The 57,671-nt window shown below is 36.8% G+C and carries 64 protein-coding genes and 6 pseudogenes (2 of these 70 cut by a window edge); 18 read left to right on the top strand and 52 right to left on the bottom strand.

All coding sequences use genetic code 11. The features are described from left to right. The 9 genes from H1D32_RS15920 to H1D32_RS15880 all read right to left on the bottom strand — a co-directional run. Window positions 1–302 carry the 5' end (the start) of a glycosyltransferase gene (locus H1D32_RS15920; RefSeq protein ID WP_261179287.1) on the bottom strand. It extends 577 nt beyond the left edge of the window, so the window shows 302 of its 879 coding nt (coding positions 1–302); its start codon is at window positions 300–302; its stop codon lies beyond the left edge, outside the window. Between the two features lie 44 nt (window positions 303–346). Further along, on the bottom strand, window positions 347–487 hold the full coding sequence (locus tag H1D32_RS15915) for a glycosyltransferase (protein ID WP_261179249.1): 141 nt from the start codon (window positions 485–487) through the stop codon (window positions 347–349). Further along, window positions 450–1,616 carry a glycosyltransferase family 4 protein gene (locus H1D32_RS15910; protein WP_261179248.1) on the bottom strand — a complete coding sequence of 389 codons (1,167 nt, stop codon included), beginning with the start codon at window positions 1,614–1,616 and terminating at the stop codon, window positions 450–452. The genes H1D32_RS15915 and H1D32_RS15910 overlap by 38 nt, the downstream gene beginning before the upstream one ends. Before the next feature lie 14 nt (window positions 1,617–1,630). Beyond that, complete coding sequence (gene galU, locus H1D32_RS15905) at window positions 1,631–2,509, bottom strand: UTP--glucose-1-phosphate uridylyltransferase GalU (protein WP_261179247.1); 879 nt, start codon at window positions 2,507–2,509, stop codon at window positions 1,631–1,633. A 15-nt stretch (window positions 2,510–2,524) separates the two neighbouring features. After that, window positions 2,525–4,351: a polysaccharide biosynthesis protein gene (locus tag H1D32_RS15900; RefSeq protein WP_261179246.1), complete on the bottom strand. Its 1,827-nt coding sequence runs from the start codon at window positions 4,349–4,351 to the stop codon at window positions 2,525–2,527. A 25-nt stretch (window positions 4,352–4,376) separates the two neighbouring features. Continuing rightward, window positions 4,377–4,529, bottom strand: coding sequence for a hypothetical protein (locus H1D32_RS15895; RefSeq protein WP_261179245.1), 153 nt, complete (start codon window positions 4,527–4,529; stop codon window positions 4,377–4,379). Between the two features lie 246 nt (window positions 4,530–4,775). Then, a complete protein-coding gene (locus H1D32_RS15890) occupies window positions 4,776–5,438 on the bottom strand; it encodes a CpsD/CapB family tyrosine-protein kinase (RefSeq protein ID WP_261179244.1) in 663 nt (220 codons plus the stop codon). Continuing rightward, window positions 5,416–6,135 (bottom strand): YveK family protein, encoded by a 720-nt coding sequence (locus H1D32_RS15885; protein ID WP_261179243.1) that lies wholly within the window; start codon window positions 6,133–6,135, stop codon window positions 5,416–5,418. The genes H1D32_RS15890 and H1D32_RS15885 overlap by 23 nt, the downstream gene beginning before the upstream one ends. 157 nt (window positions 6,136–6,292) lie before the next feature. Then, a complete protein-coding gene (locus H1D32_RS15880; protein WP_261179242.1) occupies window positions 6,293–6,628 on the bottom strand; it encodes a helix-turn-helix domain-containing protein in 336 nt (111 codons plus the stop codon). Between the two features lie 173 nt (window positions 6,629–6,801). Here H1D32_RS15880 and H1D32_RS15875 point away from each other — a divergent pair, with 173 nt between their 5' ends. Together H1D32_RS15875 and H1D32_RS15870 are read left to right on the top strand one after the other, a co-directional pair. After that, entirely contained in the window at window positions 6,802–6,993 is a 192-nt protein-coding gene (locus tag H1D32_RS15875; RefSeq protein WP_314733428.1) for an anti-repressor SinI family protein, read from the top strand. A gap of 116 nt (window positions 6,994–7,109) precedes the next feature. After that, window positions 7,110–7,439 (top strand): helix-turn-helix domain-containing protein, encoded by a 330-nt coding sequence (locus H1D32_RS15870; protein ID WP_261179241.1) that lies wholly within the window; start codon window positions 7,110–7,112, stop codon window positions 7,437–7,439. A gap of 21 nt (window positions 7,440–7,460) precedes the next feature. Here H1D32_RS15870 and H1D32_RS15865 read toward each other — a convergent pair whose 3' ends face one another. The 11 genes and pseudogenes from H1D32_RS15865 to H1D32_RS15825 form a co-directional block, all read right to left on the bottom strand. Then, the gene (locus H1D32_RS15865) at window positions 7,461–7,694 is read right to left on the bottom strand and encodes a helix-turn-helix domain-containing protein (protein WP_261179240.1); all 234 of its coding nucleotides are present in this window, start codon (window positions 7,692–7,694) and stop codon (window positions 7,461–7,463) included. A 344-nt stretch (window positions 7,695–8,038) separates the two neighbouring features. Then, window positions 8,039–8,533, bottom strand: coding sequence for a putative PEP-binding protein (locus H1D32_RS15860; RefSeq protein WP_261179239.1), 495 nt, complete (start codon window positions 8,531–8,533; stop codon window positions 8,039–8,041). After that, window positions 8,442–8,642, bottom strand: a complete 201-nt coding sequence (locus H1D32_RS25475) for a putative PEP-binding protein (RefSeq protein WP_396126217.1) — start codon at window positions 8,640–8,642, stop codon at window positions 8,442–8,444. The genes H1D32_RS15860 and H1D32_RS25475 overlap by 92 nt, the downstream gene beginning before the upstream one ends. 10 nt (window positions 8,643–8,652) lie before the next feature. After that, the gene (locus H1D32_RS25470) at window positions 8,653–8,778 is read right to left on the bottom strand and encodes a hypothetical protein (protein ID WP_396126216.1); all 126 of its coding nucleotides are present in this window, start codon (window positions 8,776–8,778) and stop codon (window positions 8,653–8,655) included. A 5-nt stretch (window positions 8,779–8,783) separates the two neighbouring features. Continuing rightward, complete coding sequence (locus H1D32_RS25465) at window positions 8,784–9,257, bottom strand: PEP-utilizing enzyme (RefSeq protein ID WP_396126221.1); 474 nt, start codon at window positions 9,255–9,257, stop codon at window positions 8,784–8,786. Window positions 9,258–9,286: 29 nt separating this feature from the next. Beyond that, complete coding sequence (locus H1D32_RS15850; RefSeq protein ID WP_261179238.1) at window positions 9,287–10,393, bottom strand: PEP/pyruvate-binding domain-containing protein; 1,107 nt, start codon at window positions 10,391–10,393, stop codon at window positions 9,287–9,289. 580 nt (window positions 10,394–10,973) lie between these two features. Then, a complete protein-coding gene (locus tag H1D32_RS15845; RefSeq protein WP_261179237.1) occupies window positions 10,974–11,144 on the bottom strand; it encodes a hypothetical protein in 171 nt (56 codons plus the stop codon). Window positions 11,145–11,219: 75 nt separating this feature from the next. Then, a complete protein-coding gene (locus H1D32_RS15840) occupies window positions 11,220–12,425 on the bottom strand; it encodes an MFS transporter (protein ID WP_314733424.1) in 1,206 nt (401 codons plus the stop codon). A gap of 296 nt (window positions 12,426–12,721) precedes the next feature. After that, entirely contained in the window at window positions 12,722–13,255 is a 534-nt protein-coding gene (locus tag H1D32_RS25680; protein ID WP_261179236.1) for a hypothetical protein, read from the bottom strand. 132 nt (window positions 13,256–13,387) lie between these two features. Next, window positions 13,388–15,174 (bottom strand): annotated as a pseudogene (locus tag H1D32_RS15830) (S9 family peptidase). Window positions 15,175–15,460: 286 nt separating this feature from the next. Next, window positions 15,461–16,278: pseudogene (locus H1D32_RS15825) on the bottom strand (patatin-like phospholipase family protein). Window positions 16,279–16,493: 215 nt separating this feature from the next. Here H1D32_RS15825 and fdhF point away from each other — a divergent pair. Both fdhF and H1D32_RS15810 read left to right on the top strand, forming a co-directional pair. Continuing rightward, window positions 16,494–18,556 (top strand): annotated as a pseudogene (gene fdhF / locus H1D32_RS15820) (formate dehydrogenase subunit alpha). Between the two features lie 153 nt (window positions 18,557–18,709). Further along, on the top strand, window positions 18,710–19,183 hold the full coding sequence (locus H1D32_RS15810; protein WP_261179234.1) for a hypothetical protein: 474 nt from the start codon (window positions 18,710–18,712) through the stop codon (window positions 19,181–19,183). A 333-nt stretch (window positions 19,184–19,516) separates the two neighbouring features. Here the strand turns inward: H1D32_RS15810 and H1D32_RS15805 are convergent, their stop codons facing one another. Further along, the gene (locus H1D32_RS15805) at window positions 19,517–20,782 is read right to left on the bottom strand and encodes an L-lactate MFS transporter (protein WP_261179233.1); all 1,266 of its coding nucleotides are present in this window, start codon (window positions 20,780–20,782) and stop codon (window positions 19,517–19,519) included. Window positions 20,783–21,019: 237 nt separating this feature from the next. On the opposite strand from H1D32_RS15805, the gene H1D32_RS15800 reads away from it, so the two are divergent. The 3 genes from H1D32_RS15800 to H1D32_RS15790 all read left to right on the top strand — a co-directional run bounded on the left by H1D32_RS15800 (window position 21,020) and on the right by H1D32_RS15790 (window position 21,768). Further along, a complete protein-coding gene (locus H1D32_RS15800) occupies window positions 21,020–21,355 on the top strand; it encodes a DsrE family protein (protein ID WP_261179232.1) in 336 nt (111 codons plus the stop codon). 75 nt (window positions 21,356–21,430) lie between these two features. Beyond that, window positions 21,431–21,619 (top strand): alpha/beta-type small acid-soluble spore protein, encoded by a 189-nt coding sequence (locus tag H1D32_RS15795; protein WP_261179231.1) that lies wholly within the window; start codon window positions 21,431–21,433, stop codon window positions 21,617–21,619. An 8-nt stretch (window positions 21,620–21,627) separates the two neighbouring features. Further along, a complete protein-coding gene (locus tag H1D32_RS15790; RefSeq protein ID WP_261179230.1) occupies window positions 21,628–21,768 on the top strand; it encodes a hypothetical protein in 141 nt (46 codons plus the stop codon). 73 nt (window positions 21,769–21,841) lie between these two features. Here the strand turns inward: H1D32_RS15790 and H1D32_RS15785 are convergent, their stop codons facing one another. Further along, window positions 21,842–22,684 (bottom strand): DegV family protein, encoded by an 843-nt coding sequence (locus tag H1D32_RS15785; protein ID WP_261179229.1) that lies wholly within the window; start codon window positions 22,682–22,684, stop codon window positions 21,842–21,844. Window positions 22,685–22,857: 173 nt separating this feature from the next. Next, window positions 22,858–23,031 (bottom strand): hypothetical protein, encoded by a 174-nt coding sequence (locus H1D32_RS15780; protein WP_261179228.1) that lies wholly within the window; start codon window positions 23,029–23,031, stop codon window positions 22,858–22,860. A 170-nt stretch (window positions 23,032–23,201) separates the two neighbouring features. On the opposite strand from H1D32_RS15780, the gene H1D32_RS15775 reads away from it, so the two are divergent. Continuing rightward, the gene (locus H1D32_RS15775) at window positions 23,202–23,831 is read left to right on the top strand and encodes a deoxynucleoside kinase (RefSeq protein WP_261179283.1); all 630 of its coding nucleotides are present in this window, start codon (window positions 23,202–23,204) and stop codon (window positions 23,829–23,831) included. 21 nt (window positions 23,832–23,852) lie between these two features. Continuing rightward, window positions 23,853–24,506 carry a deoxynucleoside kinase gene (locus H1D32_RS15770; RefSeq protein ID WP_261179227.1) on the top strand — a complete coding sequence of 218 codons (654 nt, stop codon included), beginning with the start codon at window positions 23,853–23,855 and terminating at the stop codon, window positions 24,504–24,506. Between the two features lie 67 nt (window positions 24,507–24,573). On the opposite strand, the gene recQ is transcribed toward H1D32_RS15770, so the two are convergent. Next, window positions 24,574–26,691, bottom strand: a complete 2,118-nt coding sequence (gene recQ, locus H1D32_RS15765; protein WP_261179226.1) for a DNA helicase RecQ — start codon at window positions 26,689–26,691, stop codon at window positions 24,574–24,576. Between the two features lie 155 nt (window positions 26,692–26,846). Between recQ and H1D32_RS15760 the strand changes: the two genes are divergently transcribed. After that, on the top strand, window positions 26,847–26,999 hold the full coding sequence (locus tag H1D32_RS15760) for a hypothetical protein (protein WP_261179225.1): 153 nt from the start codon (window positions 26,847–26,849) through the stop codon (window positions 26,997–26,999). Between the two features lie 148 nt (window positions 27,000–27,147). Here the strand turns inward: H1D32_RS15760 and H1D32_RS15755 are convergent, their stop codons facing one another. From H1D32_RS15755 to H1D32_RS15655, 22 genes and pseudogenes are all read right to left on the bottom strand, one after another. Continuing rightward, window positions 27,148–27,705, bottom strand: coding sequence for a 4Fe-4S dicluster domain-containing protein (locus H1D32_RS15755; protein ID WP_261179224.1), 558 nt, complete (start codon window positions 27,703–27,705; stop codon window positions 27,148–27,150). After that, window positions 27,702–27,971 carry a chaperone NapD gene (locus tag H1D32_RS15750; RefSeq protein WP_261179223.1) on the bottom strand — a complete coding sequence of 90 codons (270 nt, stop codon included), beginning with the start codon at window positions 27,969–27,971 and terminating at the stop codon, window positions 27,702–27,704. The genes H1D32_RS15755 and H1D32_RS15750 overlap by 4 nt, the downstream gene beginning before the upstream one ends. A gap of 29 nt (window positions 27,972–28,000) precedes the next feature. Then, a complete protein-coding gene (locus H1D32_RS15745; protein WP_261179222.1) occupies window positions 28,001–28,450 on the bottom strand; it encodes a nitrate reductase cytochrome c-type subunit in 450 nt (149 codons plus the stop codon). 15 nt (window positions 28,451–28,465) lie between these two features. Next, complete coding sequence (gene napA, locus H1D32_RS15740; RefSeq protein ID WP_261179221.1) at window positions 28,466–31,024, bottom strand: nitrate reductase catalytic subunit NapA; 2,559 nt, start codon at window positions 31,022–31,024, stop codon at window positions 28,466–28,468. After that, entirely contained in the window at window positions 31,024–31,869 is an 846-nt protein-coding gene (gene napH / locus H1D32_RS15735) for a quinol dehydrogenase ferredoxin subunit NapH (RefSeq protein ID WP_261179220.1), read from the bottom strand. Before napH ends, napA begins: the two co-directional genes overlap by 1 nt. Next, complete coding sequence (locus tag H1D32_RS15730) at window positions 31,866–32,462, bottom strand: 4Fe-4S dicluster domain-containing protein (RefSeq protein WP_261179219.1); 597 nt, start codon at window positions 32,460–32,462, stop codon at window positions 31,866–31,868. The genes napH and H1D32_RS15730 overlap by 4 nt, the downstream gene beginning before the upstream one ends. 314 nt (window positions 32,463–32,776) lie before the next feature. Next, complete coding sequence (locus H1D32_RS15725) at window positions 32,777–33,652, bottom strand: hypothetical protein (protein WP_261179218.1); 876 nt, start codon at window positions 33,650–33,652, stop codon at window positions 32,777–32,779. Window positions 33,653–33,853: 201 nt separating this feature from the next. Continuing rightward, window positions 33,854–34,855: a hydrogenase expression/formation protein HypE gene (hypE, locus tag H1D32_RS15720; RefSeq protein ID WP_261179217.1), complete on the bottom strand. Its 1,002-nt coding sequence runs from the start codon at window positions 34,853–34,855 to the stop codon at window positions 33,854–33,856. 1 nt (window position 34,856) lies between these two features. Continuing rightward, a complete protein-coding gene (gene hypD, locus H1D32_RS15715; protein ID WP_261179216.1) occupies window positions 34,857–35,966 on the bottom strand; it encodes a hydrogenase formation protein HypD in 1,110 nt (369 codons plus the stop codon). Next, entirely contained in the window at window positions 35,950–36,174 is a 225-nt protein-coding gene (locus H1D32_RS15710; RefSeq protein ID WP_261179215.1) for a HypC/HybG/HupF family hydrogenase formation chaperone, read from the bottom strand. The genes hypD and H1D32_RS15710 overlap by 17 nt, the downstream gene beginning before the upstream one ends. Further along, complete coding sequence (locus H1D32_RS25040) at window positions 36,152–37,612, bottom strand: Kae1-like domain-containing protein (protein WP_314733422.1); 1,461 nt, start codon at window positions 37,610–37,612, stop codon at window positions 36,152–36,154. The genes H1D32_RS15710 and H1D32_RS25040 overlap by 23 nt, the downstream gene beginning before the upstream one ends. Beyond that, window positions 37,594–38,487: an acylphosphatase gene (locus tag H1D32_RS25035; protein ID WP_314733421.1), complete on the bottom strand. Its 894-nt coding sequence runs from the start codon at window positions 38,485–38,487 to the stop codon at window positions 37,594–37,596. The genes H1D32_RS25040 and H1D32_RS25035 overlap by 19 nt, the downstream gene beginning before the upstream one ends. Further along, entirely contained in the window at window positions 38,474–39,124 is a 651-nt protein-coding gene (hypB, locus tag H1D32_RS15700; protein WP_261179214.1) for a hydrogenase nickel incorporation protein HypB, read from the bottom strand. The genes H1D32_RS25035 and hypB overlap by 14 nt, the downstream gene beginning before the upstream one ends. Window positions 39,125–39,126: 2 nt before the next feature. After that, window positions 39,127–39,480 (bottom strand): hydrogenase maturation nickel metallochaperone HypA/HybF, encoded by a 354-nt coding sequence (locus H1D32_RS15695; RefSeq protein WP_261179213.1) that lies wholly within the window; start codon window positions 39,478–39,480, stop codon window positions 39,127–39,129. A 331-nt stretch (window positions 39,481–39,811) separates the two neighbouring features. Next, window positions 39,812–40,225 (bottom strand): hypothetical protein, encoded by a 414-nt coding sequence (locus H1D32_RS15690; RefSeq protein WP_261179212.1) that lies wholly within the window; start codon window positions 40,223–40,225, stop codon window positions 39,812–39,814. Next, complete coding sequence (locus H1D32_RS15685) at window positions 40,218–40,763, bottom strand: HyaD/HybD family hydrogenase maturation endopeptidase (protein ID WP_396126214.1); 546 nt, start codon at window positions 40,761–40,763, stop codon at window positions 40,218–40,220. Before H1D32_RS15685 ends, H1D32_RS15690 begins: the two co-directional genes overlap by 8 nt. Beyond that, window positions 40,744–41,475, bottom strand: a complete 732-nt coding sequence (cybH, locus tag H1D32_RS15680) for a Ni/Fe-hydrogenase, b-type cytochrome subunit (RefSeq protein ID WP_261179211.1) — start codon at window positions 41,473–41,475, stop codon at window positions 40,744–40,746. Before cybH ends, H1D32_RS15685 begins: the two co-directional genes overlap by 20 nt. A 13-nt stretch (window positions 41,476–41,488) precedes the next feature. Further along, window positions 41,489–43,204 (bottom strand): nickel-dependent hydrogenase large subunit, encoded by a 1,716-nt coding sequence (locus H1D32_RS15675; protein ID WP_261179210.1) that lies wholly within the window; start codon window positions 43,202–43,204, stop codon window positions 41,489–41,491. After that, a pseudogene (locus H1D32_RS15670) lies at window positions 43,197–44,290 on the bottom strand (hydrogenase small subunit). The gene H1D32_RS15675 and the pseudogene H1D32_RS15670 overlap by 8 nt, the downstream one beginning before the upstream one ends. Window positions 44,291–44,508: 218 nt before the next feature. Beyond that, window positions 44,509–45,245, bottom strand: a pseudogene (gene tatC / locus H1D32_RS15665) (twin-arginine translocase subunit TatC). 210 nt (window positions 45,246–45,455) lie between these two features. Further along, on the bottom strand, window positions 45,456–45,656 hold the full coding sequence (locus H1D32_RS15660; protein WP_261179209.1) for a twin-arginine translocase TatA/TatE family subunit: 201 nt from the start codon (window positions 45,654–45,656) through the stop codon (window positions 45,456–45,458). 113 nt (window positions 45,657–45,769) lie between these two features. Continuing rightward, window positions 45,770–46,111, bottom strand: a complete 342-nt coding sequence (locus H1D32_RS15655; protein WP_261179208.1) for a hypothetical protein — start codon at window positions 46,109–46,111, stop codon at window positions 45,770–45,772. 101 nt (window positions 46,112–46,212) lie between these two features. Between H1D32_RS15655 and H1D32_RS15650 the strand changes: the two genes are divergently transcribed. Together H1D32_RS15650 and H1D32_RS15645 are read left to right on the top strand one after the other, a co-directional pair. Beyond that, window positions 46,213–46,674 (top strand): diacylglycerol/lipid kinase family protein, encoded by a 462-nt coding sequence (locus H1D32_RS15650; protein WP_261179207.1) that lies wholly within the window; start codon window positions 46,213–46,215, stop codon window positions 46,672–46,674. After that, the gene (locus H1D32_RS15645; RefSeq protein WP_261179206.1) at window positions 46,587–47,093 is read left to right on the top strand and encodes a diacylglycerol/lipid kinase family protein; all 507 of its coding nucleotides are present in this window, start codon (window positions 46,587–46,589) and stop codon (window positions 47,091–47,093) included. The genes H1D32_RS15650 and H1D32_RS15645 overlap by 88 nt, the downstream gene beginning before the upstream one ends. A 433-nt stretch (window positions 47,094–47,526) precedes the next feature. On the opposite strand, the gene H1D32_RS15640 is transcribed toward H1D32_RS15645, so the two are convergent. The 3 genes from H1D32_RS15640 to H1D32_RS15630 form a co-directional block, all read right to left on the bottom strand. After that, entirely contained in the window at window positions 47,527–47,874 is a 348-nt protein-coding gene (locus H1D32_RS15640; protein WP_261179205.1) for a YpjP family protein, read from the bottom strand. Further along, window positions 47,840–48,130 carry a hypothetical protein gene (locus H1D32_RS15635; RefSeq protein WP_261179204.1) on the bottom strand — a complete coding sequence of 97 codons (291 nt, stop codon included), beginning with the start codon at window positions 48,128–48,130 and terminating at the stop codon, window positions 47,840–47,842. Before H1D32_RS15635 ends, H1D32_RS15640 begins: the two co-directional genes overlap by 35 nt. Window positions 48,131–48,621: 491 nt before the next feature. Next, entirely contained in the window at window positions 48,622–48,819 is a 198-nt protein-coding gene (locus tag H1D32_RS15630) for a YqkE family protein (RefSeq protein WP_261179203.1), read from the bottom strand. A gap of 152 nt (window positions 48,820–48,971) precedes the next feature. Here H1D32_RS15630 and H1D32_RS15625 point away from each other — a divergent pair, with 152 nt between their 5' ends. The 5 genes from H1D32_RS15625 (at window position 48,972) to H1D32_RS15605 (ending at window position 53,270) form a co-directional block, all read left to right on the top strand. Continuing rightward, complete coding sequence (locus tag H1D32_RS15625; RefSeq protein WP_261179202.1) at window positions 48,972–49,958, top strand: sodium:calcium antiporter; 987 nt, start codon at window positions 48,972–48,974, stop codon at window positions 49,956–49,958. A gap of 345 nt (window positions 49,959–50,303) precedes the next feature. Then, a complete protein-coding gene (locus H1D32_RS15620; protein ID WP_396126213.1) occupies window positions 50,304–51,329 on the top strand; it encodes a toxic anion resistance protein in 1,026 nt (341 codons plus the stop codon). A gap of 141 nt (window positions 51,330–51,470) precedes the next feature. After that, complete coding sequence (locus H1D32_RS15615) at window positions 51,471–51,908, top strand: hypothetical protein (protein WP_261179201.1); 438 nt, start codon at window positions 51,471–51,473, stop codon at window positions 51,906–51,908. After that, window positions 51,884–52,378, top strand: coding sequence for a hypothetical protein (locus H1D32_RS15610; protein WP_261179200.1), 495 nt, complete (start codon window positions 51,884–51,886; stop codon window positions 52,376–52,378). Before H1D32_RS15615 ends, H1D32_RS15610 begins: the two co-directional genes overlap by 25 nt. Window positions 52,379–52,550: 172 nt before the next feature. After that, window positions 52,551–53,270 (top strand): DUF421 domain-containing protein, encoded by a 720-nt coding sequence (locus tag H1D32_RS15605; RefSeq protein WP_261179199.1) that lies wholly within the window; start codon window positions 52,551–52,553, stop codon window positions 53,268–53,270. Between the two features lie 226 nt (window positions 53,271–53,496). On the opposite strand, the pseudogene htpG reads toward H1D32_RS15605, so the two are convergent. The 3 genes and pseudogenes from htpG to H1D32_RS15590 all read right to left on the bottom strand — a co-directional run bounded on the left by htpG (window position 53,497) and on the right by H1D32_RS15590 (window position 56,828). Then, a pseudogene (htpG, locus tag H1D32_RS15600) lies at window positions 53,497–55,371 on the bottom strand (molecular chaperone HtpG). Between the two features lie 154 nt (window positions 55,372–55,525). Then, window positions 55,526–56,416 (bottom strand): oxidoreductase, encoded by an 891-nt coding sequence (locus H1D32_RS15595; RefSeq protein WP_261179280.1) that lies wholly within the window; start codon window positions 56,414–56,416, stop codon window positions 55,526–55,528. Window positions 56,417–56,612: 196 nt separating this feature from the next. Further along, a complete protein-coding gene (locus H1D32_RS15590; RefSeq protein WP_261179198.1) occupies window positions 56,613–56,828 on the bottom strand; it encodes a hypothetical protein in 216 nt (71 codons plus the stop codon). Window positions 56,829–57,202: 374 nt separating this feature from the next. Between H1D32_RS15590 and H1D32_RS15585 the strand changes: the two genes are divergently transcribed. Beyond that, window positions 57,203–57,671, top strand: the 5' portion of a protein-coding gene (locus H1D32_RS15585; protein ID WP_261179197.1) for an NAD(P)/FAD-dependent oxidoreductase. The gene runs 758 nt beyond the window's last position; only the first 469 of its 1,227 coding nucleotides appear in the window; it begins with the start codon at window positions 57,203–57,205; its stop codon lies beyond the right edge, outside the window.

The raw sequence follows: 57,671 nt of genomic DNA, 5'->3' as shown, positions 1-57,671 counted from the left end.
GGATTAGCAATCTCTTCATTTAAAGGGCCAATCAGTCTCCTCAAGATATTTTTAACATCACCATTCCTATATGTGATGGTGTCAGGCAGATTGAATAGTTTTTCTTTCGAATGCGTTCCAAATTCTCTAACATAAGAACACATAACAATATCTGCTTTTTCATTAAACGCTTTAGTAAAAAGCTGTTCATACATCACCTCATCTACCCAGTCATCAGGATCAACAAAACCGATGTAATCCCCTGTTGCCATTATTAGACCCTCATTCCGTGCTGAAGAAACACCGCCATTCTCTTTATCAATAACTAAAATTCGGCTGTCTTTCTGTACATATTGATTAACAATCTCTAACTATTATCAGTAGATCCATCGTTAATCGCAATAATTTCAATGTCAGATAAAGTTTGAGCTAGTAAACTATCGAAACATCTTTCCAGATAGTTTTCTACATTATAAATAGGCACGATGATACTTACTTTTGGCTTCATCCTGTTCCTCCAACATATAGGGTGTATAGATGGCGCTTAACTCGGCATTGATCTCTGGTAATGAAAATGTCTTAACGAGATTTCGACTCGCCACTCCCATTTGCTCTCGTAATTCTTTCGATTGGTAGAGCTTTAATAAACTTCTTGCAAATTTCCCGTAATCGGTCGGTGTGACTAAATAGCCATTGACTTGATCCTGAACCAATTCATTGTGTCCCCGGTTGATGCTGGCGACAATCGGTAAGCCACAGGCCATTGCTTCCATAATGTTTACCGGAAGTCCTTCGCGATAGCTTGAACCTACTGCAACATCGCACATTGGTACGAGCTTTTCAATATCCTTACGAAAACCTAGAAAGTCGATCATATATTCAATCCCAAGTGTCTTAGCCAAGTTTCGGCATTGATCCTGCAATGCCCCTTCACCAGCTAACAATAGTTTCGCATTCGGTACATAGGTTTGGATTAAGGCAAGCGAATGTATCAGCAGTTGCTGATTTTTATTTTTGTTAAATTCCGCTGCGTAAAAAAATAAACAATCATCCGGACGATATCTAAATGATTGTTTCAGCTTATTTTTTTCCGATTCACTAAGCGGCTTAAAGCGCTCTGTATCAACTCCAACCCCGTGAACTTGCACAATCTTTTCTGCCCTAAACTTCCGATTTCTAGCTAGCTGATAATCCTCTTTGTTTATCGTAATTAAACAGTCTGTATATTTCGACAGCTGTTTTTCAATTGGATAATAGAGAATCCAGTTTAGAAGTGGTGCTCCTGTATGAAAGTGAAAGCCATGTGCCGTATAGATCACTTTCGTTCCCTTTTTTCTTGCTTTACGTGCTGCAAGGCGAGCCAGCACTCCACCTAATGGCGTATGGCAATGAATAATTTCATAGTGATTTTCATTCATAATGGTTCTCAACTCGTAATAGCCCTTCACGTTTTTCAGTTTAAATGGAGATCTTTCAATTGCGATATCGTATTTAACATCAGTATAAGGTAATTGAATTTCTCCTTTCGCTGCCACGTGAACCTCCCAACCCTGTTCTTTAAACCATTTCATAATAGGTAAGTGGAAGGCTTGAAAATGGTAATCGACGGTTGCACAAAACAAGATTTTTTTAGGCATGTTTGACCACCCTATTATTTAATAAGTTCCTTTTCGACAACTTTTGTTAAGTAGTTCAGTAAATCATGCTTTAGGTCTTCTCGCTGTAAGGCAAATTCGATCGTTGTCTGGATAAAACCCATTTTTTCACCAACATCGTAACGAATCCCTTCAAAATCATAGGCGTAGACCGCTTCATACTGATTTAAGCCACTAATAGCATCGGTTAATTGAATTTCGCCACCCGCGCCTGGACTTTGATTATTCAATATTTCGAATATTTTCGGGCTAAGGATGTAACGACCTAAAATGGCTAGATTAGAAGGTGCTTCCTCCTGCTTTGGTTTTTCAACTAAGTCATTAACCGTATAGAAACGTTCACCGATCTTCGTAGCGTCCACAATTCCATAGCGTGAAACTTCTTCATCTTTGACATTTTGAACTCCAATAATAGAAGCATTATATCGTTCATATTGTTCCATCATCTGCTGTAAGCAAGGCTTTTCGGCGCTTACAATATCATCACCTAAAAGAACCGCAAACGGTTCGTTACCAATAAATTTACGTGCACACCAAATCGCATGACCTAATCCTTTCGCTTCTTTTTGGCGAATATAATGAATGTCTACGAGTTTCGAAGACTTTTGAACCTCGTCTAGTAATTCGTATTTTCCTTTTTGAAGTAGATTTTGCTCTAGTTCAAAGGAATGATCAAAATGATCTTCAATCGCTCTCTTGCCTTTACCGGTGACAATAATAATATCTTCAATTCCTGACTCAATCGCTTCCTCAACAATGTATTGAATCGTTGGTTTATCGACAATCGGTAACATTTCTTTTGGCATCGCCTTTGTGGCTGGCAGAAATCTTGTTCCGAGTCCAGCCGCTGGAATAATCGCTTTTCTTACTTTCATTCGTTGCACTCCTCTTTAGCTTGGTATCGTCATTAACGGTTGCATCTTAACCTTGTTATTAGCTACATTTAATAATCGTACTCGTAAGGTTTCACGGTCAAGTTCCTGAAAGGTCGTTATTATATCTTCAATCTCTTTCATATATAACTCTGCTGTTTTGCCTATGTAAATCTTAGGGTAGACTTGAGAGTCTTGAATTTCGTCGGCTTTTAAGAGTTCCTCATAGAGCTTTTCACCTGGCCGTGTCCCCGTAAACTCTATGCCTATCTCTTCTAAAGAATTGCCTGACAGTTTGATTAAATTTTCCGCTAAATCAACAATCTTCACTGGTTCTCCCATATCCAGAACAAAGATTTCTCCACCTCTAGCTAAGGCACCAGCTTGAATAACGAGTCTTGATGCTTCAGGGATTGTCATGAAATAACGAACCATCTCTGGATGTGTGACCGTTACAGGGCCACCCTTTTCAATCTGTTTTTTGAATAAAGGAATAACGCTACCACGACTCCCAAGGACGTTCCCAAACCGTACGGCAACAAACTTCGTCTTACTTTTCTTATCCATGTTTTGAATGACCATTTCTGCCAATCGTTTCGTTGACCCCATTACACTTGTTGGGTTGACTGCTTTATCGGTTGAGATCATCACAAACGTATTAACATTTGAGGCGCTAGCTGCTTGTGCCACATTCATCGTTCCGATTAAATTATTCTTCACTGCTTCTTCTGGATTTCGTTCCATTAATGGTACATGTTTATGAGCAGCTGCATGGTAAACAACATCAGGACGATATCTTTTCATGATCGTAAGCATCTTGTTCTCGTCTTGGATATCAGCAATTTCTGTAACAAATTCTATTGAGGTATGGGCATACGACGCTTTTAGTTCCATTTCTATCGAATAAATACTATTCTCACCGTGCCCTAATAACACTAATTGTTTCGGATGGAAGTTTGCAACTTGCCTTGAAATCTCTGATCCAATCGAACCTCCTGCCCCTGTAACCAAAACAACTTTGTTTGTCACGTAACCTGAAATTTTCTCAATATCAAGCTGGACCAATTCTCGACCAAGCAAATCCTCCACTTGAACATCCCTGAATTGGTTTACTGATACCTTCCCAGTAACGAGATCCTCTAACATCGGAAGGATTTGGGTTTTTGCCTTTGTTTTTGCACAGGCTTGAAAAATGATATTTAACTCTTTTTTACAAAGGGAAGGAATGGCAATAATAATATTTTCAATGTTTAATTCATTTACTGCCGTTTCAATATTCTCTGCGCCACCAACCACAGGGACCCCGAAGATGTCTAATCGTTGTTTTTTGTTATCGTCGTCAATAAAAGCAACTGGTAACAGCTCACCATCATGACTTTTTAACAGCTGTCTTGCTACCATTGTTCCTGCTGCCCCAGCTCCAATGATTAATGTTCGTTTCTTTTTATTTGTTTTGATTAAGTACGTATCACGGAATATTCGCCAAAAAAAACGTGATCCACCAATTAATAGGATATGAAGCATCCACGTGATCGTTAGCGCTTTGAAGTATGTTTCTTGCAACAGGAACTGTTGAAAAAATGCTGTGGTTAAAATGGAATATGTAACGATTTTAAAAATGATAAATAACTCCCCGATACTCGCGTACTCCCAAGCTTTTTTGTATAACTTGAAAAGCAGGGCAAAGAAATTATGACTAAGTAAAAGAAGTACCGAGCTAGCAACCATTGCTGTTGTGATTTCCGCAAAATGAGCACTAACTAAGTACCAACTCAAAAATATCGCTGTCAACACAATGCTCGAGTCGATGAAAACAAATAATGACAATCTCTGTCGATAGGTCATATAGTACCTCCTCTCTAGTAAGCTTTTATTTCAACGTAAACGTTCTTCTTTCGATCGCATATTCAATTAATTTCTTAATTTCATCCAACTCATCTTTCGATGCCTCTTGCTTAATATACCGAACTGCTTTTTTGATTGACTTTGGAAATCGATCAAGATCTTTCATTTTCTTAAACACAGTCCCTTCTCAGAAATTATTAAAGCTTTTAAGTATGCGTTTTTTTCAAATCGCACACTTAAAAACTTTAAAAAAATGGGCATCTAACCCACCCTCACTCCATACTTTTGACGACTTGCGTCTAAGGTTTATTTCACCCCACAGTATGAACGAGTGTTTCCATTGATAGTGGTAAGGAGACATCACCAGTTTAGCGAACAATAAATTCTTAATAAAGAACACATTGTTAAAAAAAATAACTATCTTCTATTTTTCATTAATAATCGCACCAATTAATGTTGCCTTTGCAAAGCCCAATACTTTTTTTGCTTCGATGGCTTTTTCAACCTTACTCTTGCCATGACGTAAAACGAGTACGACACTATCACATTGGTTGGCAATTAATCTCGTATCTGTCACTTCTAGTACTGGCGGAGAGTCAATCAAGATTACATCGTATACTTGTGATGCAGTAAACAAAAAACGTTTATAGGCTTTTGAACTTAATAATTCAGCGGGATCCTCCGGTATTGGACCACTCGTTACAATGTCTAAGTTACCGAATTTTGTTTTTTTAATCGCCTCATCTAACCAATCGCTACTAGTAAGGATCGAGGAAAGGCCCCAAGTGTTGTCTAATTTAAAAATAGAATGGAGCCTTGGGTTTCGAAGGTTAGCATCTATGAGCAACACTTTCGTTTTTTGCTGGGCGAGCGTTACCCCTAGATTGGCAATTGTTGTTGACTTCCCTTCACCATTTGTTGGTGACGTAACAAGCACTGTTTTATACTTATGTTCTTCGATTGATAATTGGATATTGGTTCTGATCGTCCGATATTCCTCGGTAATGATCGATTCAGGATTGGAGTACGTAACGAGATTTCTTTTTTTTGTCTTTTTCGTAAAGTTAATAAGTTTTTTTAAGATCAAGCATCTCACCTCGATATTCTATGTCAGGTTCCTTTTGCTTTTGCTTCTTCTTTTTAAGATTTCGTTTGTTCATTTTCGAAACCTTCCCTAAAACAGTAAGTCCTATTACATCCTCAATATCTCGTCTAGAAGTAATTGAATCGTCAAGGGAATGAAGTAAAAAAACAAACCCGATCGCTAGAACAAAGCCCAAGCCCCCTGCAATATAGACGGATCTATTGCTACTATTCCCACCATTGATTGGGTAATAGCTTGGTTGTGCTTCAGATAAATAGCTTACATCATTAAAATTGACAATATTTCCGATTTCATTTTTGAAAATAGTTGCTGTCGTATTTGCAATATCAGCCGCAATCTCTGGATCTGTATCAGTAACCGTAATTCTTACGACCTGCGAGCTATTAATACTATCAACATTTAATTGCCTTGCTAATGCGTCTGCAGATCTACTTAAGTTCAACTCGTTTGCGACCTTTTCCATGATCACAGGATCTCTCATAATGACAATTAATGTTTTCATATAGTCTGAATTAGCGCCTACGATAATTCGACTAGAAGATTGATAGAGTAACGTTACACTGCTTGACGAGTTTTGAAAATAGCCTGCTACTGTAGCGAGAACGGTTAGTATCACTATGATCCAGAACCGCCTTTTGATGATCAAAAATATTTCTCTTATATTAATTTCCTTCGCCATAAGTATCTCCACCCGTTCATTATTAAGAACTGCATATTAAATAAAAAATTGACATCGTATCAAGGTATAATTGTTCAATTCAGAAAATTCTTTATAACGTTATTTTAGTTCTATATAAAGAACATGTCAATAATATTTTGATCAATTGGCAATTTATTTACTCCATACTACTTCGTCCTAATTTCATCGCTTCAAATTCATTCATTAACTCTCTTAATTCTTCTAAACTAATATTCTTCTCTTTCATTTCTTTCGATAATCTTTTTAACTGTTTCTCTTCATTTTGTAAGTTTTTTTGACCAGTAAAAAAATAGGAAATATCAATTTGAAAATAACTCGATAAATTTTCTAAAACTTCAATCGCTGGCTTACGACTTCCACGTTCTATTTTTGATAAATTACTGTAGTTAAATTCAATGGCCGTTCCTAACTCCTTTAACGTCATTCCATGTTCAATTCGCAGGTTTTTAATTCTTTCTCCAATATGCTTCAATCAGTCTCACTCCATTAACATAGGAATCTCTGTTCTTTTTAAAGAACAGTCTTTGAACTCAATATATCATGGATTGTCAAATTGAACAACACTATTTCCTAATATTTTTTTAAATTCTTTTGTTCTTTTTAAGGTATTTCTGCTAATAAGATAAAAGAAGTTATATTCGTTAAATAGAACAATTCACTTTTATCAAGTTTAATATTGGGGGTATTAATATTAATAAGTTTGTATTAGTAACGAACTACCAAGAATTAGATCAAGAGTGGGTATCGCTGATGAAATCTGCAAAAGATTTAGGCCTTCGACCAGATGACATCAAACTCTTCTTAAAGCAACTATGTTCTGATCAGGCCAAGGAGTAACTATCGTACATAGAAAAGACCTACTGAACATAATCATTCCGTACTATTTACAGAACAAACAAAAAACTGTTATAATGCCCCTAACTAGACAGGTTTGAGAGAGGAAACGATAACAGATGATTGGTGAACGAGTAAAAAAATATCGCTTGCAGAAAGGGTTATCATTAACTGAATTAGCAGAAGCTGCAGGAGTTGCAAAATCATATGTAAGTTCAATAGAAAGAAATATCCAATCAAATCCATCCATTCAATTTCTTGAAAAAATATCTTCAGTACTTGATGTAAGTGTTGAAACCTTATTACATGAAAAGAAAGAGGCTGGCAATGCGGAGGAACTTGATGCTGCTTGGATCCAATTAGTAAAGGAAGCTATGGACTCAGGTGTCAGTAAAGAACAATTTCGTGAATATCTAGAATTTAATAAGTGGCGAAAAGGTAATCAATAGAAAAGAGAATATCCCACCTCTCTAGATCGAGGTGGGATATTCTTCTTCTTCGGGAGCATTCAAAACTTCAATTAAATAAATTAATTCTACGTCTAATGCTTGGGCCATTTTTTCCAAAACTGAAAGACTTGGATTTGTTTGTAGACCACGTTCAATATAGCTAATGTACGATTTTGAAACTCCAGAATTATCGGCAAGCTGCCCTAGTGACATTCTCTTCTGTTTTCTTAGCTTTCGGATATTCACCCCATTCATTGCTCCACCCCCTTAATATAATTGTAATGATTTATTTCATATGTAAGTGTTGCTATTACTGTACCGTATTTGTTCTTTATAAAGAATATTATATTCTATATGTTCGTTATAGTAAACAGTATATTTGTCCTAACTTTGAGTATTTCACTTATTTGTATTGGGGTTTTATTCCACACCTACGTGATTGCACCCTTTTTGCCGTTTTGAGAAGTGATCCTTAGAGGCAAGTTTTTTATACTTCTAAGGATCATTTCTTCTCAAAGGACACCTCACAAGTACGAAAATAAAAAGGTATAATCCCCACAGTTATCGAGGGATTATACCTTTTGTCATTTAAAGTACTTTTATAAACTTCTTAACTTGTTTAAAATAATCTTTTGCTCGACAGATGCAATCAATCTTCGAGTGTAGCTAATCGTATCAGGATTTACACTAATGCTATCAATTCCTGCATTTACGAGGAACTCCGTGAACTCTGGATATAGTGAAGGTCCTTGACCACAAATTGATACAGTTTTCCCATGTTTGTGCGCTGCTTCAATTAGCATCTTGACCGCAGCTTTTACTGATGGACTGCGTTCGTCAAAATAACCCATGCTATTTAAAATTCCTGAGTCACGATCTGCCCCCATGATTAATTGAGTTAAATCATTACTACCAATGCTAAAGCCATCGACTAATTGCGCAAACTCTTCAGCTGCAAAAATAACTGATGGCACTTCAGCCATAATCCAAATTTTGAATTCATTATTCTGAACAAGGCCTTCTTCTGCCATAATCTTCTTTACTTTGACAACTTCCCAAGGTGTACGAACAAACCGGCAGCATGACCCAGACATTTGATAACCCGTATTCTTCCCTTACTTTTTTGATCGCTTGACATTCCAATCGGAAACCAGCCTCGTAATCTGGTGAAATATAACGAGAAACTCCACGCCAACCTATCATTGGGTTTGCTTCAATTGGTTTCTACCTCTTCGCCACCCTCTAAGCCACGGAATTCGTTTGATCTGAAATCACTTAGACGAACGACGACTGGTTTTGGAAATAGGACTTCCGCTGCAGTTGTAATTGCATCAGCCATTTTGTTTACAAAATAGTCTTGTTGTCCTGTTTTACTAGATACATTGGATGTGCACCGACAATATTCGAGAAAATAAATTCTGTTCTCATTAACCCGATGCCATCAAATGGTAGATTTTTATATTTATGAATTAATTCTGACTCTCCTAAGTTCATGTATACTTTCGTTCCTGTAATTGGAGCCAGTTGGGCCAAAATTGCTTCATTTATTGCAGCCTGAGAAGCGTCAACCGAATTTTCCGGCTTCTTCTCAATCGCAATTCTTCCACTGTAAACAACGCCTCTAGTGGCATCTACTGTAATTTCCATGCCTTCTTCAAGTACTTCTGTTGCTGTGTTAGAGCCTACAATACAAGGAATTCCTAATTCTCTCGAAACGATTGCTGCGTGACAAGTACGGCCACCTTCATCTGTAACAACGGCTGCTGCTCTTTTTAGAGCAGGGATCATATCAGGGTTTGTCATCACGGTGACAAGGATATCCCCTTTTTCAACACGAGAGATTTCAGTTATATCTTTATTCTTCTCACTACACCACTAACCATTCCTGGAGATGCGGCAAGACCACGGACAAGCGGACGGCGTTCAATCTTCACTTCAGTTGTTTCTCCCCCTTCTTCTTCCTTAAGCGTTGTAATTGGACGTGCCTGTAATATATAAAGTTCTTTCGTATCAGCATCTAAGGCCCACTCAATATCCTGAGGTGCTTGGTAAACTTCTTCAATCTTCAAGCTACTTTTGCAAAGGTATTTGATTTCATCATCAAGTAGACACTGTGCAGTTACATGTTCATAACCTAAGTAATCCTTTACAGCAACCTCTACCGTGCCAACTTTTGCTTTATTTTTAACTACTAACGTATTTTTTGTAGCGATTTGCTTTTCGGTAATCGCTAAGGTTGCTTTGTCAACTAAGTATTCATCTGGTGTAACAATTCCAGAAACAACGGCTTCACCTAAACCCCAGCTCGCGTTGATCATTAATTCTTTCTTGTTATTTGTGACAGGATTTGCAGTAAAAAGTACACCCGATTTTTCACTATCAACCATTTTTTGAATGACAGTACTTAACGATACATCAAAATGAGAGAAGCCTTGATTTTCACGGTAGTAGATGGCACGTGCTGTCCATAAAGAAGCCCAACATTTTTTTACATGTTTAATCACTTCATTTACTCCAGCAATTTCTAAATAAGTATCCTGTTGTCCAGCAAAAGAAGCTTCTGGTAAGTCTTCAGCAGTAGCCGAACTCCGTACAGCAACGCGAGGATCTTCAAGACCTATTTGACTACTAAACTCGGCATAGGCTTCACGAATTTCCTTTTCAACCGGCTCTAACATATCTGTTTTTTCAATTAAATTTCGGATTTGCTGTGATTTGATTTGTAGTTCAGCTGTGTTTTCATAATCAATGTTATCAATAATACTATCAATCTTCTTATCTATATTACGTTCCTTAATGAAGTCACTATATGCAGTAGCAGTTACACAAAATCCAGGTGGGACATTGACACCGTTTTGCGTTAGTTCGCCTAAATTAGCACCTTTTCCCCCTACTAATGGAATATCATTTTTTGCGATTTCTTTAAACCAACGAATGTATTGATATGATGCCAAATTAATTCTCCCCTTTGAGTTATTATTCTTAATTAGTATATCACATTAAAATATAAATGTTATACTTTATTAATATTTTTTTGAAAAACGTTACATTATATAAAAAACATCACTACCTACATTTGTTTTTTGTAGATTCGTACAAAAATTATAAGAAAAGCGTAAGACTTCGAGTACTAAGTATAATTAATCCTAAAAAAATACCCAAATGCCTTTTGACATTTGGGTACTTTTAATAACGCTCTTTTCTAAAACATGGCTACTTTTTAACCTGAAATAATTGGAAAAATTCCTTAGATGAAGAAATCACCAAATAAATTTAGTGAAAAAAGAGCACTACTTACTAAATAAGTAGTGAAATCTTAGTATGTACTTAAGCAACAAACTTTGCGAAAACAGCCTTTCAAAAAGATTGTTGCTATTTGCTTTTAGGTCGTAACCAAGCAAATGCTTGGTTCTTCACGCTTTGCGTGAAGCTTTTGAGAATAAATAAGCCATGGGGACAAATAAATTTGTCCCAAAAAGCTTATTTATTCTCAAAAGACGACCTAAAAGGAACAAAGTTTACGAAAATAGCCTTTTACAATCTCGATTGTTTCATATCATTTGTTTTTTCATTTCGAATATTTTGTTCGAATTTTTCTAAAAGCTCTTTCGCCATTTGCTTTTCTTCCTTGGAACTCCAAAAGCTATATTTTTGCTTCGTAAGCATTTGAATTAAGAACTTTTTCTCTTTTAACGTCAGGAGCATAGTAAATCTTCCTTTCGCAATTGATAGTAAAAGTTTAGCAAACATCTCAAGCTTTGTCTTAGATTACGGCTTTTTTTACAGATCTTTCACTTTTTTTAGTTTATGCTGTTCTTCCACACTTGTGACCTCCTCGGCCTTCAACGCATACCAAAGGATGAAGAGTCCGACCAAAAATAACGACGCAGAAAAGTAAAACACTGAAGAAATCCCTAAAAAACCAGAAATGATCCCACCTAATACAGGGCCGACGACATTTCCTAAAAATCGAAAGCTTTGATTGTACCCTAACACTTCTCCTTGAATTGATAAAGGTGCCAATTGTCGTATATAAGCAGTCATACAAGGAATTAATCCACCTACTTGTAATCCATATAAAAATCGTAAGGCCACAAGTTGCCAAATATTCGTAACAAATGCTTGCGGAATGAAAAAAATAACCGCTAGAATCATACAAATGATTAACACCTTGCCATGACCAATCCTGTCGCCTAAATTCCCCCAACTACGAGTGGATAATAAATTTCCAAGGCCAGTAATTGAAAAGGCCAACCCTGCCATAAAAGCTAGATTAGCAGTCACTGTCAATTCGTCTACGTAGAGGGCAAGTAACGGTTGAATACTAAAGTTAGCGGTTTGAATTAAAAAGGAGATGATCATCACCGCTAATAGTAACTTACTTTGAAACACGAGCCGAAATACTTCTTTTCTACTATAAGATTTTTTGCCTTTGACCTTCTCGTTAATCGTTACTTCTTTAATTCCAATAGCAACTATGAATGTTGCTAACGCAATGACTGAAGATGTGAGAACAAATGTATATTGAAAACCAACGGCATCCACTAACGCTCCACCGATTAGTGGACCAAACAAGCCCCCGGATACAGTTCCTGTTTGTACAGTCGCTAAAACCTTGCCAGCGTGCTTCTTATCAGTTTGTGCTGATATCAATGCTACCGCTGTTGGAATAAATCCTGTCACTACCCCCATAAATAGACGAAGGATGAATAACTCTGTCACTGACGATGCGTACCCCATTAAAAATATGCTAACTGCAATACCAAAACCAGTGATTAATAATATCTTTTTACGACCATGTTTATCCCCAAATCTCCCCCATAACGGTGAGATTAAAAAAGCTGCTAAGAATGTGATCCCAAATACGAGTCCAGACCATTTTTGAACATAAGTGCTGGAAAACTCTCCAAAAGTCGATATGTATAATGACAGAAATGGCAAGATCATCGTTGCGCTAGCTGCAACTAAAAAGTTCGCAATCCACATGATTAGCAAGTTTCTACTTTGAGTTTTAATCCTAAACACCCCAATCTGATATTTCGAGTAACTAAATATATTATACACGAAATATTAGGAAAAAACGAACAAAAAAAGGCTGTTTTCTCAAAGTTTGTTGCTTTCGTAAAAATCCCAAAAGCCGGATTTTTACACATATGCACTAGGATATCACTATTTATTTAGAAAGCATTGCTCTTTTCTTACTTATTCTATTGGGTGATTTCTTCAACTAAGGGTTTTTTCTAATTATCTTAGGTAAAAGCAATAATGTGTACGAAAAGAGCCTAAAAAAAGAACACCCCAAAAGTGTTCTTACAACAGCTGTTTTCCACAGCTTGAGCAATACCTATGATTTGCTTTATTTTTTGTACCACAGTGACCACATGAGTAGCGGTCTTTGTTTTTGTTTTGTTGCTAAACAGCATTTCTCGTAGGATAAAATATAAACTAAAGAGCACAATCGTAAAGCCAGCAATAATGATCAGGATGGCTATGTAGTATTGTTCGGGTACAGTAATAAATTGTTGAAAAAAACGAATTCTGGGTAAATACAAAGAACCATAACCAATGATTAGTCCACCAATAACTGTCGTTACGAGTAGGAATTTATGTAAGGCAACATTTTGGTCATTGCTCTGTTGCTTTCTTCCTTGTTGACTTGTCCCATTCTTAACTTTCTTCGCACTACTCAACAGAAAAATAATCATCGTAGCTATTGCGACAGATAAAACTAAGTAAATAATTGATCTAGAAATTAAGCTAACAAACGCAAAAAAAAGTACGACTATTAGCATTCGATAAGCCTTTTTTGTATCCATCCTATTAACACCCCGCATAAGTTCCATAAACTATCCTTAGTTTATCACAAAAAGGGAATAAAAGAGCCAGTCAAAATAGACTGTTAGATCAGAAACTAGTGAACTAACGCTATTAGACTGGCTCTAGTTGAATTATTGATGCTTAGCTAAAAACTCAAGCATTGTCTCATATACTTTAATTTCGTTGTGTTTCTTTGAAAAGCCATGGCCTTCATCCTCTAAAACTAGATATTCGACCTCAACACCATTTTTCTCTAATGCCGCCACAATCTGATCTGACTCATCTTTAACGACTCGTGGATCATTGGCTCCTTGAATGACTAGCATTGGATTTACCATCGTATCTAAATACGTAATTGGTGAGTCTTTCTCTAATCTTTCTCTATCTACTTCGGCATCCCCTAACCAACGCTTCATAATTGGTTTCCAATGCTCTGGTACAGAGTTTAGGAAGGTAAACAAGTTACTCACTCCGAAAATATCCACGGTTGCTTTAAATAAATCAGCATGTCTTCCGGCAAGCAGTAAGGCCATATACCCACCATAACTACCACCGACAACAAAGAGCTTTTCTGTGCTCGAGAACTTTTGCTCAAATAACCATTTGATACCATGCACACAATCTAGACGCGGTCCCTCTCCCCAATCGCCTTCTACTAGCTTCGTAAATGAAGCGCCATACCCTGTACTTCCTCTAAAATTCGGTGCAAATATGAATATCCACGATTTAAAAAGCACTGGAACATCGCTCGAAACGATTTTCTCTCAGCAGCCTGTGGACCACCATGCGGCCAAAAAATTGTATAGCCATTACTTAGTTCTTCCTTGGCTTTGAAATGCAGCGCTTCAATCTCCATTCCGTCAAAAGATTGATAGGTGATAACATCTGGCTCAACCATTTGTTCAGCTTTAATTCCTAGCACATTGTTTGTTGTTAATTGCTCCCAAGTGTTTTCTTCCTTTAGTCTAAAAATATTAAAAGGAATTGTCGCACTTCTTCCAAGCAAGTAGACCGTTCCACTTTTAGTAACAGATAACTGTTCAATTACATCTGTCGGAGTTTTATGAAGCTCTACTTCTTCCGTGGCTAATGAAAATGAATAAAGGAAATCTGTAACCCCTTTTTCTGTTACAACATAAAATGTTTGAAGATCTTTGTTCCACTTTACTGCTTTAACACTCTCAGATTCAATCTTTAAAACTTCATTAAACTCACCACTTGTAAGATCAAACGATGCGAGATAGGAAAATTCTTCACCATAATTTGTTACAAAGTAGATAAGAGTTTCAGTAACGTAAACAGGATCTGAAACAGTATGAACTTCCTCCTTGGACTGTGTTAACAAGCGCTTTTCGCCATTCACCACAACAACCCCTAGTTGATACGTATTTGCGAGTGAGCTTATCGTGACAAAACTGCTTTCATTTGGAGCAAGAGCGGCCATAAATGTAGGAGCTGCTTCTCCTTGAGAAATAACAGTATCTTCTTTCGACTTTAAATCATAACGATGAATATTCAAATATTGTGGATTTTCTTTACTTGTCATGTAGTAAAGTCTTTCTCCATCCTTCGTTAATTCTGCGAAGAAGTACTTATCACTTTTTTCACCAGTAACAAGTGGTTGGGGCTTACCGCCTTCAATTGGTAGCGCATAAATTTGATAGTTTTCATCGCCATCATTATCAAACCCTGCTAATACAAAGCGGTTTTCACTATCAAATTTGATAAAATTGCATTGTTGATCTACTTGTGCAAATAAGTAGGGAAACTGGTTCGGAAAATCAATCGCCCATAAATTCTGCTTCCCATTTAAATTGCTACTAAAAATTAATTTACGTTCGTCACTACTCACTGCAAAATTAGTAATCGCATATGTACGGAAAAATTGATCTACATCTGGTTTCGGAAATTCAATCATTGATAATCCCCCTTTTATTTAGGCTGTTTTCTCAAAGTTTGTTGCTTTCGTAAAAATCCCAAAAGCCGGATTTTTACACAAAGTTACTAAGATTTCACATCTTATATAGTTAGTATTGCTCTTTTCTTACTCAATTAATTGAGTGATATCTCCATCTAAGGATTTTTCCAATTATTTTACGTTAAAAGCCACAATGTTTACGAAAAGAGCCTTTATTTAAGAGCTAACTTCACGAAGCTAGACTCTAGATTAATAAAATTATATCATGTTTATTCACAACACATCATTATGCTTCTAACCAAGAACGAACGTTTGAATGCAAACGTTTTGCGTCATTATAGCCTACATTATATAATTCCATTAATCTTTCCTTATCTCGTTCAACCCGACCTACCTTTAAAGGGATCGAAGGTCTAAATACAAAGATATTTCCGTTTTTCTCTTGTTCCTCAATAAAGTCTAGCGCTGTATTGTATAGTTCATAACGTGCTTGCATAGTCTTTATTAAGTGAGGGTATTGTTTGTAAAACTTACCTAGCGCCCAACTAAAGCGTGATTTCTTTTTGCGATAGCCGTAGTTTCTGGTTAAAATGACGACATTTTTTGTATTACCGTCCGCTATCGATTTTCGAATCGGAATTGGATCACTTATTCCTCCATCTAACAGGTCCATACCTTGATAGTTTACGATCGGAGCCATGAAAGGAAGTGAACTTGATGCTTTCAATACTATAGAAATGTCATCATTTAAACAGTCATTTTTATCAATATAAACTGGCTTTCCCGTGTGACAGTCTGTTGTTCCGACAAGAAATCTATTAGGGACTGTGCGAAACGTTCATAATCAAATGGCACAAGGTTATTAGGTACTTCATTAAAGATGAAGTCCATTCCGAAAAGTTCTTTTTTTCGTAGAAGGCTTTTATAGGATATATAATGAGGGTGGTCAATAAGGTCAATGGTAACCTTTTGATTTCTACCTTTTTGTCTAGACACATAAGAAGCTCCATTACAAGCTCCAGCAGAAACACCGATCACATACGGGAAAAACAGTTGCTGTTCTAAAAAGTATTCAAGAACCCCACCCGTATAGACTCCGCGCATGCCGCCGCCTTCTAACACTAATCCTACATTCTTCACAAAATATTCCTTCTTTCGATCACTGAAATGTGATTTATGTCCTTTTTTAATTTTGAGACTTTGGTACAATTATAATATAGAACAACACTAAGAAACTACTAAATCTAGAAATATATGAAAAAATTGGTAGTTTCCTATTATTGTTATGATACTTCAATGCTAGAGGGGAGTTTTTTCTAATGGGGAACAGAAAAGAAGTTAAAATGATATGTAGCTATTGTGGTACTGGCTGCAGTCTAATTACCGAGATTGAGGACAATAAGATTGTCAAAGTACGGGGTGATAAAGAAGGCTCTGTAAACAAAGGACAAACGTGTATTAAGGGTGCATTTGCATATAATTACGTTCATTCTGGAGATCGCTTGACGTCACCACTACTTCGTAAAGACGGGGAGCTTACACCAGTTTCGTGGAAAGAAGCGTTAACTTTTATTGCTGACAAACTTACATCATTTAAAAATACCTATGGTCCAGAAAGTATGTCAATCTTTGCTTGTGCAAGAGCAACGAATGAAACAAATTACGTGACCCAAAAATTTGCTCGTGCGGTTCTTGGGATGAATAATATTGACGGTTGTAACCGAACGTGACACGCTCCTAGCGTTGCCGGTCTGGCAACTGTTTTTGGTGGCACTGGTGCACCTACTAATCGCTTTGAAGATTTTGATAAAGCTCAAGTTCTATTATTAATTGGTTCAAATACGACAGACGCTCATCCAATTATTGCTAACCGAATTAAAAAAGCGGTTAAAGGTGGATTACGCTTAATCGTTATTGATCCTAGAAAAATTGATATGGTTAAGTCTGCTGAGAAACATCTTCAACTTAAAGTCGGTAGTGATATCGCTCTATTAAATGCGATGATGCATGTGATTATCAAGGAAGAGCTTTATGATAAAGACTATATCCAAAGAGTATCCGAAGGTTTTGAAGAATTAAAAGCAAAAGTAGAAATGTATACACCTGAATATGCGGAAGAAATTACTCGTGTACCAGCTGAGGATATTCGTGAAGTAGCTAGAGCTTATGCGACAGCTGATCATGGCATGATTGCTTATACATTAGGAATTACTGAGCATCACTTTGGTGTAAACAACGTATTTGATATCGCAAACATTGCCCTACTAACAGGTAATATTGGTAAAGAAGGAACTGGAATTCTACCGCTTCGTGGACAAAATAATGTGCAGGGTGCTGGTGATATGGGGTGTTTACCAAATCAGTTCGTTGGTGGCTTGAAAGTCATTAATGATGAGCATCGTAAAATCTTTGAAGATGCCTGGGGCGTTAGCTTACCAGGACAAAACGGTCACACACAAACAGCGATGTTAGAAAAAATGACTGAAGGAAAAATGAAAGCGTTATATGTTATTGGTGAAAACCCTATTATGGCTGACGTAAATATGCATCATACAAAATCAGCCATCGAAAACGTAGAGCTGTTAATTGTTCAAGATTTATTTTTACACGAAACAGCACAAATTGCGGATGTCGTTTTACCAGCCAGATCATGGGCCGAGGTTGATGGTACCTATACCAATGCAGACCGCCGTGTTCAAAGAACTCGTCCCGGAATTGAAGCACATCCAAATACAAAAGATGACTGGCAAATCTTATGTGAGTTGTCACAAATCATGGGCTATGATATGAGCTACAATTCAAGCGAAGAAATCTGGAACGAAGTACGAGAAATGGCTCCAGAGATGTTTGCTGGTATGACTTACGAACGCTTTGATAATGAAGGTGGCTTACATTATCCTTGTCCTACGGTTGATCACCCGGGTACATTTGTATTACATGAAAGATTCCATCAAGGAATTGAACTAGAAGAAAAATCTCGCTTCGTACCAGTTGACTTCTCTCTTCCAGCAGAACCAACAGACGAAGAATATCCATTTACTTTAACAACTGGTAGACGCTTAGAACAGTACAATACGAATTCACAAACTCGTTATTATCCAGCTAACGTGAAATTAAAGCAAACCGAAGAAACAGTCGATATGCATGCTGAGGATGCTCTCGAGTTGAATATTGAAGACGGCGAATATGTAGAAGTTGCATCTCGTCGTGGTAAAGTAAAAGTTAAAGCCAAGGTGTGTAAGAAAATGCAAAAGGCGATGTCTTTATGAGTTTCCATTGGTCAGAAGTTCCGACAAACGCCTTGACACTTGATGAGTTTGATCCGATTTCAGGTACAGCAGAATACAAAGCTTGTGCTGTGAAAATTTCAAAAATCTCATAAATCACTAGTGTCAACTCCCTTTCTGCGGAGTTGGCACTTTCTTATTTCTATCTAAAAATTCAAATAAATACTTCAGGTGTGATTTTTCGCACAACTTTACACCTATCACCACCGCTATAATGAAAACAATATGATAAGGTGGTGAAAATAATAATGAATACATGGATCTTAGTTCTTTCTGTTTTACCATACGTATGCATTTGTATCTTTGTTATGAGTTTGGTATGGCGCTACAATGATCACGATGAGGATGAGGGGAAAAAGCCTTTAAAAATGATTTCTCTTGTTAGTTTTCCATTATTCATCTTATTTATTTTCACCACGCCGTTAATTTATTTATCTTTATTTGAGTCAGGTCAGATCCATGAACTTATTCAATGGTTAATAAAAATTGCAACCTTAACTAGTAATTACGAAGGAATTGTCTCTGCCTCCAGCGCAAGCAAATTGTATATTCTTTTTGCATGTAGCATTTTGGTGACCTTGTCATTTACCTCGTTATTTAAAGTTTGGACGTTGATTAGTTTATATTTCGAAAAGAAATTAGCCAGCTTCTATCGTTCTTCTACCTTGTATGCCAAAGTGATTGCCATATTTATCATCTCATTATTTACCATGACAAAATAAGAAAAGCGCAAGCGCCCTGCTTAGCCCCGACAAGCAAATGTTCTTCGAGAAAAAAAGTGTGCTTTTTCACTTTTATTCTCGAAGGTTATTTGACCTCGAGGGGCTGGGCGCTGCTCCTGCGTCACTACGTTTACTCGTCGCAAAACCTGCAATGAAGTAACTTCATTGATGTGTCTTGGAGCTAGACAGTTATTACGTTGAAATTTCATACTTTTTTAAACTATAAGAAAAAGGATCGCTGGATTTGTCCAGTGATCCTTTTTGTAAGATAAGAAAGTATTTGCGTTTTTAGTTCTTGATGTCTAGCTTCAGACGGTTGGTGCTTTTCTTATATTAGCTAGCTTTTTGAATTTGCATTTCTTTACGTGCTTTGATTTTTTGAATATCTTTCATCATTAAGAATGATGTAAATAATCCAATAGCTAGGAATACAACAAAGATGTAGAAAGTTGCGTCATAACTGTTTGTTGTATCTCGAATATACGCAACTAATAATGGTCCCATGACTCCAGCCATTGACCAAGAAGTAAGGATTAAACCATGAATGGCTCCTAACTGCTTTGTACCAAACAAGTCGCCAATAAATGCAGGTAAAGCTGCAAATCCTCCACCGTAAATGGTTAATACCATGAAAATTAAGACTTGGAAGACAAGGACATTTGTGATATTTGGTAAAATTAAAAACGCGATTAACTGAATACTAAAAAAGATGGCATAAATTCGATGTCTACCGATATAATCTGAAGCACTTGACCAACCAATTCGGCCAGCACCATTAAACAGACCCATTAACGCTACCATACTTGCAGCTGCAACAGTAGTTAACCCTACTTTTTCTTGCGCCATTGGAGAAGCAACTGAAATTAGCATTAGACCCGTTGAGATATTAATAAACATCATCACCCATAATAACCAAAAACGTTTGGTTTTCGCCGCTTCTTTAGCTGTTAATTGTTCTAAGTCTTGCGTGCCTTTAATATCATATTTTCCACCACTAACTGTTCCAGGTGCCATACCTTTTGGTACCCACCCTTCTGGTGGCTTAGCAATGTAAGATGCTCCAAGAAACATCAGAATAAAATACGTGATACCTAAAGAAAAGAACGTGTTCGATACACCGATATTTACAATTAATCGTTCTGCGATTGGAGCAGTAATTAATGCCCCTGCACCAAAACCAAGGACAGCCATACCGGTTGCTAAACCGCGACGATCAGGGAACCATTTGACTAACGTTGATACTGGCGAAATATACCCTAAACCAAGACCCATCCCCCCTAATACACCAAACGTAAGGTAAAATAATGGTAATGACTCGATTAACACGGCAAAACCAGAACCGACAATACCTACTGAAAATAGTACTGCTGCTAACAATGCTGACTTTCTAGGGCCTTTCTTTTCAACAAACTGACCAAAAGCAGCTGCCGACATCCCTAAAAAGAAAATGGCGATTGTAAAAGCCAATGATACTTGGGTTTTTTGCCATCCCAGTTGTTCTAATGGTTTTACGTATACACTATACGCGTAAGCTGAACCAATGGATAAATGAATTGCCACTGCTGACAACGCGATTAACCAACGATTTTTTTCTTTCATGATTTTTAATTCCCTTCTACGATAAGATAATATAATTTCATAAATGTGTTCATCAGGTCATCTGATGTATTAGTAATTACTAATGTAACTTTATCGATTTTGGGAGGTTTTGCAAATGCTTTTTTTCACATTTTCATAAAAAATTTTATATTTTATTACGTTTTTTTGACAATTTCACAAAATAGGTGCATTTTTAAAAAGCAGGTATTTTATCTTTAAACTTTAGGAGGGGTATTTTTGAAAGAGTCAGTAATTTTAGTTAACTCACAATTTCTTGGCAAAGGAGATGATATTTTAGGCGAAGGTCTGCTTGAAACATTCTTTACCTTACTCAAACAAACGAACGATCTACCAGAGGCTGTTTTTTTCGTTAATTCCGGTGTGCTAGCACTAACTGAACGTTCCTTAGCTTCGCTACATATTAAGGAATTAGAGGATAAAGGAGTCTCAATTTTAGCTTGTAAAACTTGTATCAACTATTATGAGATTGAACACCAACTTATCTCTGGTCAAGTTTCATCGATGAAGCAGTTCATTGAATTAGCTAGCAAATTCCGTGTAATTACCCTCTAATTTATTTTTTTGGTTATATCTACATTTCATATATTTTCTCCGGCTGGTAAGGATATTTAGTAAGGAGGGATTAAGATGCCAAGTACAAATAAATTAGTAGTTCCTGGTGTTGAACAAGCATTAGACCAAATGAAATATGAAATTGCCCAAGAATTTGGTGTAAGATTAAATGCAGATGATACATCCCGTTCTAATGGTTCTGTAGGCGGAGAAGTAACTAAGCGTCTTGTTCAGATGGCTGAACAACAACTTAGTGGTAAGTAGAGGTTATTATGACGAAACGAAAACATTTTCGTGATGCAGCCTCTAAGAATAATTTCACCCCAACAGAAAGCGTTTATAACGAGGAAATCGCAGATGAGTCCGTAGATCTTGCGAAAGCAAAAAAAAGTAAACGCGTACCAAGAGGGTAATAAAAAGGGCTCGTCACAAAGTGACGGCCTTTTGTTTTGAGTTTTGAGTTATGAGTGATGGATTATTATTAACTTACTCAGCAAAGTACGAAAATCCTATAGCACCAGGCCCTGTATGAGTACTAATGATAGGCGTAGTGTCAGAAATTTTAACATCAGTAAATCCAGTAGCTTTTTCAATTGCATCTTTTAGCTGATTGGCCAAACCTAATGCATCTGCTTGGGCAATAGCTACAGCCTTAATTTTTTTATTAGCAGTTTCTGTTTCTAATTGTTTAAGTAAGTAATTGATCAATTGAGCATATGTTCTCACTTTTGAAACTGGTGTGTAGACGCCGTCAGCAAGTGAAGCAATTGGTTTGATCCTCAAGAGTGATCCTACTAATGCTTTCCCTCTTCCGATTCTACCACCCTTCACTAAATAATCTAATGTATCAACCATGATAAATAGTGATGTATTTTCTCTTATCGTTTCAATTCGCTCTAAGATCTCTTTCCTTGTTTTTCCTTCTTTAGCCATTTTGGCTGCTTCTAACACTTGAAATCCAAGCGCATAAGAAATGAACTTCGAATCAACGACTGTTACTTTTGAAGTTGACATACCTGCACCACTTTGCGCTGAATTATAAGTACCACTCATACCACTCGTAATATGTATAGAAATAATTTCGCTTCCATCTGCTCCAAGGCGATCGAATATTTCGGCAAATACCCCTGCTGAAGGTTGTGACGTTCTCGGTATTTCTTTTGCTTGCTTAAGTAAAGAAATATAATCTTTAGCTGAAATATCTACCCCATCAATATAAGACTTTCCATCTACAGTGATTGTTAGTGGTACAACTTCTACCCCTAATTCCGCTAATTCCTCTATCGGAACATCTACTGTTGAATCTGTGACAATTTTAACCTTACTCACATAAGCACCCCATTCTTTAAAGATTTTTATGCTTGCTCCTATTATTGAAACCGAATACCCACTTCTATCATACTATAAAACTATAATATTTGGTAACACTACCATCATTTCCTACGAAATACAAAAAGGATAAGAGCAAAAAACCGTGAGAGTCCTTTTGCTCTTATCCTTTTTTATTCGATACCGCTTTCTTTAATTGCATGATCCCAACTTGGGAAGTAATGAAGAGCACTTCTCATTAACTCTGGATGCGTCTTCTTGATTTTTTTCTTAGCTAAGCCTTCACCACTCGTATGTAATTGATTAATTGAGCTAATAACTTGGTCAACACTCATATCAATCTCCACCTATTCATCCCTCCTTCCCTATAGATACTGTTCCTATTTTTACCATTTCAACTTGAAGTATACCTAAAAAATTCAAACAAAAATTGTAAAAATCGATTTATGTCTACCAGAAACATGACCTCTATGATAAAATAACGTTGTCTATTGTTGTTGAACAAGGAGGAAAAATGTTGAAAACAGTACCATTTATCGCTGTAGAAGGTCCGATCGGTGTTGGTAAATCTTCGTTAGCAAGAGAAATTGCCGAATATTATCAATATACACTGTTAAATGAGATCGTTGAAGAAAATCCGTTTCTAGGGAATTTTTATAAAGATATTAATGAGTGGAGCTTCCAAACAGAAATGTTTTTTCTTTGTAATCGATATAAGCAACTTGAGGATATCCAAAAATATCATTTAGCTAAAAATAACCCTGTCGTTGCAGACTACCACATTTTTAAAAACCAAATTTTCGCCGAGCGAACGTTGCAGTTTGAGCAGTACGATAAATACAAGCAAATCTACTACATACTAACTGCTAACATGCCCGAGCCAAATTTAATTATTTATTTAAAGGCTAGTTTAGATACGTTGTTAGAGAGGATCTCTTTACGTGGTAGAGACATCGAAAAAAATATTGATCCAGCATATTTACTTCAGCTTACCAAAGACTATGATCAATTCATGGAAAAGTTTATTAGTGACCATCCAAATGTTCCTGTTCTATCATTTGATGGAGACCAAATCGATTTTATAAAAAATAAAGCTGATCTTAAAGCGATAATCGCAGAAATAGATGAACAACTTTGTGTAAAATAACTATTATTGGAGTTGAAAAACATGATTGATACAACAATCAAAAGTAATGCTTTGATTACTTTGGCTGGTACGGTGGGAGTTGGAAAATCAACTTTAACAAGAAATTTAGCCAATGCCTTAAATTTTAAAGCATCCTATGAAAAAGTCGACGGGAATCCATATCTAGAAGATTACTATGCTAATTTCAAACAGTGGTCTTTCCATTTACAAATTTATTTTTTAGCTGAAAGATTTAAACAGCAAAAAGCAATGTTTGAAAGCGGTTATGGCTATGTTCAGGATCGTAGTATATATGAGGATGTAGGTATTTTCGCAAAGCTCCAATATGATCAAGGTAACATTAACGACCGTGACTTCGAAACATATAGCTCACTATTCGAAGCTATGACATTATCTCCATATTTTCCAAAACCTGATGTGTTAATTTATTTAGATGGCTCACTAGATAAAATTATTGAGCGCGTTCATCGCCGGGGACGAAAAATGGAAATAGATACTCCGACAAAATTCTGGGAAGACCTTTACGAGCGTTATCATAATTGGGTAAATGAGTTTACCGTTTGTCCAGTTTTAAGACTAGATATTGAAACTTATGACAGTCACGACCCTCAATCAATTGCTTTAATTATTAAAGAAATTGAAAAGATTACAACTAGAGAACTTATTCTAAAATAAAAAGCAAGAGGGAGACAACTTGTCTACCTCTTGCTTTTTCATATCAATACAGCTTTTTCAATCTCAATTAAATACACAACGCGAGCTTAATATGAAAGTAACTAATTTCCTCGGGTAAAGCCTCTTTTAATGGCTTTAGCTTCTCTCCACCAATCGCCTCTTTAGCTTCTATAATTAACTGTTGGTACGAATTTGGTAGTACTCTTTGCCATTCCAGTTCAACACCTTCAACTGCTGCCTGAATAAGATGCTGCTCAACAGTCGTTTCTTTCAATCCTCTAATTGCTGAGATTTCACTAATTTCTTTTCCTTCACGAAAAAGTTGTAAAGTCGTTAAATAACTCGGATCATCTTTGGCTTTTTCTGTTTGCTTTTTCTGTGGTTCTGCAGAGGCTGTTACGTTATTTTCTTGGCAAAATGAGCTAATGATCGTCAAAAAAACATCCCCGTATTTCTCAAACTTCATTTCCCCTACTCCCTTGATTTCAAGCATTTCTGCTTTCGTCTGTGGATAGTATTTGCACATTTCTTTTAGGGTAACATCAGAAAAAATAATATACGGTGGAAGCTTTTCGGTTTCTGCTATTTTCTTTCGCAGCTCGCGAAGCTTTTCAAATAACTCCGAATGTACTGGCTCTTCCTGTTTTACCGGTTTTATCTTTTGGAATACTTTTTCACCATTTTTAAGTACAGCCAACGCTTTTTCGGTAAGTTTCACTGTAGGATATTGACCAGTTGTCAAGGTTAAATACCCTTCAGCAATGAATAACTGCGTAAGTTCACTAATCGCCTTTTCGGTCTTTTCCTTCATAATTCCATATGTTGTCAAAGTCGTTAAACCTAGATCCTTAATGCGTTTGTTATTTGAACCCTTAAGAACCTGTGCTATGAGTGTAACTCCAAAACGCTCCTTCATCCTTACGATACACGAAAAAATTTTTAAGGCTTCAGTAGTCACATCTACCTCTTCTAAGTCGGATTTACAGTTGGAACATTTCCCACAGTCCTTGTTCGCTTCATCTCCAAAATAATGGACAATAAATGTTTGCAAGCATTTCGTTGTATGACAATAATCAACCATTGCTTGAAGTTTTAGGTATTCATGGTCCTTACGTTCTCCTAAAGATGTTGATTGTTCAATTAAATATTTTTGTGTTTGAACATCTTTACTAGTAAAAAGGAGGACACACTCGCTAGCCTCACCATCTCTTCCAGCTCGTCCTGCTTCTTGATAGTAGGCTTCCATGCTTTTCGGCAATTGGTAATGAAGTACATAGCGTACGTTTGACTTGTCGATCCCCATCCCAAAAGCATTAGTGGCAATGATAATTTTTTCATCATCGAAGATAAATCTCTCTTGATGGTCATTACGAACTTTTTCCGACATTCCACCATGATATGTTACAGCTTCAATCCCATTTTTCGCTAAATAAAGTTGTAGGTCTTCAACATCTTTCCTAGTGGCAGTATAGATAACGCCACTTTCACCTTGAAGCCGTTGAATGAATTCGAGCAAATATTTCTTTTTATTCCCTGTTTTCACTACTGAAAAGGCTAGATTTTCTCGTTCATAACCCGAAATAAAGTCTAATGGCGAATGAAGTCTCAGACCTTTCTTAATATCCTCAGCTACTGTTTTTGTCGCTGTTGCAGTAAATGCCGCAATCACAGGTCTTGGAGATAGCTGTTGCATTAGTTGGCCAATCTTTGCGTAACTAGGGCGAAAATCGTGCCCCCACTGCGAAATACAGTGAGCTTCATCAACAGCTATTAAATCAATAGGTAATTGCTGTAGAAAGTGTAAAAAATGTGGTGAGTCTAGCCGCTCTGGTGAAACATAAATAAGTTTATATGAGCCGATTTTAATGTCGTCCATGATATGTGCTTGTTCAGCTTGTGACACCGTACTATTCAAATAGATAGCAGGGACACCAATATTATTTAATGTGTCTACTTGATCTTTCATTAAAGAAATCAACGGACTAATTACCACTGTTATCCCTTCAAAAAGCAAGGCTGGGACTTGATAACAAATTGATTTACCGCCCCCAGTTGGCATGATACATAGAGAATCATTTCTTTGCAGCAAAGCAGTGATGATTTCTTGTTGATTTTTCCGAAAGCTGTTGTAACCATAATATTTTTTTAATATTGATAAAGGTGTTGCTAGTTCTTTTTCTAACATTTTCCCATCTCCGTAACAATAAGTATCATTGTAACAATAACATAGAGACATATTTAGTGGAAGTGTTATATGTATCTTATTAAACATAATAGAAACCAAAAAAAAGAAGATACTAACCAATGAATGACCGATTGAAATAGATAGGAGCTGATTATATGACAAAGCGTAAAAGTAATCCAAGAAAAGAAGGAAAAAACAAGCATGGTGCCCATGTTAGCCCACTAGGAAACTCACCTACTGAGGAGTTTGCTAGAGAGCCTTATGTCGAGGCTGGACAAGCTGGTAAACAAAACAACGATAAAAGATAAATCAGAATTTAGAATGGTTTAAGCAGTTCACCGAAGCTTATCTCCAAACTCATTCTACATTCTACATTCTGAATTCTACATCACTACATGCTACGGTCTAAATGCCAATAAAAAAATGGCTGTTGAGACATTCTCAACAGCCATTTTTTCATACTTCTCGTGCTTTTACATATATTCCTTTATAGGTCTGGATACAAGCAGCAACGCACTGCCCACAGCCATTACAATTACTCTCAATCACCTGAGGTTTACCATTGATTACTGTTAAAGCATCTTTTCCTAAAGGACATGCTCGAACACAGTAATCACACATTGTTCCCTTAAACGCTAAACAATTGAATTCAAAAATTTCTGCGACACCTAGTTTTTCATCAGGTTCAATCTGATCCAACGCCCCTGTAGGGCAATTTGTCATACATTTATCACAAAAAGTACAGGGTGATTCATTTGGATTGATAAAAGGAGTTCCAGCTAGCTTCGCCCCATAATCGACTGAAAACAAATTGATGGTTGACGTTGGACAAACATCTGCACAAACGCCACAACGGGTGCAAGTAGCAAGAAACAGTAGTTCATTCCCTGCACCAGGTGGGCGTATATAATTTCGTTCTTGCTCAATGGTAGCCCCGATAATTGACCCTAGAAATTGAAAGGACGAGCGAACATTTTCCTTTAAATATTGTCTACGGTTCAACTTTTCAATCATTGCTGAATACCCGTTGATTGATGTTGCATCGCTTCATCATCTTCGAAGTTTGTGTAAGCAAGGCAGATCGAGACGATCCCATCAATTTCTTTAAATGCTTCACCAATACGATAGCTTTCATCAACTGAAGGAGCTTCAAGTGTTAATATCACTTTAACCTCCTGCTCAATATGATGAACTTCTATGCCAGGAAGCTTCTTTAGTTGCTCTACTACTGCATCTGTTTTTCCTTTTACTGTGATTAGCATAAATCCTGAAATGACCATGCTTACACCTCCGTATTTAGATAGTCGTATTAATCATTAAATGCTGCTTTTGTTTCACCTGTATCCAATCCATGACAAGTAACGCAAACATATCTTGGTCCAAAAATCCCTTTGCTACGTTCTTGATCAACAAAATGGTCGATCGGTATAACTCTTGCCCCCATAGCCTCCGCTTGCTCGTGACAAACTAAACAGCTCTCGCCTTTTGTTTTTGGATTCCATCTTCCGGCATGGTCAACAGGTTGTAAGGTTGGGGCTGAAATCAATACCATTGTTGCCGCTTCCGCTCTTTCTTGATTCAACTGTGGAATTTCGACCACTTTTGCTGGTTGCTTGGCCGTTTGTTCTTGTTTTGGTTCTTGCTTTTGTGTTGCCGCTTTTTCACTCGCTGAGTCATTGAAGAGAGCGACACCTACGACGATCGCAAAAATGAATATCCCTAATGAGACTGCAAATAGAAAGTAGTTTTGTTTTTTCATGTTTGTCCCCCCTCCTTATGCCTTAATGATTTGAACAGCACATTTTTTGTAATCTGGCTCTTTTGAAATTGGGCAATAAGCATCAAGTGTCGTATCGTTTATCATTGTTTCTTCAGCAAAGAATGGAACAAACACTAGTCCTTTTGGTGGTTTTCCACGACCTGTTGTCGTTGCCTTTACTCTTGTCTCACCACGACGCGATCTTACGATAATCCAATCCATATCCTTAATTCCGATTGCCGCCGCATCATCTGGGTGAATTTCACATAAAGCCTCAGGTACTGCACGATGGAGTTCAGGAACGCGTCGTGTCATTGAACCACTGTGCCAGTGCTCTAAAACACGTCCTGTACATAACCAGAATGGATACTCTTCATCTGGAATTTCGGCTGCATCTTCAAATGGTCTAAAGAAAATAGTTGGTCGTTTGTCAGTAGATTTATAGAAGCTAATATCCTTATATTTTCCTACTTCACCAAACGTCTCCACACCCACTTGATCGAAACCTTCTTTTTGATCACCATGTGCGTAGCGCCATTTCGTTTCTAACCATTCACCATTCACTTCGCGAACAGGCCAGCGCATCCCATGCTGCTTTAAATATTCCTCGTATGGCCCTAATTCCTTGGCACTCGTCTTCAATTTATATCCAAGCTCTTGAACAGCCGGATCTTTATGAAGATGTGGCGCAGAAAATAATCGATATTCCTCGAACATACGTACACATACTTCATGCTCATCAATTAAATCATTCTTTTCATAGTCCCAAATGTCTGGACCATATTTTCCAAAGACAACATCAAAGGCATCATGCTCGCCAATTTTCTTACCTTCAAGCACGCGTTTCGCCACTTGAACCATTGCCCAAAGATCCCACTTCGCCTCTCCAGGTGGTTCTTGACATTTTTCAAAAATTGAATTTCGGCGTTCAGCATTACCGAACATCCCTTCTCTTTCCACCCACATAGCAGCTGGAAAAACAACATTCGCCATTTCTGTAGAACGGGTTGGGTAAACTTCAGAAACTACGATAAAGCCGTCAATAACTCCTTTACCGTCCGTATCAATCCCGCGGAAGCGGTTTGTTTTCGGTAATGTTTGGCCCCAGTTGTTTGACATACTCCAAAGGAACTTTACATTCCCAAGCCCAAGCTGTCTAAACATTGCGATGGTATGCAGACCTGGCTTTTCAATTGAATCTAGATAACCTTCTGGTAAATTCCAAATCATTTCACTAAAACGTCGATGTTCCGGATTGTTTACAACTAAATCTGCCGGTAAACGGTGGGCAAATACTCCAACTTCACGAGCTGTTCCACAAGCACTAGGCTGACCTGTTAATGAAAATGGTCCACTTCCTGGTTGACTTATCTTCCCTGATAATAAATGAACATCGTAAATTAAGTTGTTCATCCATGTTCCACGCGTATGCTGATTAACCCCCATTGTCCATGTTGACATGATTTTTTTGTTAGGATCAGCAAATTCTTTCGCTAATGCTTCAAGGTCTTCAGCCGGTACTCCCGAAAGTTCAGAAACATAATCAAATGTATATACAGAAACCATTTCTTTAAATTCATCAAATGTAATTGGCCAAGAGTCATTTACTTTTTGACCAACTTCACTCTTGTCATAGTCATCATCAATTGAATGACCTAAATTTTCTTGCCCTGCTTTAAATTGGCAGTGCTCTTCAACAAACTGCTTATCATAGGAATCAGTTTCAATTAAATAGTTGATGATACAGTTTGCAATCGCTAAGTCTGTTTGTGGTCTAAAAACCATCACTTTGTCTGCTGTTTCAGAAGTACGAGTATGATAGGTTGTTAAATCATAGTGTTTTACATTCGGATCTGAAAGCTTTCTAGCTGTTAAGCGTGAGTACAAAACTGGATGCATTTCTGCCATATTGGCTCCCCACGTAACAAAAACGTCTGCCATGTCTAAATCATCATAACAACCCATTGGCTCATCTGATTGGAATGTTGACATAAATCCAGTTACAGCACTTGCCATACAAAGTCTTGCATTAGGATCAATATTATTGTTTTGTAAACCAACTTTCCAGAGCTTTACAGACGCATAACCTTCATGAATTGTTTGTTGTCCTGAACCCCAAAAGGCAATCGAATTAGGATCAGTATCATGTGCTTCTTTGATTTTGCTAGCAACTAAGTCAAGTGCTTCTTCCCATGATGCTTCGCGAAACCCGTCCATTGTTCCTTTTTTGCTGTTATCTTCACGGATTAACGGTTTTGTTAAGCGATCTTTTCCGAATAGAATTTTTCCTAAGTAGTATCCTTTAATACAATTTAAACCACGACTTGAACGATTGTCAGGGTCACCTTTTACAGCGATTACTTTTTTATCTTTTACTCCCACTAACACCCCACAACCGGTTCCGCAATAGCGGCAAACCGAAGTTTTCCACTCATCGGGTTCAATTGATTGTACTGGGTCTTTTTCTGGTTCTTTTGGTTCTGGTGTAGCGACTTCTTTGCTGGCACATCCTGCTGCAATCATCGCTGATGATATTGCCGCAGCTTTTAGCAAGCTTCTACGAGTTAATTCCATTATAATTTTTCCCCCTTAACCTCATTTGTGATCTCAATTTGGTACTCTTTTTGTCTATACGGTCTAAGACCGATTGATAAAGCTTCGTGGGAACATGCATCAATGCAAGCGCCACATAAGCTACAATCACCTGATGTTACGTATGTTTTGTCACCATTAATCGCTGGGTCTAAAATTGACGGATGTGAAAAACAGACTTTTTTACACTGCATACAACTAACACATTTTTCGTTGTCTATCTTCACCCTTAATTGTCCAGCTTTACCTATACTTGAATAAAAGCCACCGACTGGACAAAAGTAACGACACCAGCCACGTTTTGAAACAAAAAAATCAAACAAGACAATGGCTAAAAGAATAAAACTTCCTATTCCCCATACGAACAATAAATTCCTAAGTGTATTTCCGATTGGAGAAATGATTTCAAAGATCGGTACACCAATGAAAAATGATAAAACTAAAACTAATACTGCTATTTGAATTTTTATATTTAAGTTAAATTGTACATCTGGTAATTTTTTAAAGCGCTTTCTCAACGAGTCTGTCAATTCTAGTAAAGTGTTAACCGGGCAAACCCAACTACAAAATACTCTCCCACTTATCACTAGGTAAAAAAGAAAGACAATCAATGCTGACCCTAAAAACCCCCAGACAATTTTCTTAGATGCTAACGTTACACTTAAAGCCCCTAGTGGATCTGAGAGCTGTATGCCAAAGATTTCAGAGGAGGATAGTGTTCCGTAAAAAAAGTTGGTTCCAGCAACTTCAACTAAAAATAATGGGGATAAAAATAATAAAATAATAAAAAACTGAACTAACTTTCTAGCAATCAACCATTTTTTCATAGCAATCCACCTGCCTCACGTGGCTGTATTCTAATGGCAACTGGATTATCAACGACACATTTGTGAACACAAATTCCACAACCTACACATTTTTCCGGATCGATTACTGGACCAAAAATCGCATGGATGTTGTCGTCTGGTTTTAAGTAAATATCAAGTTTAATAGCTTCATCTATAAGAGGGCATTCTCGGTAGCATACTTCACAACGCATCCCCTGGTATGCGATACAGACATCCTTATCGATAACTGCAACACCCATATCCACATCGGTACGTTTTTCAATATCACGTAACGCAGTTGTCGGACAAGCTTCAAAACAAGGGAAATCTTCACAAAGCCAACAAGGTGATTCTCTTGCATCGATAAATGGTGTACCAAGTCCTAAACCCATCGTACTGTTCCCCATATTTATGGATTTGTAGGGACAGGCTTGGTTACACTTTCCACATCGCGTACATAAAGCTAGAAATTCGTCTTCATCGCTAGCACCTGGAGGTCTCAACACTTGCTTACTTCCTGCTTTCATAAGTTTAAGCAATTCATATGCAGCAAAACCACCTATGATTGTTCTGAGGATCCCGAGTCCTTTCATTTAAGATAAAGCCCCCTTTTTATTCACTTTTCATGAAAATATTAACAGCCTAATTTTATTGTAACGGCTCACCTAGAAGTAAAATGTGACTAAAATCACATTTTCGTTTCGCAAATGTGAAAAAAACTTCATAATTGAGTCTATTTCATAATTACCTTAATCAAGCTATATGTAGCTGCGAACCTTACTTACGTTACTCTTCATACCGTTAAACTGCTTATACTTTTCAATTAATCTATTGACCGTTACGCTAAACTAAAATGAGGTGGGCGGACAAATGGATTTGTCTACCCCACCTCATTTCGTTTACAAATTTAATACATCCATTTAAATTGATCATCAATGACTTCATTCGCCTTAGGGACGTATAATAAATGAACATAAATGATTGCCAACATAAATGAAATCACCATGTATTGGATGAAATACGGGAAACGTACGCCGATAGGAAGCCAAAACTCCACAAGCGCTGGAAAAACCGCAGTTTGTATGAAAATTGGAAAACCCACCCAATATAAAAGCGAAGTTTTCGTATCACGCCACCTAATGAAGATTGGTAAGATCGTTAATACAAAAAATATACTCACAAAAATACTCATAATAATGACCTTCGGAACATTCTGAATAGCTGTAGTATTATATAGCTCTAAAAAAGGTGAAATTAACCAATTCGTAAAGAAAACGATAGGTACGAACATGCTCCACCCAACAAATAACCTCTTGAGCCATTTTCTAATACATATCGATTTAAGATAGTTCTTCAACTCTTTTTGAAAGGAAGCACCAACTATTCCAGGCTTCCAAAATAAGGTTACTAATAAGGAAAAAAAGAAAGCTGGAAGGATCCCTCTTACCAATTCGTAGGAATACGAAAACTCACTACCACGAGCAAACTTATCAAACAAAGGTAAAGCATAAAAGAAAAAATAATGATAAGCAAATATTGTAATAAATCTCTCTATAATAGTTTGATTTAGCATTTTAAACAACTCACCGATCACAATTGCTAGAAACGTAATGACAATGATATAAGGCAAGACACCAGAAATACTATCTAAAAAATTGGTTTGTGATTTTCCTAAACCAAGAAATAGCGAAATTGAATGACCAAACAAGGTCCCAATGAAACTGAGATATGCTACAATTAATGCGAAAAAAACTGACTTCATACTATACAAAATAACGTTCATAGATCAGCTTCACTCCTTATTCTAGGATCTATGGGAAGAAGTAATATCAACATCTGTATTACTAACTATACGTTATTTTTTGCCAATAAACTGTGACACATTTAGTACATTATCTGAAGAAAAAAGCGATGTTCTTATCTTGTTCACATTTTAACCGGATCAAAAATTTCTTATGATACGTTCAACAATTCAACTAGTTTTCTAGCAAATTCTAGGTAGTTGTATACCTGTTAAACGATTTAAACGGCGGCGGCTTCCTAAGGTCATCTTCAAGAATAATTTCCCTTGGCCTTCGGCTACTACCTGACCAATAGATGTGGCGTTCTTTCCAAGCTCATGCCTTTTCATTACTTCTAACACCTTTGCTTCGTCTTCTTTAGCTACAATAACTAGTAACTTCCCCTCATTCGCCAAGTATAATGGTTCAAGCCCTAAAATATCACAGGCACCTTCTACTTCTGGCTTAATTGGTAAAGCGTCTTCAAAAAGCTCCATGGCTACTTGAAAGTCTTCACAAATCTCAACCAAAGTAGTCGCAACTCCTCCTCTAGTTGGATCTCTCATAATCTTTACTTTCGTAGAGGAGTTCAGGATATCCACCGTTAATGCATTCAAAGAAGCGCAGTCACTTTTTAATTCTGTTAGTAAACCTAATTCGCCTCTCGCACTTAAAATCGCTACTCCGTGATCACCAATCGTCCCGCTAATAATCACAGAGTCTCCTTCCTCAATCTTTCTGGGAAGTGACGATTCATCCGTTACGACTCCTATTCCTGTAGTATTAATAAATATCCCATCAACGCTACCTCGTTCAACAACCTTGGTGTCCCCAGCAACAATTTTCACGTTTGCCTTTTTTGCTTCAATTGCCATTGCTGTAACGATCTCTCGTAAGTCTTTATATAAAAAGCCTTCCTCAAGGATAAACCCTACTGTCAAGTACAAGGGGGTGGCACCACTAACAGCAATATCATTTACCGTTCCTGCTACAGCTAACTTTCCAATATTTCCTCCTGGGAAAAAGACTGGTTTAATCACAAAACTATCAGTTGATACCGCCAGTTTCTTTGAGGAGACATGTAATAATGCGGCATCTAACTGTGCATGATCATGATGCTTAAAGGCTGCAACAAAGACGTCCTGAATTAAACGATGCGCTAACTCGCCACCATCACCATGGGCTAAACTTATTTTCTCTGTCATTTTAATCCTCCCTCATATATTGGTAAGAAGCCGCGCAGCTGCCTTCACCTGAAACCATGCAGGGGCCAATTGGATTTGTGGGAGTACAAGCTTTTGCAAATAAACTACATTGTTCCGGCTGAATTAACCCACGGATTACCTCACCACACCGACACTTTGTTTTTTTCGGTTCGCTTATTTTAACAGGAAAGCGCAATTTCGCATTTAGATGTTGGTACTCTTTTTTTATATCCAAGCCACTATTTTCAATAACACCTATTCCTCGCCACGCTTCATGAGATAGCTCAAAATAGGTCTCCATAAGCTTTTGAGCCTGAGGATTACCTTTGTCACGAACCACGTGCCTATGGGCATTAATGATTTCTGGGGTTTCATTTAGCAACAACTTGATGGTTTGATAAATACCAGCAAGAAGCTGTACTGGTTCAAATCCACAAATCACACCTGGAACACGGTATTCATCAGCTAAGTATTGATAGTGGTCTTTCCCTAAAACAATTGAAACGTGACCCGGAAGTAGAAAACCATCAACATGAACTTCCCCCTCATTTAGGAGTTTACGTAGAATTGGTTCAACCAGCTTCGTTGTTACCCACATGGAGAAATTAGAGATATTTTCTTCGTCGGCCATTTTTAAAGCGACCGCTAAAACAGGGATTGTCGTTTCAAAGCCAATTCCTAAAAATACAACCTCTTTATTGGGATTCTCTTTCGCAACTTTAACTGCATCGACAGGAGAATAAACAATTCGAATGTCTTTTCCATCTGTTTTTGCGTCCATTAATGTCCTTTTCGTCCCAGGAACACGAATCATATCACCAAATGAACAGATAATCCGATTTTCGCCTTCTGAAAGCTCGATCATCGCGTCAATTGATTTTTGGTCTGTCACACAAACTGGACAGCCTGGTCCAGAAATCAGTTTTACATGGTTGGTTAGTAGTTTTTTTACACCTGTCTTGGCCACAGCCATGGTATGAGAACCACACACTTCCATAAGCGCTGGCTCTTTTCCAAATTTATTTTTATATCTATCTGCAACTTCATAGATTTTCTCTAATAAAATCTTACTTATTTCAGGGTTAGAAAATTGTTTAAGAGTTTCTAGCATCCGCTATTTTCCTCCATTCTTCTAAGCTGGCATGAGCATAATCTTCATCAACGATCGACATTGCTTGACCAGCATGAACAATCACATAGTCCCCAAGTTTTACCTCTGGAACAAAAATAATTCCTACAGTCATTTGTGAACCCATGACATCAACAACCGCTGAATACTCTTGTTTTTCAATTATCTTAGCTGGAACTCCAACACACATTTTTCATTTCCCTCCTCATCTGTTTGTATTTCTCTGCTGCAATAATTATTTGACCTAGCGAAATTCCACCGTCATTACATGGCACATTTTTATGTGTAAAAACTTGAAACCCATGCTCTTTTAGCAGACTCATAAGTCTTGTCGCAAGGTAGCGATTATGGAAGCTTCCCCCTGACAGTACTACTTTTTTCGTTAAACTTGGCTTGGTTTGAGCAGCCACTAAAATCAAGGAAAGACACATTTGTACAATTGTTTCATGGAATTTTAGTGCTATTTGTTTAACTTCCTTACCTGCCTCAACTTCCTTTATAATCTTTAATATCATTTTTTTTACTGAAATCTCAATAATCCCTGCTTTCTTAGTTAGCTCATATGGATAATACTCATCACCCGCATCATTCACATCGACCAACTCTGAAAAACGGATCGCCGCTTCCCCGTCATAAGTAGATATATGGGAAACTCCTGTGATCGCACTAACTACATCAAATAGCCTTCCACAAGTACCTGCTAATGGACTATTCATTCCTTTGTCTACCATGGTGGAAATAACGTCGATTTCTTTCGTCTTATTAACAAAAAGTTTATTAGAAAGCTCTTTTCCAACTTTCATACCAAATTGTGAAAGCAAGAACCCAACTGCATTTCGCCAAGGCTCTTTGACGGCCTTTTCTCCACCAGGTAAGTGGTGGTATGATAAATGTCCAAGTCTCTCAAATGAATTTGGATTTCCATAGAGTAGCTCAAACCCCCAAATATTCCCGTCAAGGCCATAACCCGTACCATCAAGAATAATACCGAAACAAGGCTCTTTCAGGTGGTTATCTTCCATACAGGCTACATGGTGAGCGTGGTGATGTTGTACGGGAATAATAGTTGGACAATCAAGCTCTAATGCTAGTTTTCCAGTTTCATAGAGAGGATGTTTATCAACTGCTACTGCTTCTATACTTACACCCATCCATTTCATGAGGTGACGAAACTCGTTCATGTAATGTTCAGTTACCTCGATCGTTTCCATATCGCCTATATGCGGACCGATAAAAATCTGATCAAATCTACCAATAGCAAATGTATTTTTCTGCTGGGGCCCTAAAGCAATCACTCCATTAACCTCATGCGCTGTAAAGATTGGATCAGGAACATAGCCCCGAGCCCTGCGGAAAAATTGAGGTTCTCCATTTACTAGCTGCACTACGGAATCGTCAATGGGGTGGTCAATTTTGCGGTTTGAACTCAAAACAAAATCAGCAATCCCCTCTAAATAACTATATGCCTCATCATCTCTATAAAGAATCGGTAACCCCGATGGATTGGCACTTGTCAAGATCAAGTACTCAAGCTGTTGATCTGAAAACAATAAATTGTGTAATGGTGTATATGGTAAAAACAAACCTACCGTATTCATACCTGGAGCAACTACCTGAGCAATAGGCACGTCATTTTTTTCTTAGCAATAACGATTGGGGCCTCAGGTGAATGTAGAAGTTCAATCTCCCCTTGCGATAAAGATGCAATTCTCTCAATTGCAGTAATGCTCGCAGCCATAACAGCTAGCGGGCGATTGGGACGATTTTTTCTTTTCCTTAGTCTAGATACTGCGTATTCATTGGTAGCATCACAAGCTAAGTGATAGCCCCCAATACCTTTTATGGCCACGATTTTTCCGTCTTTTATATGTTTTTTTGTTTCAAGAATCGCTTGCAGCCCTTTGTCTATCTTTTCTCCATGAATAGACGTTAATTCGTAAATCGGACCACATGTGGGGCAGGCAATTGGTTGAGCGTGATGTCTTCTGTTCGTTGGGTCATCGTACTCTTTTTGACAGTTCTCACACATTTGAAATTCCTTCATTGTCGTAAAAGGACGGTCATAAGGAAGTTCTCTAATAATCGTGTATCTTGGACCACATTGCGTACAGTTAATAAACGGGTACTGATAGCGGAAGTTAGCAGGGTCTGCCATTTCCTCTAAACATTCCGGACATACGGCTGTATCAACTGGAATTACAAGTGAAGATTTACCACTTCGGTCACTCTCAATAATCGTAAAAGTATTGAAGCCCTGCACTTCAATTTCTTCAACCGTTACCTGATCTATTCTTGAAATACGTGGTGGGTGATTTTTTATTTCATCAATAAATGAGTGAAGTGAAGATCCTTTTCCTTCTGCAAATATTTTGACGCCATCCATATTATTTTGAACAGTCCCAAAAATCTCATATCTATCTGCTATTGAAAAAATGAATGGTCTAAAGCCCACACCTTGTACCCTTCCTATGATAGTAATCTTGGTAGCTTTATAGTTTTCCATAGGCTTCTCTGATCCAATTAAACCAATGATCCATTCCTTCGCAAGTTGTTGCAGATACTTTAAGTAGTTTAGAAACAGGGTTAATTCCTTTTAAATCTTCTTCGGCTAGTTCAACATTAAAATTCAAGTATGGCAATAAATCTATTTTATTTATAAGAACTAGTTCAGTTCGGCGAAACATAACAGGATATTTAGGGATTTTATCATTGCCTTCAGGAACACTTAAAACGGCAATTTTATGCTGTTGGCCAAGGTCATAACCTGAAGGACATACAAGGTTTCCGACGTTTTCGATAAATAAGATATCAATTTCTGAAAGGTCAAATTCGGGAATGGCTTTTGCTACCATTCTAGCATCGAGGTGACAGCCACCATTTGTGTTTATTTGTACAGCTTTAGCACCTGCAGCACGAATACGGTCTGCATCAATTTCTGTTGCTAGGTCTCCTTCAATAACACCAATTCGATAATCCTGACTTAATTCAGCAATTGTTTTTTCTAAAAGCGTTGTTTTTCCTGCCCCGGGTGAACTCATGACATTAATAACTAACGTTTTGCTTTGTTGAAATTGTTCTCGTAAAAAAGCAGCTGCAGAATTATTATCAGTTAAGACATCTTGATTTAATGTAACCTTCATTATTACGAACACCCCTCATATGAATATACTTTAAATGTTTCTCCAGATATTAGGTTTCCACTTGGAATTTTACAACTCGGGCAGATTGCTAGCTTCTGATCAGGGACATATTCCTCACTACAGATATAACATTTGGCTAATGCCTTTTCGCGGTGGATAACTAGGGTTGTTTCCTTGTCCAAGAAGGAAATTGACTGAGTTTTATAGATCGAAAAAGCCATTTCTAACGCGTCAGGCAAAGCATTGCTAATATCACCGACAATTAGTTCAATTTTGGTCACCTTTGACAAGTTACGTTTTTGAATATCGTTTTGAATGATATTTAGAATATCACCCATTAAAGCCATCTCATGCATAGCAATCTTCCTTTATCAATTTTTAAAATGCTGTTATCTCATTTTAGAACGCTCTTTTCTAAAAAATTGTTGCCATTAGCTTTTAGGTCGTAACCATGCGAATGCTTGGTTCTTCACACTTTGCGTGAAGCATTTGAGAATAAATAATCCATTGGGACAAATGAATTTGTCCCAAAAAGCGTATTTATATCAAAAGACGACCTAAAAGCAACAAAGTTTACGAAAACAGCCTTTTTGAAAGATTATTTGTATCATACTAAGCGACAAAACATCACGAAAAACGTTTCCAAAAGCAATGTTTACCCTAAAAATGTAAAAAAAGAGAAGGGACCTACACTCCAATAAACCACTCTCCGTTTTTCTCTTTGGTGTAATAACGTTTACAGGTTAGGTCCCCAGTTTCAGAAATAACATCTAATGTTTTGTCACAATTAGAGCATTTCATTTTATTCTCATACGATATCCATTGGGTTAATGACTGACAATTAAGACACATCTTCCCATACGCCTTTAACTGTCCACCCTTACTAACCAACAAAATCGATTTATTGTTAGTAAAAAATTCTTGAATACTTTGTAAAGAAGTTGCTGTAATCCCGTCAAGTTTTACCCATTTTACCCCAACGATTTGATTTGCCAATTCATCAAATTTTTCAAGCTCGTCAGTAATGATTGGTAAACTAATTTCCTGCGTAGTCTTTAGGAGACTCTTTCTCAATTCCGTAAGAAATTGAAGCCTATTCAAACTTCTCCCTCCAAGTATCCACTTGGTCCTTTATCATCCCTGCTAAGTTTTGTAACTTATCATTAACAGTACTAGTTAAATCAAGACCAAGTTCAAGAGATTCAGGCTGTATCCCAAACATAATCATTTCTTCAGGTAAACATTCTCTAATTCTCGCTGCAAAAAGAACTTCTTGAAAACCCACTTGGTGGACAGACATTTTCACTCCAAAGAAGGCAGGTATATCATCATTCTTAATAGTTATGATTGTTCCTGGTGCTTTCCCTGCATTAATAGCATCAAGAATGATCAAATATTCTGTGTCCTCCACTGGACCCAGTAGTTTCATCCCATCTGTTGCTCCCTCAATAATTTCCAACTCATCTTCCTTGCAATCTTTAAACATTTCTCGCAGGATTGATAAAATATGAACACCAACACCCTCATCTGAATAGAGGGTGTTGCCAATTCCTAAAATCGTTATTTTTTTTGTCTTTTTTTCTAGCTTACAAGTCATATTTTCACCTTCAGTACTAATATTAGCGTTCATCTTCATCATCTACTTCTTCCGTCTTATATCCTGTGAAAATACTTGACATGGAGCCGTTTTTTCCAAGCCAATCATCACGAAAAGCCATGTAAATATGAATAATTGTAAAAATAACGAAGCCCCACGCTACCCAATGATGAACTGCACGTACAGACATACTATCTCCCAAGACTGCAGGAACCCAAGCAAAAAGTGCAGCATACCAGGTATGCGGCGTTGGTTCAAATAAAAGATAATAACCCGTAAACGTTATGACTATTGAGCCAAATACAACGAAAATCCAATAACTAAACTCCGCCATTGGATTGTGGCCGATATAATGCTTTTTCTTATTTGGTAAAAATAAATAATACTTAAGCACTTCAAAGACACCCGTCCAAAATTCTTTTTTATGCGGATAAGACCTAGCATACTTATTTCCTTTGAAAGTCCAATAAAAACGAAAAATTAACGTAATTGTAAATATAAAAGCCGTATAAAAGTGAACATTACGCATGAATGACATTAAAACTGACGGTGTGGCATTTGTGTGCACGGTAGGTGATACAAACGGCTGTGCAATGTAAAATCCAGTGATTAATAAGATTAGAATTGCAGCAGCGTTCACCCAATGAAAAATCCGCACAGGGAGTTCCCAAACATAAACCTTCTTTAATTTTTTTTCATATTCCTTGCTCATCACTTTCTCAGCTGCTGAATTATTTTTTACGGGAACGGCCATTACCTTCCCCCCCTTAACCTACTTGAATTTCAGTAGTCTGATTGTTTTCTAAATCAGTTAAATGGACAGCGCATGCCAAACAAGGGTCAAACGAATGAATAATCCGTAAAATCTCTAATGGTTGACTAGAATTTGCTACTGGTGTTCCTTTGAGAGCAGCTTCATAAGGGCCAATCTGACCTAAATGATCTTTTGGTGAAGCTAACCATGTTGTTGGAACGACAGCTTGATAGTTGCTTGTTTTTTGATTTTCTATTCTAATCCAGTGTCCTAAAGCGCCACGAGGTGCCTCCATCCAGCCAACACCTTTAGTTTCTTTTGGCCAAGAGTTTGGCTCCCATTTCTCACTATTAAAAGTTACTTGGTCGCCATTTTTTATATTGCTAATAAGCTCATCCATGTCGTTTCTTAACCATTTAACGATAAGAGCCGTTTCTAGACCTCTTGCCACTGTTCTCCCAAGAGCTGATTGCAATGCTGTTATTGGTACATCTAACTTGTTAAGCGTAGCATCAACAATCTCAACGATTTCTGGCTGTCCTTTAGCATAGCCAACCATAATTCTTGCTAGAGGACCAACTTCCATTGGTTTTTCTTCCCAGCGAGGCGCTTTTACCCAAGTATATTTCTCATCTGTATTAAGTTGTTTAAAAGGTGCTTGTGGACCACTATACTTTAGTGTCGTCTCACCATCCCATGGATGCTTTCCACCACCATCTTTGCCATTATACGTATACCATGAATGATCGATATATTCTCTAATTTGTTTAGGATCTTTAGGGTCAACGTCGAGAACCTGCTTTAAGTTTCCATCGATGATAATTCCCCGTGGCATTCTATATAGATCAATATCGCGAACATCTCCCGTAGAGAAATCACCAAAACTCATAAAGTTTTGAATCCCACCACCGTGAAGCCAGTCTTTATAAAATGAACCTATTGCTAATAAATCCGGAATATACACTTTATTTACAAATTCCATGGCATCGTCAATTAATTGTGAAATTTGCATTAGCTGTGAGGCATTAATCGCATTATCACCATTGATATCAATTGGTGTTGCCATACCTCCGACTAAATAGTGAGGATGTGGATTTTTCCCACCTAAAATCGTGTGAATTTTGACGATATCCTTTTGCCAATTTAGTGCTTCTAAATAATGAGCAACCGCTAGTAAGTTTACTTCCGGTGGTAGTTTGTAAGCTTCATGACCCCAATAACCGTTTGCGAAAATCCCTAACTGACCACTGTCAACAATCTTTTGTACCTTTTGTTGAACTTCTCTAAAGTACCCTGGTGAGGATTTTGACCAATCAGAGATTGACTGAGCTATTTTACTAGTCTCTGCTGGATCTGCACTTAAAGCACTTACAACGTCCACCCAATCTAACGCATGGAGGTGATAAAAATGGACGACATGGTCATGAACAAATTGAGTCTCATTCATGATTTCCCGAATAAGCTGGGCATTTCTCGGAATTTGAATATCAAGGGCGTCCTCAACTGCACGTACAGATGCTAAGGCATGAGTTGTTGTACACACACCACAGATACGCTGAACAAATGCCCATACATCTCTTGGGTCTCGCCCTGTAACAATTTGCTCAAGACCGCGAATTCCTGTACCAGAACTGTAAGCGTTTTCAATTACACCATCTTTTATATCGGCTTCTATACGTAAATGCCCTTCTATTCTAGTTACGGGATCTACAACGATACGCTCAGTCATTATTATTCACCTCAGTATTATTTGGCGATTTTTTTTCATCATGTTTCTTTTTTAATGCGGTTACTGTTCCATGGGCAGCAATTCCTGCAACTGTAGCTCCCGTTGCGTATTTACCAACTATCATTGGATCTACAGCCGTTTTTGTTCCAGGAACTTTTGTACGACGCGTAAAGAATGGTCCCTCATCCCAGAAGTCTTTTTCTGAGCAACCAATACATGGGTTTCCTGATTGAATGGGGTAACTCACTCCTCCATTCCAACGCATTTCGGCACATGAGTTATATGTCGTAGGGCCTTGACAGCCGACTTTATACAAGCAATAACCAATTTTTGCTCCTTCATCATCAAAAGACTCAACAAATAGACCTGCATCAAAGTATGCTCTACGATTACATTTATCATGGATTCTTAATTTATAAAACGCTTTTGGTCTACCTTTACTATCTAACTCTGGTAATCTACCAAATGTGATTACATGAGCAATCACCCCCGTCATGACTTCTGCAATTGGCGGACATCCTGGCACGTTCATAACTGGAACACCTTAATAACATCACTTACAGCTCTTGCGTTTGTAGGATTTGGCTTAGCAGCAGCAATCCCCCCCCAAGCCGCACAACTTCCATAGGCAATTACTGCTTTCGCATGTTTCGCGGTTTCCTGTAATGTTTTAAGCGCAGAATGCCCAGCAACAGTTAGAAATTCAGCGTCTGTAACGTTTCCTTCAACAGCTAAGATGTATTCTCCGCTAAACTCTTTCATAATCTTCTCTCTGTTTTCTTCAATTTGGTCTCCAGCAGCAGCTGAAAGGACTTCACTGTATTCTAGTGAAATCATATCTAGCAATACATTCTCGGTCCTTGGATGTGATGAACGAATAAATGATTCAGAACATCCAGTACAATCCATAAGTTGAAGCCAAATAACCGGTACTCTTTTGCTCGTTTCCATCGCTTGAACAACATTACTAGTTTGAGAATAATCTAAACCTAGTACGGCTGTTAACGCTGTACACGCTTTCAAAAAATCCCTTCGCGAAACTCCTTTTTCAAGTGCAGCCTCAAAGATGGTTTTCTCAAAACTCATTTCCATTTCCCTCCCTTAATTAGAAAGAATAGGTATACATTACTAACAGTATCAAGGAAAAATGGAAAATTCTATGACTTTCAGCACAGTAATCATTCTATTCGGAAATTTGTCACAAATAGAAAAAAGAACAAGTCGCTAGACATCTAGTACTAAAAATGGTTGAACTTCCTAAGCTAAAAAAAGCAGCGAACCCAAAGGGTTTCGCTGCTTCGTTATTATTCATCTTCTTGTGTTAGTCTCTGCTCTCGCTTTAACTTCTTACGGTATACAATTGTTGATAAAACAATACTTACTTCGTATAAGAAAACTAATGGAATAATGACTAATACATCTGAAATAAAATCAGGCGGTGAAATTAATACCGAAATAACGACAATAAAAAAGAACGCATATTTTCGATTTTTTTGCATTCCTCTAGGAGTGACTATTCCTAGACTTGTTAGGAACATTACCACTAATGGCATCTCAAAAAGGATACTAAATGGAATTGTCATACGAAGCACAAATTGGAAATATTTGTCGGTCGTAAACATCATCGTAAACATTTCTCCCCCTAAACCAAAGAGGAAGTTAAGAACTAATGGTAGAACGACAAAATATCCGAAAGACAAACCACCCACAAATAACAATAAAGATGCTGGAATATAGGTTAACGTTACCACTTGCTCCCTTTTCGTTAATGCAGGTTTAATAAATAACCATATTTGAAAGATAATCACAGGGATTGTTAAGGCAATGGCAATGACACCTGCAAGTAAAAAATAGACATAAATAATGTCCATTGGTCCTAAAACCGTAAGTGGCATGTCCAAATCTTTGACAAACCAATCATATATATCTCGGACAAATACAAAGCTGGCTATAAAAAGACAATAAATGCTCCCAAAACGATTATGATTCGTTTTCTTAATTCATCTAGGTGATCAAGGAGATTCATACTTTGATCGGTCATGCTTCACAGCTCCTTAAAACAATGTTTAGAACAGCTTGGCCTACAAAAGATCTCAGGTAACAAAAGGAAAGTTGTCTCCTTAAAATCTAAAGAAGGTCTTTGTAGTATACGACTTTGTTCTTCTACCTAACGTAAAAAGATGTAAGACGGATTAAAACATATCTCACATCTTCATTCTTATATTTTTTCTAAGATTATATAGGTATATAATTATTTCTTAGCTTTTGATTTTGGTTTTTCGTCTTCAAACTCTTCCATAACATCATTAGTTAGTTCACGAGTCGATGACTTAAATTCTCTTAATGTCTGTCCAACTGCTTTCCCTAACTCTGGTAACTTCTTTGGACCGAAGATAATCAATGCTATAACAAGAATTAAAACTAAGCCTGGAATCCCGATGTTTGTTAACATATGTTGTACCCCCCATAGTAAATATTATTTTAGATATTTACTTAATTTCTTACTTCACTAGTATACCTGAACCGTATCATATATTCTACATTATAGTTTTAAATTTTAATTATTTATTTATTCGCCAAAACACCAAAACTTTGAAGCAAATCATCAATCGAAATTCCTTCACCGTAATCGATGCCTTCTTTTAAACGAGGTTTCATTAATTTATTTAATTCCGTTTGTTCTCTAGTAAATTCTATTACATTACTTTCTTCGAGAACTTCTGGTATTTCTTCTTCAACCAACTCAACCAAATTTTCTGGACTAGTGACTGAGAGAATCTCTGCAGCAATTTCTTCATCCCTGGTATACGATTTTGAGTTAGATGAAACGATCAGTTCGTAGAAAATTGTTCCCCAAACTAGCAAAAAAAGCAAAACTACTGAACTTAAAATTAGCCACTGTTTCATACTTTTTAGATTCCTTTCTATTTCTACATATCTCAACTCATAGTATACTATAAACTATAGTAACTTAACCATGTACCATGTACTAGAAAATAGGTGATCAATTGTATTTATTTATCATTAATAACCACTCCGGAAAAGGAACGAAGGTTTGGAAAAAGGTTTTGCCTCTATTAGACAAATGGGATATTCAATATAAATCCTACTTTATCACAAAGCCTGAAGAAATGTTAGAGTTTAATCTAGACATCAATTCTATAGATACAAAAGCTTTAGTTGTTGTTGGAGGGGATGGTACCATTCACCATGCACTAAAGTATATTGAGAATACCGCAATTCCGCTCGGTGTGATCCCGGCAGGTTCTGGGAATGATTTTGCAAGAGCATTAAACATTCCAAAAAATAGCCATCTAGCACTATTAAAGATACTAGAAGGAAAATTACAACACATTGATTTACTAAAAGTCAACAACCATTCATGCGCGACCGTAGTTGGCGTTGGGTTCGATGCAAATGTCGCACAATTAGTAAACCAGTCAAGATCAAACAATGGCTCAACTACATAAAGTTAGGTAACCTTGCTTATGTTGTTGGGGTTCTGAAGGGCGTATTTTCCTATACACCTAAAGACATGGTCATTACGATCGATGGGAAAAAGAAGACATTTTCTAATGTTTGGTTAATTGCTATTGCTAATACACCTTACTATGGTGGAGGTCTAAAAATCTGTCCCGAGGCTGATAACACTGACGGGACTTTAAATCTTTGCATCGCTCATTCTTTATCAAAATTGGAAATTTTAATGTTTTTCCCATTGGTTTTCTTAGGCAAACATACACTTCACCGCTCAGTATCGACAGAAAAAGGACAAGTAATAGAGATATCTTCTAATGACTCTGTCCTTGTTCAAGCCGATGGCGAGATGTTGGATCAAACTCCCATCTCTATTTTTGTTCAAAAGCAAAAATTTAACGTGATTATCTAGTTTTTCACCTTTTTTTAGTTTCATTTTCTTAAATGCTCTTTTCTAAAAGATTGTTGCTATTAGCTTTTAGGTCGTAACCAAGCGAATGCTTGGTTCTTCACGCTTTGCGTGAAGCTTTTGAGAATAAATAAGCCATTGGGACAAATAAATTTGTCCCAAAAAGCTTATTTATTCTCAAAAGACGACCTAAAAGCCATAAAGTTTACAAAAACAACCTTCTAAAAAAATGTTGCTCTTACTATAAGTTAGAAATGATAGGATATAACTTGCTCTCGGGGGCATCACATTTGAAGGTTTTAAACGCAGATATCTTGATTATTTATTGAATTACTAACCATAAAGCCACATTGTTTACTATATAATTAAAGAAAACGCCTATATTTTTAGATGACTCTAAAAATATAGGCGTTTTTATTTAGGATAAAGTTACATATTATGACATCCATTTAGGTGGGGTGTTTTTGGCCCAGAAAATATCACCTAAATCATGATGTTGTTCAAATTGATCTTGAACTAAATGATAATGAAAATTAAAAGAATGGCCCTCTCGCGGATGGTTTACCCTACGAACATGAAAACGGGCAACATCTTCCCCAGTTTGTTGATTAAAAATGTGAAAAATCTTTTCGCCATAACCACTTGTCGGCTTTTCAGTAACTTCAAAGGTAGCTATTTCTTCCTCAGGAGTTTCTAGTGCTAGATCACGAATAACCTCCTCAATCTTTGGAAGTATTACATTTAAAAACTCATCGCTTACTGCACTCGCAATTTTTTGGGCCAAATTTTTCTAGCGACTGAAACTTAGCTTGTTGTGAAACGTAGGAAATAAATTGCTCATGAACATTTATTTGATCTCCTGTAAGTTCCTGTACAGAAGACTGGTTAGTAAAGTGATTTTCTAATGATTGTTTTTCCCGATCATTTACTTGTACTTCTTGGTCGGATGCTTCAGCATCTAAGTAGGTTGGCGGGATAAACATTCCAAACGTCATAAAAGTAATTAAGACTACCGAAAGTTTGGTAAACCAAAGTCGCATATGTAAACGCCCCTTACTTTATACTTTTCTATTATTTTACCATAAGTAAACTAAAAGTCTATGAAAGTATTAAAACAAACTAATTAGGAATCGTGAACACCTTTGACCACTAGATGACTTTGAGACTGCAACAAAAAGCTCCAGTCTCAATGTTGTACTTAACCGAATTGCAATAAAGCTGGTCTAACAAATAAAAAATAAATAATTACTACAATAATAAACGCTCCGATTGTTAATTTATTTTTCAACTGTACTACCTCTTTCTATGAGTTGTTCGTTGCACAAGGCTGTTTTCACAAAGTTTGTTACTTAAGTACATATAAGAATTTCACTACTTATTTAGTAAATATTGCTCTTTTCTTACGCAAATTATTGAGTGATATCTCTATAAAAATATTTTTTCAATAAATTTAGGTTAAAAAGCAACAAGTTTTTTTGTGCGACGAGTAACCGCAGGAGCAATGTTTTAGAAAAGAGCCTTTTACAAATTCTTATTTATAGCTTTTCCAGTCAAGGGTACTTTCATTTAGAAGGTCCTCAAACGATTTATTTTTTTCCTTTTCAAGTCTTCGTTGTCTTTCTTGCTCCCTTGCTTCTGCTTGTTTTTTTGCTTCTTCGTCCTTTAACGCTTTTGACGTTTGCTTTAATTTTTCTAATACATCTGGACTGATTCGTTGATTAAGCGTCATCGCACTTTCTTCGTTTTTTTCTTTTGGTTTGACTTCATTTTTTCACCTTCTAATTAAAAATTTACCACCACGTACATCTCATTTATTTATCAATAAGTGCATGATAATCAATACACAGTTAGAAATAATCCTCAATTCGAGAGGTGAAAAGAATGTTATTTTTAGTTTTTTTTCTTGTGGCAATGATCACTGTTTTAACAGCTACAAAACTTTCCACATACGCTGATGTCATCAGCGAAAAAACAGCCGTTGGCGGAATGCTAATAGGTTCGATGTTATTAGCGGGAGCTACCTCACTTCCTGAAATTACAACGAGTTATACGGCGATTATTCTAGATAACCCTGATCTAGCCGTCGGTAGCATATTGGGTAGTAATGTCTTCAACTTGGTCATCCTTGCAACTTTAGACCTTTATTTCCGTAAAGATCAAGTTTTTGAACGTGTTTGGACCCAACATCGTTACACAATTGGGATTGGGATTGGGCTAATGTTTATTATTTTATTTTCCTTACGCTTAAATGTGATGTACATCATTTTAGGAATTGGGATCGATACGTTTGTTATTCTTGCTGGATATATTATTGGAATGTTGATCATGTCAAAATTGAAGCAAACGCCCAAGAATAAAGAAGAAAATCCTCCACGCGAAGCTGCCTTGCCACCCTTATCTGCTCGTCAAGCTATGGCACGTTTTCTTATCGCGTCAATTATTATTTTGGTAGCTGGGACAGCGTTAACCATAACAGGTGACAGAATCGCTGTCGTTACTGGACTTGGAGCAAGCTTTGTAGGTAGTTTTTTAATTGCTGCATCCACTTCCTTACCCGAAGCGGTTGCTTGCTTTGTTGCTTGTAGATTGCGAAATTTCAATCTGGCTATCGGCTCAATTTTAGGAAGCAATTTGTTCAACATCCTTATATTATGTGGAACAGATATATTTTATCGCCAAGGACCTTTGCTAGTGCATGTAGAACCTGTTCATGAACTAACAGCTTCTCTAACCATCTTCCTTTATTTGGTTACCTTTTACCTACTTATCAGGGTTAGGCCAAGAACGACGTTCAACTATTCCATTCCTTCAATCCTGATCCTGTTTACGTATTTTATTACTAGCTACTACATTTTCTTTCTTTCCTAATGTATGAATTTCATCATTCATTATCTTCGCTATTAAGTTCTAAATGTAGTTGGGTATAAACCATTCGCAACTACATTTAGATTGAAATGGTTCGGTTATGGTAATGATGAAATTCACTAAATGAGGAAAAGTCATAAGACTTTTCCTTTTCCTTTCGTTCAAGACCAGTAAAGCCTTGAAGCCGCTTATGATTCATTATATAATTTATTGGATTTCATCATCCAAAATTCCCCCAAATTAGTTCGAAATCGAAATTCACACAACACAGGTGAAATTTGGCGATAATTGAAACATTTTCTATACCTATTCCGTATGTAAGATAAGAAAAGGTTGGAGGTAAAAATTATGGAAGACAAAGACAAATTTAAATTAGAGATAGATCCAAAAGTTAAAGAATATTTTAAGCCATTAAATAATGAAGATGATATGAATCGTTTACTCGAACAGTTAAATGGACTAGGAACTGAAGCCCAGAAAAGTGCTGGAGAGTCTTTGGAGGCACTTAAACGACCTGTAAAAGAAATGATGGACCAGCCGAATAATGAATTACCAAAAAATTTACTCCGTTTAAGGGAAATTGTCTCTGAGCTCGAGCCTAGCCATTTAAAAAAAGGACAGGTGCAAGGATTTGTTGATCGTTTATTAAGAAGAAACCCTATGGAGCAATACGCTAGAAAGTATAAAACAGTAGAATCTCAGGTAGAAAACATCATTAGTGCTCTTCTTGTCGGCAAAGATAAGTTGCAAGAAGATACGGTTATGCTCCATCAATTAAAGGAAGTGGCAATTTCAAGAATTCACGGTCTTAACGACCAAATTGAAGTAGGAAAAAAATTAAATAACATGCTTGAAGAAAAAATGACCGATGAAACATGGGCTGACAAAAAGACAGCACTAGTCAAAGGTCAACAAAAGGTTATTTCTCGTATCAAAAATATGTCTCAGGCCGTTCTTGTTTTACAACAATCCTTAGCAAGCGTGGATTTAATCGTGGAGAACAACGAAAAACTCGAAGAAGCGATTTTCAACGCAATTACCATGACGAAAAATATTATTACGGTAACAGCCTCGATTCAGTTAGCATTAGGAAATCAAAAAACAGTCATTGACGCTGTGAAAAATGTTAATGAAGCAACAGAGGCCATGCTTCTATCCAATGCGCAAATGTTAAAGTCTAACACTGAGGAAACCCTAAAGATGTTAGAAGAGCCTGCCATTGCCATTGAAACGTTCCGTAAAGCTTATGAAGATGTGTATTCTGCCATAAAAATTACCGAGAGTTCCAATGAACGCATCATTGAAAGCGGTAAAAAATTCATCCTCGAACTTGATGAGTTAAACACTCAAATGAAACAAAAGCTCTTAGATTAAGAAATTATTTCGTTTTTGCCTTTTAAAAACTCGGGTCATCTTTTCTAACATTTGAAGGTTGTTACCGCAGAAATATAGAATATTTATTGTTCATAAATAACCATACCTAAAGAACAGATCAATTAGTGAGGAGGGTTTTCCATGCCCTTATTTTCGCGCCTATTTGAACTACCTTTCTTTGAAAGTTTGCTTCCTGACAGGCTAAAACCGGTGAAAGACGAATATATCTCAGATCAATATAGCCAAGCTCTCATCAGTGAAACTGAGAAGTTAATTGAAGATATTATTCAGCTTTCTGAAATGGAAAGAACGAATCGACTTTTCAAACGAAAAACACCTCAGTATAAAATCCTTTTAAAAATTAAAAAAAAGCGAATGCGCTTGGATTTTAGTGATCAAAAAGGATCGGACGCACCAATAAAAAAACGAATGATTATCGATATCTACCGGAAAATTTACAAACAAATAACGGTGTTGGTAAGATTGTTGAAGCGACGATTTACTACACTTACCAAGGCAATTCCTATGTTCGTTCTATCAAGCGCTCCCCTTATTTGCAAGGAATTCTATATAAATTAGATATGCTCGATGATGCTCTTATCGGTAGATTAGTAAAAAATAATGAACATGAAATTCGCCCTCAAGCAACAAATAGTCCACTTACAGAAAAACAAGAAGAGCTTCGCAATCTACTTGTTGAGATGAAACGAATTACAAATCATAATTTAAGTCTTGCCGTAGATCCTATGATTGAACATCGGTTAGGACGGGTCTTGCAACATATCGAAAAGATTACACCAGACTTTCATTTATTAGATATTGAAGAACGCCACATGATCAAACGAATCCTTAGAGAGGATCTCCCTAACCTTCTCCATTCCTATGTGTCATTATCTCAACTGCAACGACTTGAACAGAAGGAAAATGTCTTTGTAGCCATATCGCGAATTGAACTAAAGATCCTTCGTATTGTTGACCAAATGGAAAAAATGAAACTTGAACGAATGGAACACCTTTTAAGATTAAATAAAGTTCGTTACGAAGAATAAGAGTGCCTCCTTTGGGTTAGCACTCTTATTTTATTTACGTTTTTATGAGCCTTTTCAATGCCAGATTTTCTCAACTTTCAGAAACCGGAGAACTTTTCTAACTTATTCATGGGTGAATTTTACTCTTATGGTTCATACTAAAGATAGATTTCTTCATCATGAGGTGTAAACAATGTCAATCGATATTTATGAGGTTACCTGGCGGACAATTGCAGCATTTATCGTTTTATATTTCTTATGTAGAGTTCTTGGAAAAAAACAAATCATGCAGTTAACGTTTTTTGATTTTGTATCTGGAATTACTATCGGCTCTATTGTTGCAAATCTAGTTATTAACCCAAATGTAACGTTAACAAATGGACTTGTCGCCTTATCAGTCTTTTGTTTAATCGTCCTTTTAATCGACTACTCTGTTTTAAAAAGTATCTCAGCTAGAAAATTTTTTAGCAGCGAGCCGACACTTGTTATTAAGGATGGAAAAATCTTGGGTGAAGGAATGCGTAAAGAGAGGTTAAACAACGAGGAATTGTTATTTTTACTTCGTAAAAAAGGGATTTTTTATTTAGACGAAGTTGAGCTTGCTTTTTTTGAAACGGATGGTTCACTATCTACACTAAGAAAACAAGAAAAATTACCAGCATATAAAGAGGATGTACATGTTCACAAACCAAAAAGAGGCCTCCCACAAACATTTATTATCGATGGACAACTAATGAAGAATAGTCTGGCTTCGCTAGGCAAGGATATAAATTGGGTCAAAACACTCCTTAGTAACAATTCAATTAAAGACCTAAAGGATGTCAATATTGCTCAGATGGATGAGCAAGGTAATCTCTATCTAGATATGAAAGACGATAAACTATCTGAATTTGCCCAAGTAAAGCATTCTTGATTGTTTCTAATTCCATTTTATTCATTTCAATAACCTTATAATATTTTTGTAAACATTGAGGCTATTTAAAATACACTCGGGGCAAAAACAGATATTTATTCCCGTTTAACAAATCGTATGATAGAAAAGATACCCCGAGTCCTAAGTGTTTCAAGTACAGCACTCTTTAATCGAAAACAGCCTATAATATAAAAGCACACACCATAAATGGCGTGTGCTTTTAGGTTTATACCATAATTTTACAAACGTCATTAGTAAACTCCAATGGATCATGGAGGGGTAGACCTTCGATGAGCAACGCTTGATTAAATAGTAAGTTCGTATAAAGGGCCAATTTTTCCTTGTCTTTTGTAAAGGCTTCTTTAATGCCTTAAACACTTCGTGATTGCTATTTAGCTCTAGTACCTTTTCCGCTTTAACATTCTGATTATCTGGCATTGCTGTTAAGATCTTTTCCATTTCAATTGTTACTTCTCCATCAGTCGATAAGCAAACTGGATGGGTTTTCAACCTTTTTGAAACTCGAACATCTTTTACCTTATCAGCCAAAACAGTTTTCATATAGTCAAAAAGCTCTTGGTTCTCATTCAATTCCTGATCATCATTTTGTTGATCATCTGTTTCAATTCCTAGGTCACCACTTGATACAGATTTAAACTCTTTATCCTTGTAAGTCATTAACATTTTTATCGCAAATTCATCAATATCATCTGTGAAGTATAAGATTTCATATCCTTTGTCCGCTACTAGCTCTGTTTGTGGAAGCTTTTCAATGCGTTCGTTCGTATCGCCTGTTGCATAATAAATGTATTTTTGCTCTTCAGGCATTCTTGAAATATACTCATCTAGCGTAACGAGTTTCTTCTCTTTTGAAGAATAAAACATTAATAAGTCCTGGAGCTCGTCTTTGTTCATGCCAAAATCATTGTAAACGCCGAATTTGAGCTGCCTACCGAAGGATTGATAGAATTTTTCATAGTTCTCGCGTTCATTTTTCAACAACGCTTGAAGCTGACTTTTAATTTTACTTTTGATATTTTTAGCAATGAGTTTTAATTGACGGTCATGCTGCAATAGTTCTCTCGAGATGTTCAGTGATAAATCTTCTGAGTCTACCATTCCTTTGACGAAGCTGAAGTAATCTGGTAATAAATCAGCACATTTATCCATTATCAAAACGCCACTTGAATACAACTCTAATCCTTTCTCGAATTCTTTTGAGTAATAGTCAAAAGGGGTTTCTCCGGGATATATAAAATAGCATTATAACGAATTGTACCATCAACACTAATATGAATATGTTTTAAAGGCTTATCAAATCCGTAATGCTTCTCAGTATAAAAATTCTCGTAGTCTTCTGTTGTAAGTTCAGATTTATTCTTTCGCCAAATTGGCACCATGCTATTAATTGTTTGTTCTACCTGATACTCTTCAGGTTCGTTGTCGTTCTCAGCTTTTGGTCGACGTTCAGTAACATCCATTTTTATCGGATAGCGGATAAAATCAGAGTACTTCTTAATGATTTGTTTTAACCGGTAGTCTTCAAGAAACTCATCGTAACTTTCATCTTCGGTATTCTCTTTTATCTTCATCGTAATTTCTGTACCTACAGAATCTTTCTCACAAGGAGTAATAGTGTAGCCATCTGCTCCCTCTGATTCCCACTTGTAGGCTTGATCGCTATTCAAAGCTTTACTCACAACGGATACAACATCCGCTACCATAAATGCAGAATAAAAACCCACACCAAATTGTCCAATGATGTCATGGCCATCCTTCAGTTCAGTTTCTTTTTTGAATGCTAAAGAACCACTTTTAGCTATTGTCCCAAGGTTATTTTCTAGTTCTTCTTTGGTCATCCCAATCCCAGTATCAATTACCTTTAAGACACGCTTTTCTTTGTCAGCAGTAACTTTTATGTAATAACTTTCCTTGTCAACGTTAGACTTTCGTCTGTTAAAGCTTTGTAGTAAAGCTTATCAATTGCGTCACTGGCATTAGAAATTAATTCACGAAGAAAAATTTCTTTTTGAGTGTAAATAGAGTTAATCATCATTTCTAATAACCGTTTGGACTCTGCTTTAAACTGTGTTTTTGTCATGATAACCTCTCCTTTATTTTATAGTGTTTCGAATGGCTTACTGAGATGACATAAGGATTAGCACTCTACATAAGCGAGTGCTAATCCTTATTTTTATTTACCATACTATTTTTTACATGTCAATAGTATAGCTATTTCTCATACAAAATTATGGTTACTGAAAATCATAGACAACACCAGTAAGTTCCTCAGAAGTGTCCCATAACTTTTTCATCATTTCTTGATTATAAACATTTGCAGCTGGCGTTTCAATGGCGGGATTCCCTGTTCTATTACCTCTTCCATCTGGTCCAATGTACTCTCCACCACGTAACCCTTCTGAGGTTGCTGCATATATAGTCGGAAGAACTCCCATTTCAACAGGTTGGAAAAACCATTTTAATAAAGTCTTTAAAAGATTAGATGAGTCTCTCTTACCAAATTTAAATAAGTTTGTTGAAGTAATCCCCGGATGACAGCCAATACTGATTGTCGGGAGCCCATGTTGTTTTAATCTATTGTCTAGTTCTTTAGCAAATAATAGGTTAGCTAGCTTACTTTGACGATAAAACTTCATCGCCTTATAACCTTTTGAACCGTCTAAGTTATCAAAATCAATCGATGCCCCTCGGTGGGCTATACTACTTAATGTTACTACACGAGAATTAGAAGTTTTCTTTAATAACGGCAATAACAATCCGGTTAAAGCAAAATGCCCTAAATGATTACTTCCAAATTGAAGCTCAAAGCCCTCCTTTGTTCTTTCATACGGAGGAGTCATGACTCCAGCATTGTTAATTAATAGATCTAAAGAGTTATACTGTTCTAGAAATGCCTGTGCAAAAGTGCGAACACTATTTAAATCAGATAGATCTAAGTCCATGACTTCCACCTTTGCCTCTTTATTACCGTTTAGTATTGATGCTATAGCTTCTTCACCCTTTTGTCGATTTCGAACGGCTAAAATAACTTGTGCACCCTGTTGTGATAAAATTTTAGCTGCTTCTAATCCAATTCCACTGTTAGCACCCGTTACAATAATTACTTTTTCAGTTAAATCACTAATCAAAATTTATACCCCTCTATTCTATATATTGAACCTTCATTTGAGTGTCCTACATTTCTATTTTTAACCTTTATTTAACCTAAAAGGTGGTTAAAAGTGTACCTCGTAATCATCTAACTTAAATGATTACTAGGCACAACAACTGTTAATTATTATAGCATAATCTGATCGTCCTCTCTCTTCAACGAGGTAGAAATTAACGAGTAAGGTTCTCTTTTTGTTTTTGTATCATCTCTTTCACCTTAACTCGATGACTTTTTGGAGTTGGTACCGAATAAAAAAATTTATACTCTGCTAATCTTTCACAAAATACACAAATGCCTTTAAAGTTCTTTTCCTTAATTGCTGCAATATGGGGAGCCTGTAAGAAATGAAGCCCTTCCTTTATATGGCATTTACATACTAATAACAAGTTTATCTCTCCTTCATCAATATGTATTTCTACATGTTTACGAAGAACCCTAAAAATATATTCAACTTAAAGAGTTTCATAATCTATTTCCTCGTCACGAGGATTCTTAGGTGTTCAGAATTGTTAGCATTAATTTTGTACTCGGCAAGGCATATATTTCAGTCTACTCAAACAAATACGCTTGCAGTTCAAAAATTAGACACATTTTTCTCTTAAATAATACTTGTAGCTTTGTTTATATTATCGTATTCTTGTAACTATATTAAAAATATTGTGAACGAAATCACAAAGAATGAGCTTAACGCTCTTTTTTTACTTAATAACATGTGAATATTTTCACATTAATTGACACTTTTAAAAGGGGTAGATCATCAATGGATAAACCAAAAATTGTTATTTTAGGGTCTGGGTATGGCGGAATTATTACAACGAAGAAATTAGAAAAACTATTAAAATCAGGAGAGGCTGATGTCACTCTTATTAATAAACATTCGTATCATTACATTACGACTCAGTTGCATAAAATTGGAGCAGGAACTGCTCAAGACAATAAGATTGCCTTACCAATTGAGGAATTAATAGATATAGCTAAAATTAAGTTTAAAAAAGCCACAGTCTCCTCCCTTGATTTTGATCAAAATCAAGTATTATTGGATAATGGCGAGGCAATTAGCTATGATTATTTAGTTGTTGCACTAGGATTTCAGGTTGAAACATTTGGTATCCCTGGCATTAACGAACATGCTTTTAAGATTCGTAGTTTCAGAAGTTCTAAAGCTATCTATCACCACATTCAAAAACAATTTACAATGTATCAAGAGGATCATGATCCCGCTAGACTAA

Origin of the sequence: Anaerobacillus sp. CMMVII, from assembly GCF_025377685.1 — a bacterium.
Lineage (GTDB): Bacteria > Bacillota > Bacilli > Bacillales > Anaerobacillaceae > Anaerobacillus.
The sequence above is the reverse complement of the archived record's forward strand: the minus strand, read 5'-3'. Positions and strand labels throughout refer to the sequence as shown.

What these genes read in the sequence shown, in the direction of transcription:
- H1D32_RS15915 (WP_261179249.1), bottom strand. Translation starts at nt 487, where the DNA reads ATGAAGCCAAAAGTAAGTATCATCGTGCCTATTTATAATGTAGAAAAC.
- H1D32_RS15885 (WP_261179243.1), bottom strand. Translation starts at nt 6,135, where the DNA reads ATGGCGAAGGAAATTAATATAAGAGAAATATTTTTGATCATCAAAAGG.
- H1D32_RS15625 (WP_261179202.1), top strand. Translation starts at nt 48,972, where the DNA reads ATGTTATTTTTAGTTTTTTTTCTTGTGGCAATGATCACTGTTTTAACA.
- H1D32_RS15730 (WP_261179219.1), bottom strand. Translation starts at nt 32,462, where the DNA reads ATGAAAGGACTCGGGATCCTCAGAACAATCATAGGTGGTTTTGCTGCA.
- napA (WP_261179221.1), bottom strand. Translation starts at nt 31,024, where the DNA reads ATGGAATTAACTCGTAGAAGCTTGCTAAAAGCTGCGGCAATATCATCA.
- H1D32_RS15755 (WP_261179224.1), bottom strand. Translation starts at nt 27,705, where the DNA reads ATGATTGAAAAGTTGAACCGTAGACAATATTTAAAGGAAAATGTTCGC.
- H1D32_RS15725 (WP_261179218.1), bottom strand. Translation starts at nt 33,652, where the DNA reads ATGAACGTTATTTTGTATAGTATGAAGTCAGTTTTTTTCGCATTAATT.
- H1D32_RS15695 (WP_261179213.1), bottom strand. Translation starts at nt 39,480, where the DNA reads ATGCATGAGATGGCTTTAATGGGTGATATTCTAAATATCATTCAAAAC.
- H1D32_RS15710 (WP_261179215.1), bottom strand. Translation starts at nt 36,174, where the DNA reads ATGTGTGTTGGAGTTCCAGCTAAGATAATTGAAAAACAAGAGTATTCA.
- H1D32_RS25680 (WP_261179236.1), bottom strand. Translation starts at nt 13,255, where the DNA reads ATGGATACAAAAAAGGCTTATCGAATGCTAATAGTCGTACTTTTTTTT.
- H1D32_RS15845 (WP_261179237.1), bottom strand. Translation starts at nt 11,144, where the DNA reads ATGCTCCTGACGTTAAAAGAGAAAAAGTTCTTAATTCAAATGCTTACG.
- H1D32_RS25470 (WP_396126216.1), bottom strand. Translation starts at nt 8,778, where the DNA reads ATGGCTGATGCAATTACAACTGCAGCGGAAGTCCTATTTCCAAAACCA.
- hypE (WP_261179217.1), bottom strand. Translation starts at nt 34,855, where the DNA reads ATGACAGAGAAAATAAGTTTAGCCCATGGTGATGGTGGCGAGTTAGCG.
- H1D32_RS15760 (WP_261179225.1), top strand. Translation starts at nt 26,847, where the DNA reads ATGACAAAGCGTAAAAGTAATCCAAGAAAAGAAGGAAAAAACAAGCAT.
- H1D32_RS15805 (WP_261179233.1), bottom strand. Translation starts at nt 20,782, where the DNA reads ATGAAAGAAAAAAATCGTTGGTTAATCGCGTTGTCAGCAGTGGCAATT.
- H1D32_RS15645 (WP_261179206.1), top strand. Translation starts at nt 46,587, where the DNA reads ATGCGCGACCGTAGTTGGCGTTGGGTTCGATGCAAATGTCGCACAATT.
- H1D32_RS15745 (WP_261179222.1), bottom strand. Translation starts at nt 28,450, where the DNA reads ATGAAAAAACAAAACTACTTTCTATTTGCAGTCTCATTAGGGATATTC.
- H1D32_RS15685 (WP_396126214.1), bottom strand. Translation starts at nt 40,763, where the DNA reads ATGATGAAGATGAACGCTAATATTAGTACTGAAGGTGAAAATATGACT.
- H1D32_RS15790 (WP_261179230.1), top strand. Translation starts at nt 21,628, where the DNA reads ATGACGAAACGAAAACATTTTCGTGATGCAGCCTCTAAGAATAATTTC.
- H1D32_RS15810 (WP_261179234.1), top strand. Translation starts at nt 18,710, where the DNA reads ATGAATACATGGATCTTAGTTCTTTCTGTTTTACCATACGTATGCATT.
- H1D32_RS15630 (WP_261179203.1), bottom strand. Translation starts at nt 48,819, where the DNA reads ATGACGCTTAATCAACGAATCAGTCCAGATGTATTAGAAAAATTAAAG.
- H1D32_RS25475 (WP_396126217.1), bottom strand. Translation starts at nt 8,642, where the DNA reads ATGATAGGTTGGCGTGGAGTTTCTCGTTATATTTCACCAGATTACGAG.
- cybH (WP_261179211.1), bottom strand. Translation starts at nt 41,475, where the DNA reads ATGGCCGTTCCCGTAAAAAATAATTCAGCAGCTGAGAAAGTGATGAGC.
- H1D32_RS15675 (WP_261179210.1), bottom strand. Translation starts at nt 43,204, where the DNA reads ATGACTGAGCGTATCGTTGTAGATCCCGTAACTAGAATAGAAGGGCAT.
- H1D32_RS15750 (WP_261179223.1), bottom strand. Translation starts at nt 27,971, where the DNA reads ATGGTCATTTCAGGATTTATGCTAATCACAGTAAAAGGAAAAACAGAT.
- H1D32_RS15795 (WP_261179231.1), top strand. Translation starts at nt 21,431, where the DNA reads ATGCCAAGTACAAATAAATTAGTAGTTCCTGGTGTTGAACAAGCATTA.
- H1D32_RS15910 (WP_261179248.1), bottom strand. Translation starts at nt 1,616, where the DNA reads ATGCCTAAAAAAATCTTGTTTTGTGCAACCGTCGATTACCATTTTCAA.
- H1D32_RS15635 (WP_261179204.1), bottom strand. Translation starts at nt 48,130, where the DNA reads ATGCGACTTTGGTTTACCAAACTTTCGGTAGTCTTAATTACTTTTATG.
- recQ (WP_261179226.1), bottom strand. Translation starts at nt 26,691, where the DNA reads ATGTTAGAAAAAGAACTAGCAACACCTTTATCAATATTAAAAAAATAT.
- galU (WP_261179247.1), bottom strand. Translation starts at nt 2,509, where the DNA reads ATGAAAGTAAGAAAAGCGATTATTCCAGCGGCTGGACTCGGAACAAGA.
- H1D32_RS15860 (WP_261179239.1), bottom strand. Translation starts at nt 8,533, where the DNA reads ATGTCTGGGTCATGCTGCCGGTTTGTTCGTACACCTTGGGAAGTTGTC.
- H1D32_RS25035 (WP_314733421.1), bottom strand. Translation starts at nt 38,487, where the DNA reads ATGGAAAACTATAAAGCTACCAAGATTACTATCATAGGAAGGGTACAA.
- H1D32_RS15865 (WP_261179240.1), bottom strand. Translation starts at nt 7,694, where the DNA reads ATGAATGGGGTGAATATCCGAAAGCTAAGAAAACAGAAGAGAATGTCA.
- H1D32_RS15655 (WP_261179208.1), bottom strand. Translation starts at nt 46,111, where the DNA reads ATGAAACAGTGGCTAATTTTAAGTTCAGTAGTTTTGCTTTTTTTGCTA.
- hypD (WP_261179216.1), bottom strand. Translation starts at nt 35,966, where the DNA reads ATGCTAGAAACTCTTAAACAATTTTCTAACCCTGAAATAAGTAAGATT.
- H1D32_RS15620 (WP_396126213.1), top strand. Translation starts at nt 50,304, where the DNA reads ATGGAAGACAAAGACAAATTTAAATTAGAGATAGATCCAAAAGTTAAA.
- H1D32_RS15840 (WP_314733424.1), bottom strand. Translation starts at nt 12,425, where the DNA reads ATGTGGATTGCGAACTTTTTAGTTGCAGCTAGCGCAACGATGATCTTG.
- H1D32_RS15900 (WP_261179246.1), bottom strand. Translation starts at nt 4,351, where the DNA reads ATGACCTATCGACAGAGATTGTCATTATTTGTTTTCATCGACTCGAGC.
- H1D32_RS15605 (WP_261179199.1), top strand. Translation starts at nt 52,551, where the DNA reads ATGTCAATCGATATTTATGAGGTTACCTGGCGGACAATTGCAGCATTT.
- hypB (WP_261179214.1), bottom strand. Translation starts at nt 39,124, where the DNA reads ATGAAGGTTACATTAAATCAAGATGTCTTAACTGATAATAATTCTGCA.
- napH (WP_261179220.1), bottom strand. Translation starts at nt 31,869, where the DNA reads ATGAAAAAATGGTTGATTGCTAGAAAGTTAGTTCAGTTTTTTATTATT.
- H1D32_RS15660 (WP_261179209.1), bottom strand. Translation starts at nt 45,656, where the DNA reads ATGTTAACAAACATCGGGATTCCAGGCTTAGTTTTAATTCTTGTTATA.
- H1D32_RS15870 (WP_261179241.1), top strand. Translation starts at nt 7,110, where the DNA reads ATGATTGGTGAACGAGTAAAAAAATATCGCTTGCAGAAAGGGTTATCA.
- H1D32_RS15770 (WP_261179227.1), top strand. Translation starts at nt 23,853, where the DNA reads ATGATTGATACAACAATCAAAAGTAATGCTTTGATTACTTTGGCTGGT.
- H1D32_RS15615 (WP_261179201.1), top strand. Translation starts at nt 51,471, where the DNA reads ATGCCCTTATTTTCGCGCCTATTTGAACTACCTTTCTTTGAAAGTTTG.